The organism is Delftia sp. GW456-R20, assembly GCF_001622915.1.
GTDB classification, from domain to species: domain Bacteria; phylum Pseudomonadota; class Gammaproteobacteria; order Burkholderiales; family Burkholderiaceae_C; genus Comamonas; species Comamonas acidovorans.
In genome coordinates this window covers 111,887-169,557 of the sequence record NZ_LWCN01000004.1, presented here as the reverse complement: position 1 = coordinate 169,557, position 57,671 = coordinate 111,887, and the positions used below count along the sequence as shown (strand labels likewise).

At 66.0% G+C, this 57,671-nt stretch carries 51 protein-coding genes (1 of these 51 cut by a window edge); 42 read left to right on the top strand and 9 right to left on the bottom strand.

The features are described from left to right. The 4 genes from A4F85_RS06500 to A4F85_RS06485 form a co-directional block, all read left to right on the top strand. On the top strand, positions 1–747 hold the 3' end of the coding sequence (locus A4F85_RS06500; RefSeq protein WP_063326063.1) for a bifunctional diguanylate cyclase/phosphodiesterase. Its footprint begins 1,887 nt before the window's first position; only the last 747 of its 2,634 coding nucleotides appear in the window; its start codon lies off the left edge, out of view; the stop codon is at positions 745–747. A 157-nt stretch (positions 748–904) separates the two neighbouring features. Further along, positions 905–1,912, top strand: a complete 1,008-nt coding sequence (locus A4F85_RS06495) for a diacylglycerol/lipid kinase family protein (RefSeq protein WP_063326062.1) — start codon at positions 905–907, stop codon at positions 1,910–1,912. A 23-nt stretch (positions 1,913–1,935) separates the two neighbouring features. Next, on the top strand, positions 1,936–2,751 hold the full coding sequence (locus tag A4F85_RS06490) for a metallophosphoesterase family protein (RefSeq protein ID WP_063326061.1): 816 nt from the start codon (positions 1,936–1,938) through the stop codon (positions 2,749–2,751). A 184-nt stretch (positions 2,752–2,935) separates the two neighbouring features. Beyond that, positions 2,936–3,304, top strand: coding sequence for a response regulator (locus A4F85_RS06485; protein WP_012205652.1), 369 nt, complete (start codon positions 2,936–2,938; stop codon positions 3,302–3,304). 45 nt (positions 3,305–3,349) lie between these two features. Here A4F85_RS06485 and A4F85_RS06480 read toward each other — a convergent pair whose 3' ends face one another. Genes A4F85_RS06480 through A4F85_RS06465 form a run of 4 tightly spaced genes read right to left on the bottom strand, consistent with a single transcriptional unit; the run spans position 3,350 to position 9,546 of the window. Beyond that, complete coding sequence (locus A4F85_RS06480; protein ID WP_034393830.1) at positions 3,350–4,480, bottom strand: hybrid sensor histidine kinase/response regulator; 1,131 nt, start codon at positions 4,478–4,480, stop codon at positions 3,350–3,352. A gap of 48 nt (positions 4,481–4,528) precedes the next feature. Further along, the gene (locus A4F85_RS06475; protein ID WP_063326060.1) at positions 4,529–5,143 is read right to left on the bottom strand and encodes a chemotaxis protein CheB; all 615 of its coding nucleotides are present in this window, start codon (positions 5,141–5,143) and stop codon (positions 4,529–4,531) included. Continuing rightward, complete coding sequence (locus tag A4F85_RS06470) at positions 5,143–5,982, bottom strand: CheR family methyltransferase (protein ID WP_012205655.1); 840 nt, start codon at positions 5,980–5,982, stop codon at positions 5,143–5,145. Before A4F85_RS06470 ends, A4F85_RS06475 begins: the two co-directional genes overlap by 1 nt. 39 nt (positions 5,983–6,021) lie before the next feature. Continuing rightward, complete coding sequence (locus A4F85_RS06465) at positions 6,022–9,546, bottom strand: response regulator (protein WP_063326059.1); 3,525 nt, start codon at positions 9,544–9,546, stop codon at positions 6,022–6,024. Between the two features lie 217 nt (positions 9,547–9,763). Between A4F85_RS06465 and A4F85_RS06460 the strand changes: the two genes are divergently transcribed. Together A4F85_RS06460 and A4F85_RS06455 are read left to right on the top strand one after the other, a co-directional pair. After that, the gene (locus tag A4F85_RS06460; RefSeq protein WP_013802375.1) at positions 9,764–10,153 is read left to right on the top strand and encodes a hypothetical protein; all 390 of its coding nucleotides are present in this window, start codon (positions 9,764–9,766) and stop codon (positions 10,151–10,153) included. Between the two features lie 106 nt (positions 10,154–10,259). Continuing rightward, complete coding sequence (locus A4F85_RS06455; protein WP_034393841.1) at positions 10,260–10,667, top strand: hypothetical protein; 408 nt, start codon at positions 10,260–10,262, stop codon at positions 10,665–10,667. Between the two features lie 46 nt (positions 10,668–10,713). On the opposite strand, the gene A4F85_RS06450 is transcribed toward A4F85_RS06455, so the two are convergent. From A4F85_RS06450 to A4F85_RS06435, 4 genes are all read right to left on the bottom strand, one after another. Continuing rightward, positions 10,714–12,501, bottom strand: a complete 1,788-nt coding sequence (locus A4F85_RS06450; protein ID WP_063326058.1) for a methyl-accepting chemotaxis protein — start codon at positions 12,499–12,501, stop codon at positions 10,714–10,716. 41 nt (positions 12,502–12,542) lie between these two features. Further along, a complete protein-coding gene (gene fliD / locus A4F85_RS06445) occupies positions 12,543–13,370 on the bottom strand; it encodes a flagellar filament capping protein FliD (RefSeq protein ID WP_063326057.1) in 828 nt (275 codons plus the stop codon). A gap of 223 nt (positions 13,371–13,593) precedes the next feature. Then, positions 13,594–14,331 (bottom strand): GntR family transcriptional regulator, encoded by a 738-nt coding sequence (locus A4F85_RS06440; RefSeq protein WP_013802371.1) that lies wholly within the window; start codon positions 14,329–14,331, stop codon positions 13,594–13,596. Between the two features lie 814 nt (positions 14,332–15,145). Beyond that, positions 15,146–15,628 carry an Hcp family type VI secretion system effector gene (locus A4F85_RS06435; protein WP_013802370.1) on the bottom strand — a complete coding sequence of 161 codons (483 nt, stop codon included), beginning with the start codon at positions 15,626–15,628 and terminating at the stop codon, positions 15,146–15,148. Between the two features lie 615 nt (positions 15,629–16,243). On the opposite strand from A4F85_RS06435, the gene A4F85_RS06430 reads away from it, so the two are divergent. The 36 genes from A4F85_RS06430 to A4F85_RS30340 all read left to right on the top strand — a co-directional run bounded on the left by A4F85_RS06430 (position 16,244) and on the right by A4F85_RS30340 (position 57,034). Then, entirely contained in the window at positions 16,244–18,373 is a 2,130-nt protein-coding gene (locus A4F85_RS06430; protein WP_063326056.1) for a serine/threonine protein kinase, read from the top strand. 9 nt (positions 18,374–18,382) lie between these two features. Beyond that, positions 18,383–19,171, top strand: coding sequence for a PEGA domain-containing protein (locus A4F85_RS06425; RefSeq protein ID WP_063326055.1), 789 nt, complete (start codon positions 18,383–18,385; stop codon positions 19,169–19,171). 8 nt (positions 19,172–19,179) lie between these two features. Further along, positions 19,180–19,668 (top strand): TssQ family T6SS-associated lipoprotein, encoded by a 489-nt coding sequence (locus tag A4F85_RS06420; RefSeq protein ID WP_224986306.1) that lies wholly within the window; start codon positions 19,180–19,182, stop codon positions 19,666–19,668. Positions 19,669–19,710: 42 nt separating this feature from the next. After that, positions 19,711–21,813: a type VI secretion system-associated FHA domain protein TagH gene (gene tagH / locus A4F85_RS06415; protein ID WP_063326054.1), complete on the top strand. Its 2,103-nt coding sequence runs from the start codon at positions 19,711–19,713 to the stop codon at positions 21,811–21,813. After that, entirely contained in the window at positions 21,810–22,598 is a 789-nt protein-coding gene (locus tag A4F85_RS06410; protein WP_034393863.1) for a PP2C family protein-serine/threonine phosphatase, read from the top strand. Before tagH ends, A4F85_RS06410 begins: the two co-directional genes overlap by 4 nt. Positions 22,599–22,617: 19 nt before the next feature. Then, complete coding sequence (tssJ, locus tag A4F85_RS06405; protein WP_013802365.1) at positions 22,618–23,217, top strand: type VI secretion system lipoprotein TssJ; 600 nt, start codon at positions 22,618–22,620, stop codon at positions 23,215–23,217. A 17-nt stretch (positions 23,218–23,234) separates the two neighbouring features. Beyond that, positions 23,235–24,569 carry a type VI secretion system baseplate subunit TssK gene (gene tssK, locus A4F85_RS06400; RefSeq protein WP_012205669.1) on the top strand — a complete coding sequence of 445 codons (1,335 nt, stop codon included), beginning with the start codon at positions 23,235–23,237 and terminating at the stop codon, positions 24,567–24,569. Positions 24,570–24,590: 21 nt separating this feature from the next. Beyond that, complete coding sequence (locus A4F85_RS06395) at positions 24,591–25,922, top strand: DotU family type VI secretion system protein (protein WP_013802364.1); 1,332 nt, start codon at positions 24,591–24,593, stop codon at positions 25,920–25,922. Between the two features lie 4 nt (positions 25,923–25,926). Further along, positions 25,927–29,583, top strand: coding sequence for a type VI secretion system membrane subunit TssM (gene tssM, locus A4F85_RS06390; RefSeq protein WP_063326053.1), 3,657 nt, complete (start codon positions 25,927–25,929; stop codon positions 29,581–29,583). Beyond that, a complete protein-coding gene (gene tagF / locus A4F85_RS06385) occupies positions 29,565–30,269 on the top strand; it encodes a type VI secretion system-associated protein TagF (RefSeq protein WP_063326052.1) in 705 nt (234 codons plus the stop codon). The genes tssM and tagF overlap by 19 nt, the downstream gene beginning before the upstream one ends. Before the next feature lie 57 nt (positions 30,270–30,326). After that, positions 30,327–31,352, top strand: coding sequence for a type VI secretion system protein TssA (gene tssA / locus A4F85_RS06380; protein ID WP_063326051.1), 1,026 nt, complete (start codon positions 30,327–30,329; stop codon positions 31,350–31,352). Positions 31,353–31,400: 48 nt separating this feature from the next. Further along, on the top strand, positions 31,401–32,051 hold the full coding sequence (locus A4F85_RS06375; protein WP_063326050.1) for a peptidoglycan recognition protein family protein: 651 nt from the start codon (positions 31,401–31,403) through the stop codon (positions 32,049–32,051). Further along, positions 32,042–32,455: a hypothetical protein gene (locus A4F85_RS06370; protein ID WP_063326049.1), complete on the top strand. Its 414-nt coding sequence runs from the start codon at positions 32,042–32,044 to the stop codon at positions 32,453–32,455. The genes A4F85_RS06375 and A4F85_RS06370 overlap by 10 nt, the downstream gene beginning before the upstream one ends. Before the next feature lie 132 nt (positions 32,456–32,587). Continuing rightward, entirely contained in the window at positions 32,588–33,130 is a 543-nt protein-coding gene (gene tssB / locus A4F85_RS06365; protein ID WP_012205675.1) for a type VI secretion system contractile sheath small subunit, read from the top strand. A gap of 28 nt (positions 33,131–33,158) precedes the next feature. Further along, positions 33,159–34,652 carry a type VI secretion system contractile sheath large subunit gene (gene tssC / locus A4F85_RS06360; protein ID WP_012205676.1) on the top strand — a complete coding sequence of 498 codons (1,494 nt, stop codon included), beginning with the start codon at positions 33,159–33,161 and terminating at the stop codon, positions 34,650–34,652. Positions 34,653–34,769: 117 nt separating this feature from the next. Continuing rightward, positions 34,770–35,141 (top strand): hypothetical protein, encoded by a 372-nt coding sequence (locus A4F85_RS06355; protein ID WP_013802359.1) that lies wholly within the window; start codon positions 34,770–34,772, stop codon positions 35,139–35,141. A gap of 20 nt (positions 35,142–35,161) precedes the next feature. Beyond that, a complete protein-coding gene (locus A4F85_RS06350; RefSeq protein ID WP_224986303.1) occupies positions 35,162–35,701 on the top strand; it encodes a hypothetical protein in 540 nt (179 codons plus the stop codon). A 48-nt stretch (positions 35,702–35,749) separates the two neighbouring features. Then, positions 35,750–36,556 (top strand): type VI secretion system accessory protein TagJ, encoded by an 807-nt coding sequence (locus A4F85_RS06345; RefSeq protein ID WP_063326047.1) that lies wholly within the window; start codon positions 35,750–35,752, stop codon positions 36,554–36,556. Positions 36,557–36,603: 47 nt separating this feature from the next. Beyond that, positions 36,604–37,536, top strand: a complete 933-nt coding sequence (locus A4F85_RS06340; protein ID WP_043823013.1) for a hypothetical protein — start codon at positions 36,604–36,606, stop codon at positions 37,534–37,536. Positions 37,537–37,553: 17 nt separating this feature from the next. Next, entirely contained in the window at positions 37,554–38,078 is a 525-nt protein-coding gene (locus tag A4F85_RS06335) for a hypothetical protein (RefSeq protein WP_063326046.1), read from the top strand. A 1-nt stretch (position 38,079) separates the two neighbouring features. Continuing rightward, entirely contained in the window at positions 38,080–38,499 is a 420-nt protein-coding gene (locus tag A4F85_RS06330; protein WP_231890461.1) for a DUF4087 domain-containing protein, read from the top strand. Positions 38,500–38,510: 11 nt separating this feature from the next. After that, on the top strand, positions 38,511–39,065 hold the full coding sequence (tssE, locus tag A4F85_RS06325) for a type VI secretion system baseplate subunit TssE (protein ID WP_012205683.1): 555 nt from the start codon (positions 38,511–38,513) through the stop codon (positions 39,063–39,065). 23 nt (positions 39,066–39,088) lie between these two features. Beyond that, positions 39,089–40,963: a type VI secretion system baseplate subunit TssF gene (tssF, locus tag A4F85_RS06320; protein WP_012205684.1), complete on the top strand. Its 1,875-nt coding sequence runs from the start codon at positions 39,089–39,091 to the stop codon at positions 40,961–40,963. Continuing rightward, entirely contained in the window at positions 40,960–42,174 is a 1,215-nt protein-coding gene (gene tssG, locus A4F85_RS06315; protein ID WP_063326044.1) for a type VI secretion system baseplate subunit TssG, read from the top strand. Before tssF ends, tssG begins: the two co-directional genes overlap by 4 nt. A 24-nt stretch (positions 42,175–42,198) precedes the next feature. Beyond that, positions 42,199–43,032, top strand: coding sequence for a hypothetical protein (locus tag A4F85_RS06310; RefSeq protein WP_012205686.1), 834 nt, complete (start codon positions 42,199–42,201; stop codon positions 43,030–43,032). A gap of 35 nt (positions 43,033–43,067) precedes the next feature. After that, positions 43,068–43,673, top strand: coding sequence for a hypothetical protein (locus A4F85_RS06305; protein WP_231890460.1), 606 nt, complete (start codon positions 43,068–43,070; stop codon positions 43,671–43,673). Positions 43,674–43,677: 4 nt separating this feature from the next. Next, positions 43,678–44,241: a hypothetical protein gene (locus tag A4F85_RS06300; RefSeq protein WP_063326042.1), complete on the top strand. Its 564-nt coding sequence runs from the start codon at positions 43,678–43,680 to the stop codon at positions 44,239–44,241. A 50-nt stretch (positions 44,242–44,291) separates the two neighbouring features. Next, positions 44,292–47,033, top strand: a complete 2,742-nt coding sequence (gene tssH, locus A4F85_RS06295) for a type VI secretion system ATPase TssH (RefSeq protein WP_063326041.1) — start codon at positions 44,292–44,294, stop codon at positions 47,031–47,033. Next, on the top strand, positions 47,030–49,300 hold the full coding sequence (locus tag A4F85_RS06290) for a S41 family peptidase (protein ID WP_063326040.1): 2,271 nt from the start codon (positions 47,030–47,032) through the stop codon (positions 49,298–49,300). The genes tssH and A4F85_RS06290 overlap by 4 nt, the downstream gene beginning before the upstream one ends. Positions 49,301–49,365: 65 nt before the next feature. After that, positions 49,366–50,481: a hypothetical protein gene (locus A4F85_RS06285; protein ID WP_231890459.1), complete on the top strand. Its 1,116-nt coding sequence runs from the start codon at positions 49,366–49,368 to the stop codon at positions 50,479–50,481. Positions 50,482–50,602: 121 nt separating this feature from the next. After that, complete coding sequence (locus A4F85_RS06280) at positions 50,603–52,795, top strand: type VI secretion system Vgr family protein (protein WP_063326038.1); 2,193 nt, start codon at positions 50,603–50,605, stop codon at positions 52,793–52,795. A 10-nt stretch (positions 52,796–52,805) separates the two neighbouring features. Beyond that, a complete protein-coding gene (locus A4F85_RS06275) occupies positions 52,806–54,122 on the top strand; it encodes a DUF2169 family type VI secretion system accessory protein (RefSeq protein WP_063326037.1) in 1,317 nt (438 codons plus the stop codon). Then, positions 54,115–54,474 (top strand): DUF4150 domain-containing protein, encoded by a 360-nt coding sequence (locus A4F85_RS06270; RefSeq protein ID WP_012205695.1) that lies wholly within the window; start codon positions 54,115–54,117, stop codon positions 54,472–54,474. Before A4F85_RS06275 ends, A4F85_RS06270 begins: the two co-directional genes overlap by 8 nt. Before the next feature lie 6 nt (positions 54,475–54,480). After that, entirely contained in the window at positions 54,481–55,479 is a 999-nt protein-coding gene (locus tag A4F85_RS29325) for a hypothetical protein (RefSeq protein WP_082848130.1), read from the top strand. A gap of 9 nt (positions 55,480–55,488) precedes the next feature. After that, positions 55,489–55,956: a hypothetical protein gene (locus A4F85_RS30345; RefSeq protein WP_156516953.1), complete on the top strand. Its 468-nt coding sequence runs from the start codon at positions 55,489–55,491 to the stop codon at positions 55,954–55,956. Positions 55,957–55,969: 13 nt separating this feature from the next. Continuing rightward, on the top strand, positions 55,970–57,034 hold the full coding sequence (locus tag A4F85_RS30340; RefSeq protein WP_156516952.1) for a hypothetical protein: 1,065 nt from the start codon (positions 55,970–55,972) through the stop codon (positions 57,032–57,034). 172 nt (positions 57,035–57,206) lie between these two features. On the opposite strand, the gene A4F85_RS30335 is transcribed toward A4F85_RS30340, so the two are convergent. Then, positions 57,207–57,629, bottom strand: a complete 423-nt coding sequence (locus A4F85_RS30335; protein WP_156516951.1) for a hypothetical protein — start codon at positions 57,627–57,629, stop codon at positions 57,207–57,209. Between the last annotated feature and the right edge of the window lie 42 nt (positions 57,630–57,671).

Below are 57,671 nucleotides of genomic sequence, written 5' to 3'. Positions count from 1 at the left end.
CGCCAGGCGGTGGAGCGCAACGAGCTGCGCGTGTTCTACCAGCCCGTGGTGGACCTGGCCACGGGCAGCATGGTCGGCGCCGAGGCCCTGGTGCGCTGGAACAGCCCGACGCGCGGCATGGTGCCTCCCGGCGTCTTCATTCCGGTGGCCGAGGAGTCGGACCTGATCCTGAGCGTGGGCGAATGGGTGCTGCGCACGGCGGCGCACGACATCGCCTCCCACCTGCCCCAGCTGCCCGCCGACTTCGAGCTGCACGTCAACATGTCGGCACGCGAGCTCATCCAGTCAGACTTCGCCTCCACGCTGGAGCAGGCACTGGCCACCAGCGGCCTGCCCGCCCGGTTGCTGACCCTGGAGCTGACGGAATCCATGCTGCTGGACGACAGCGACGCCACGCTGCAGCGCATTGCCGCCATCCGCGCGCTGGGCGTGAAGATCGCCATTGACGACTTCGGCACCGGCTACTCCTCCCTGGCCTATCTCAGCCGCCTGCGCTTTGACTGCATCAAGATCGACCAGAGCTTCGTCGGCCAGTTGCCGGAGTCCGAATCCGACAAGTCCATCGTGACCGCCGTGCTGCGCATCGCCCAGGGCTTTGGCGTCAAGGTCGTGGCCGAAGGCGTGGAGGAGCAGGCCCAGGCCAGGCTGCTGCACGCCCTCGGCTGCGAGCATGCACAGGGCTATCTGTTCGAGCGGCCGGTGCCGCTGGCGCAGATGCTGGAGTACCGCTCTCCCTGGCCCGAGTGAGCCACCAGTGAGACGCTGACGGGTCGCTGGTGAGCCGCTGCTGCCTTGTGGTGCCCTTCCTGTCGGCTTTGGCTGACGTGTGCCGCTTGCATGATCCGGTGCACATGCAGGTGCAATCCAAGAAACAATCGGCGCCTGTTCCAGCCTCCCGCCTTCCATGACGCCCACCTATTCCGAGAGCCAGCCGCCCCCGCCCCGTCTGGACCCCGCCGGCCCCATCCACCTGATCGTGCCGCTGCGCCCAGGCGCCGACCTGGAACAGCTGCGCGCGCGCCTCACCAGCGTGCCCGCGCTGCAGCAGCGCAGCGTGCAGTGGCATGTGCCTGGCGCACGCGCCGACATCGTGCACCTGGCCGCCCGTGCCGTGGACAGGGCCAGCCAGGATGGCGGCCTGGTCGTGGCCGCCGGCGGTGACGGCACCATCAATGCGGTGGCCGCCGCAGCCTGGGCGCGGGGCGTGCCCATGGGCGTGGTTCCGCTGGGCACCTTCAACTACTTCGCCCGCGAGCAGGCGCTGTCGCTGGAGCCTGCCCAGGCCGTGCAGGACATTCTTCAGGCATTGCAGGCCGGCCAGATGCGGCCCGTGAACGTGGGCCTGGTCAACGAACGGCTGTTTCTGGTGAACGCCAGCCTGGGCCTGTACCCGCGCCTGCTGGACGAACGCGAACGCGCGTCCACACGCTTTGGCCGCACGCGGCTGGTGGCCATTGCAGCCTCCATCTGGAGCATTCTTCGCGGTGGCAGCGCGCGCCGCTGGCGCATCGCCCTGCGCTCCGACCGCCAGGCGCCGCTACAGCAGCAGGAGCACCTGGCCAGCACACTGTTCGTGGGCAACAACCCGATGCAGTTGGAGCGCGTGGGCATTGCCGAAGCCCGCGCTGTGGCCGACGGCCAGCACCTGGCCGCCGTGCTGCTGCTGCCGCAGGCCAGCGAGGCCCCGGCGCGCGTGGTCTGGAATGCCGTCTTGGGACGGCTGGCGCAGGACGATGCGGTGGCCAGCCTGGCCTGCACCGAGCTGGTGGCAGAGCCCGCAGGGCGGCGCCCGCGGCGCCTGAAGATGGCCTTTGACGGCGAGCGCGAATGGATGGCCCCGCCCATTCGTTTTCGCCTGGGCGAGAAGCCGCTGTGGCTGGTCGTGCCGGGCGAGGCCGGGCCCTCCTCCTGATCAGCAAGGGACAAGGAACGCCCATGGCTTTGCTCATGCATATGTCGGACCTGCATTTCGGCGCCCACGATCCGGCCGTGTGCGCCGCCGCGGCAAGACTGGCCGCACGTCTGCCCGTGGCGCTGCTGGTGGTCTCCGGCGACCTGACCCAGCGTGCCACGGCCGCGCAGTTTGCCCAGGCGCGCGAGTTTCTCGATGCGCTTCCCGTACCGCGCCGCCTGGTCGTGCCGGGCAACCACGATCTGCCGTTGCTTGCCTGGTGGGAGCGGCTGGGCGGCCATGCCCATGATCGCTACGCCCGCTGGATCAGTGCCGAACTGCAGCCCTGGTGCGCAGAGCAGGGCTTTTGCGTGATTGGCGTGGACACCACGCGCTGGTGGCGCCACCAGCGCGGCAGCCTGTCGGCCAGCCAGATCCGGCAGGTGGCCCAAAGGCTGGCGCAGGCCAGCCCTGGCGACTGGCGCATTGTGGTCGGCCACCACCCGCTGGCCGCCGCGCATGCGCAGGACCGCAGCCACCGCCCGCACCGCGCGGCAACGGCCCTGGCGGCCTGGCGCGACGCCGGAGCGCAGTTGGTGCTGTCAGGCCATGGACATGACCCCGGCCTGGTCCAGCCGCTGCCGGGACTGTGGGCGGCGCAGGCGGGCACTGCGGTATCGCTGCGGCTGCGCGCGCATGCGCCCAACAGCCTGTTCACGCTGGAGCAGCAAGAGGACTCGGCTGGACAGGGCCCGGCCTGGCGCCGAGAGCTCACGCGCTGGGACTATTCACGGCAGGCGGATGAATTCCTGCCCGTGCAAAAGCATGTTCTGGACCCGCCGCAGGCCTCCACCCGCTGAACGCGCGCAAACCTTGCTCTGGCGTTCTTCGTTGTATTGCACAATCCACAGCCTCGGCTCCACGCAGGCGGCGGCAGAAAAGTTTGCATGCTGTCCTACGCAATGGCCGCCCGAGGGTGTGGATGATCAGCCCTCGTCAATGCTGCCTTTTTGATAGCAGCATGATGCACTGCAACAAAGAGATATGCGAATCCTGTACGTTGAAGACAATGCCGACCTGCGCGAAACCATTGGCCTGCTGATGGAGAGCGAATCACGCTTCGTGACCAGTTGCGCCACCGCCGAGCAGGCCCTGGAACTGGATGCGGCCCAGCCTTTCGACGTGGTGGTTTCCGATGTCAGCCTGCCCGGCCTGTCAGGCACCGACCTGGCGCGGCAGCTGCTGGAGGCCGATGCGCAGCGCTGGATCATCCTGTGCTCCGGCTACGACCTGGGCCCCTACCCCACGGCCTGGGGCCCCCATGTGCGGACCCTGCTCAAGCCCTTCGAAATCGAGGACCTGGAGACGCTGCTGGACTCCATCCAGGAAGCGCTCGGCAACCCCGCCCACTGAAGCGTTCGCGCTTTCGCGCCCCCCGGCGCCCCCCGACTCCCGCCGTCACAGCACGGCCTTGGAGCCTCCCACCGCCGCCTCGCGCGGCAATTCCACCCTGAAGCTGGTCACTCCGTCGGCGGAGCGCACATCGATGCGCCCGCCGTGCGAACGCACGATCTGGTGCGCAATGAACAGCCCCAGGCCCAGTCCCTGGTGCTGGCCGGGCCGGCGTTCACCACCGCGAAACGGGTTGAACAGCGTGGGCAGCAGTTCCGCGGGAATGGTGCCGCCGTTGCGCACCGTGATGGACACACGATCGTCCTGGCGGCCATCGGCCGTCACCTGCACCGGCTGCGCGGGATCTCCGTGGTGCATGGCATTGCCCAGCAGGTTGGTCAGCACCTGGCACAGGCGTTCGCCATCCCAGATACCTTCCAGATTGCCCAGCATCTCGCTTTCCAGGCGCCGCTCCGGGAAGCCCGTCTCCACCTCCTGCAGCGTGCGCTGCAGCAGCGTCTGCAGGCTGGCCGGCTGGGGCGACAGCGGCAGGCCTTCTGCCTGGCGGATGCGGGTCACGTCCAGCAGATCCTCGATCATGCGCGACATGCGCTGGCTGCTGCTGAGCATGCGCTCGGCCATGTTGGCCACCTTGCCGGGATCGGGCTGGCGCGTGAGCACGGTGGCCGCCGCCTTGATGGACTGCAGCGGCGTGCGCAGGTCGTGGCTGAGCACGGCCATGAACATCTCGTTGATGCGCAGCGCCTCCGTGCGCTCCTGCAGCTGCTGGGCCAGCGCCTGCTTGCGCTGGTGCAGCTCGAAGAACACGTTGGCCTTGGTGGTCAGCATGTGCGGGTCGATGGGCTTGTACAGAAAGTCCACGGCGCCGCTTTCATAGCCGCGGAATTGCCAGTTGTGCTCGCGCGAGCCGGCCGTCATGAAGATGAGCGGGATGTGGCGCGTGCGCTCGCTGCCGCGTATCAGCTCGGCCAGCTCGAAGCCGTTCATCTCGGGCATCTGCACGTCCAGCAGGGCCAGCGCCACATCGCCATGGTCGAGCAAAAGCTCCAGCGCCTCGGGGCCGGAATGCGCCTTGAGGAACTCGATGCCGTCGCGCTGCAGCAGCGCTTCGATGGCGATCAGATTCTCGGCAATGTCATCGACGATCAGGCATTTGACGCGATCTGTTTGGGACATGGATTCTCTCTCGGTATTTTGTCTGGTGGGAGCGCGCTGAATGGACATTCAAAGCCTCCCCTGGCCGTGCAGCGATGCGATGAGCGCGGCAATGCCCTGCGGCGCCAGCACCTGGGCCTGTGGCACGCGGGCCAGGGCCGCCCGCGGCATGGCCTGCATTGCGGCACTGTCTGGCGACTGCACCACGGCCAGGCCGCCGGCGGCGTGCACGCTGGCCATGCCCTGGGCACCATCCTCGTTGGCGCCGGACAGCAGCACGGCCAGCAGGCGCTCGCCATAGCAGTCGGCAGCCGACTCGAACAGCACATCGATCGAGGGCCGCGAAAAATGCCAGGGCGCATCCAGCGACAGCGCCAGCCTGGGACCGCTGTCCACCAGCAGGTGGTAGTCGGCCGGCGCAAAGTACAGGCAGCCCGGCTCCAGCCACTGCTGGTCCTGCACCTCGCGCACCGGCAGGGCGCAGCGCGGCCCGAAAAGCTGGCCCAGCAGGCTGCGCCGGTCGCGCGGCAGGTGCAGTACCACCAGCACCGAAGCGCGCAGGCTGGCGGGCAGCGTGGGCAGCACCACGGACAGCGCATCAAGCGCGCCGGCCGAGCCGCCGATCACGATGGCCTCGTAGGCTGTGGCGGCGTCCGAGGCGGGTGTGTTCGTGGTCGCGGGCATCACAGCCCGGCCCTCTTGCGGTAGATGCGGTCTTCGAGCACGAAGTCCTCGAAGGCCTCCGAATGCCCTGAAAACCGCAGCGACTCCTTGGAGCCCAGGCCCAGGAACCCGCGATGGCACAGCGCATCGCGGAACAGGCCCAGCGCCCGGTCCTGCAGCTCGCGCTCGAAATAGATCAGCACGTTGCGGCAGGACACCAGGTGCATCTCGGCGAACACGCTGTCGGTGGCCAGGCTGTGGTCGGAGAACACCATGTGCTCGCGCAGCCCCTTGTCGAAGACCACACGGCCATAGCGCGCCGTGTAGTAGTGCGACAGCGAACTGTGCCCGCCCGAGCGCGCATGGTTGTCGGTGAAGGCCGCCACGCGCGCCATGTCGAACACGCCCTGCTCTGCCGCCTTCAGCGCATGGGGATTGATGTCGGTGGCGTAGATCAGGGTGCGGTCCAGCAGGCCCTCTTCATGCAGCAGGATGGCCAGCGAATACACCTCTTCGCCCGCGCTGCAGCCGGCCACCCAGACCTTGAGCGAGGGATAGGTGCGCAGCAGCGGCACGACCTCGGTGCGCAGCGAGCGGAAGTAGGTCGGGTCGCGGAACATGTCGCTGACCTGGACCGTGAGGTACTCGAGCAGGGCCGGGAACACGCTTGTATCGTGCAGCACACGGTCCTGCAGCTGCGACAGCGTCTTGCAGTCGAACTGCACCAGGGCCGACTGCAGGCGCCGCTTGAGCGAGGCCTGGGCGTAGCCCCGGAAGTCGTAGTGGTAGCGGTGGTAGATGGCGTCGATCAGCAGGCGCTGCTCGATGTCGGCGGTGCGGGCTTTTTTCAGCTGAGGCATCGCGTCCTCCTATTCAGCTGCGGCATCGCGTCCTCCTTGCTACTTGGGCATCCACACCCGCACCAGCGACAGCAGCTTCTCCACGTCCAGCGGCTTGGCGATGTAGTCGTTGGCACCGGCGGCCAGGCATTTCTCCTGGTCGTCCTTCATGGCCTTGGCGGTCAGGGCGATGATGGGCAGGCGGCGCCATTGCGGGCGGTTGCGGATCTCGCGCATGGCGGTGTAGCCGTCCATCTCGGGCATCATGATGTCCATCAGGACCAGGTCGATGCCGGCCTGCGCCGTGCCCCGCGCTTCCAGGGTTTCCAGCGCCTCGCGCCCGTTGCGCGCGATCTCCACGCGGATGCCCGTGGGCTCCAGGATGCTGGACAGCGCGAACACATTGCGCACATCGTCCTCCACCACCAACACCGTGCGCCCTTCCAGCGCCGACTCGCGGCTGCGCGCCACCTGCAGCATCTGGCGGTGCTCGGCCGACAGCTCGGACTCCACCTGGTGCAGGAACAGCGTGACCTCGTCGAGCAGGCGCTCGGGCGAGCGCGCGTCCTTGATGATGATGGACTTGGAAAAGCGCCGCAGCTGCTGCTCTTCATCGCGCGAGAGCGCGCGGCCCGTGTAGACGATGACAGGCGGGAAGGAAACATCGTCCTGGTCCGTCATGCGCTGCAACAGCTCGTAGCCGCTGATGTCGGGCAGGTTCAGGTCCATCACCATGCAGTCGAAGGTGGCGCCGCGCAGATGTTCCAGCGCCGCCGCCGCCGTGCCCGCGCAGACGATGTCCACATCGCTGCGGCTGAGCAGGTGGCGCACGCTCTCGCGCTGGCGCTCGTCGTCCTCCACCACCAGCACGCGGCGCAGGTCCTGGGTGAACTTGGCCTCCAGCCGCTTCAGGGCATGGACCAGTTCCTCGCGCTTGACGGGCTTGAGCGCGTAGCCCACGGCGCCGCGTCCCATGGCCTCCTGCGAATAGTCGGCCACCGAGACCACGTGCACGGGAATGTGGCGCGTGACGGGATTGCGCTTGAGCTGGTCCAGCACGCCCAGGCCCGAGAAATCGGGCAGGTTGATGTCCAGCACGATGGCGTTGGGCTGGTTGCTTGCCGCCATGGCCAGGCCGTCGGACGCGGTGTTGGCCACATCGCATTCAAAATCCATCTCGCGCGCGAGCTCGGAAAGAATGTCGGCAAAGCGCAGATCGTCCTCGATGACGAGGATGCGGCGCCCGCTCTGCCCGCTCTTTCGCAGGGCATTCGCCGCGGACGAAGTAGGCAACATCGGCGCAGACATGGCTGGCGCGAACGCGGGGGCAGCCGGCGCGACATGGGCCGAGGCGACGGCGGGCACGGACGCGGGCGATGACACCGGCACCTGCGTCTGTGTCTGCGCATTCGCCAGCGATTCCCGCGCCGGGCGGGGCAGCGGCGCGGCAGCCAAGGCCTGGCCAGGCTCCACCAGCTCCAGGATCACAGGCACGGTCAGCGTGAACACGCTGCCCTGCCCCGGCGTGCTGGAGACGGTCAGGGTGCCGCCCAGCAGCCCGGCAAGATCACGTGAGATCGACAGGCCCAGGCCCGTTCCGCCGAACTTGCGATGCGTGCTGCCGTCCGCCTGGCGGAAGGCATCGAAGATGAATTGCTGCTGCTGCTCGGCAATGCCGATGCCGGTATCGCGCACGGCAAACGCCAGCATGCCCCCGGGCACGCGGGACACCTGCAGGTCGACCGAGCCCTTGGCCGTGAACTTGAGCGCGTTGGACAGCAGGTTCTTGAGCACCTGGGCCAGCCGCATGGGGTCGGTCTGCATGGAGGCCGGCACGCCGGGGTCCACCGTCCATGTCAGCTCCAGGCCTTTTTCGCGGGCGATGGGGCGCAGCGGCTCCATCAGCGCCTGCAAGGCGGTGGCGATGGTCATGGGCTCCACCAGGACGCTGACCTGGCCGGCCTCGATCTTGGACAGGTCCAGGATGTCGTTGATCAGCGCCAGCAGGTCGCTGCCCGCCGCATGAATGGTCTGTGCGTACTTGACCTGATCGGCCTGCAGGTTGCCGGGCTTGTTGTCGGCCAGCAGCTTGGCGAGGATCAGCGTGGAATTCAGCGGCGTGCGCAGCTCGTGGCTCATGTTGGCCAGGAACTCGCTCTTGTACTGGCTGGCCAGCTCCAGCTCGTGCGCCTTGTCGGTCAGCGCACCCTGGGCGCGCAGCAGTTGCTCGCGCTGGTACTCCAACTGCTGGGTCTGCTCCTCCAGATGGGCATTGGTCTGCTCCAGCTCGCTTTGCTGGTGCTCCATCTGCGTCTGCGACTCCTGCAGGATGCGGCTTTGCTGCTCCAGCTCCTCGTTGCTCACGCGCAGCTCTTCCTGCTGGGCCTGCAGCTCTTCCGACTGGCGGCGCGTTTCTTCCAGCAAGGTCTCAAGGCGCGAACGGTCCAGACCCGAGCGGATGGCCACGGCCAGCATTTCGGACGCCCGCTCCAGCAGGCTGCGCTCTGCCTCGCTCACCCCGCGCAGAAAGCCCAGTTCGATGACGGCGAACACTTCGCCGTTCTCCATGGCGGGCGCCACCATCAGTTGCAACGGGCTGGACTGGCCAGTGCCCGAGGAAATCGGCAGGTGCTGCGCGGGCACGTCCCTGACATGCAGCAGCTTGCGCGAGGTGACCGCCTGGCCCGCCAGGCCCTCGCCGGGCAGCAGCTTGTGCTGCAGGCGATCGCGCGGCAAGGCATAGCCGCCGAACAGGCTCAGACCGCCATCGGTGCAGTCCACCACATAGCCGGCGCCCACCTCGGCGCGCAGGTAGGTGGCCAGGTATTCCAGTGCCTTCTGGCCCAGGTCTTCCAGCCGGCGGTCGCCCTGCAACTGCTGGCCCAGGCCGGACAGACCGGACGTCACCCACGACTGGCGCGCCTTGACGCGGTACTCGCGCACCGTCAGCGCAGCCGATGCCAGGATCAGGCCCAGCAAGATGAGGGAGCCGCCCCAGGAGTAGTACGTCGAGGTGGTGGAGGCCTCCACCCACAGCTGGCGGCGCTGCTCCAGCTCACGGGTCTGGCGGGTGTAGAGATCATCGATCAGCTCGCGCAGCCGGTCCATGGCGTTCTTGCCCACGTCCAGGCGCACCAGGGCCATGGCGGCGTCCAGGTCGCCGGCCCTGCGCAAGTCTATGGTTTCCTGCAGCTCGCGCAGCTTCTGGGTCGAGATGTCCTCGATCTGGTCCAGCAGCCGGTGCTGGACGGAGTCGCTGGAAGTGCGCGCCTTGAGCGCCTCCAGCTGCTTTTGCAGCACATCACGCGCCTGCTGGTAGGGCTGCAAATAGGCCTGGTCACCCGTCAGCAGAAAGCCCCGCTGCCCGGTTTCGGCATCCTTGAGCGAGGCATTGAGCTGGCTGAGCTGGCGCATGGCCAGCGTCGTGCGGTCCATGGCATTCACGGCCTGGCCCCGCGCCTCGGACGCCCGGAAATTGACGAAGGCGATGACCAGGGTGGCCAGGGCCGCTGCACCAAAGCCTGCAACAAGCGTCCATGGAATGGCAAAGCGCTGGGTGGTCTGGTGGCTGGAAGATCGTGGCATGCAGTGGAATTTCTGGCGGAAATGGACGAAGGAATCCGCCAGGGACTGTAACGGTTTTGCGCGGCCCTCGGCAGCACTCGACCACACTCGGCCGCAGTCCGCGCTGGTTTCAGCGGTGCGCGACGCACGGCGCCACCACGGCAGCCGTTAACATGGCCCGATACCTTCCTTCCGACATCCCGCTGCGGTCGTCGGCCCACACTCCAGGAACCATTGCATGAAAACCTTTGCCCTCACCGTCGCATCGCTGGCCGCCGCCGCCTCGCTGGTGTCCACCAGCGCCAATGCCGCAGCGTTGATCTTCCTCAACGACACCATCGCCGCACGCATTCCCGCCAGGGACCTGCCCGACGCAAAGGCCGCCGTGGCCAAGGTGCTCAACGAGGCCGCCGACGGCTCCGTGACCGAATGGACCAGCCGCCCGAACCGTACCAACCAGCGCGTGACGATGGCCTTGCAGCCGCAGCAGACCGTCCAGACCGGCTCGGCCGGAAGCTGCCGCCTGCTGTCGGCCGACGTGCGCCTGAAAAAGACCTCGGAAAACTGGCGCTTCTGGTTCTGCAAGCAGTCCGATGGATCGTGGAAGGCCAGCGGCAGCCAGCCCTGAGCAAGGATTGCGGTGGCCTGTCACCGGGAATCCGGCATGGACCTACGCCACCGGTCCTGGACACATGGGAGCATGTCGGCCGGAAGATCGACATCGGAGAACAACCATGCCCCATGAATTTGTGCAGGCCACGACACTCGCCAGACGGCTGGCCCTGGGCGTCGCCGCAACCTCTTTGCTGACGCTGGCCGCCTGCTCGGGCGAGACCTCGTCAACGCGCGCGGGATTTCCCATGGCCGAAGTGCCGCGCTTCAACCAGCCCCCGCCGGACAAGCCTCTGCTGGGCCAGCCCGTGATCATGGCCGAGCAGGTCATGCCCCATGCCAAGGGGGATCCGCACGAGCCCTTGCCGCCAGCCGCACCCCTGCCCGCCAAGGCATCGGAGCCCGCAAGCGGCGCAGGAGCCACGAACAAGGAAGATGCCGGCGGCGTGAACCCTGCCGCCGGCCAGGCCGCCGCCATCACCGATGGCCAGGGCGAGGGCTCCAAGTACCAACTGGGCGCCCCCAAGTAGCTGAACTCGACCAAACCCGGCAGAACTCCACCGTAGCCGGGCGGACTCAGAACGAAGTCCAGTCCCCGTCGTCATTGCCCTTGGCCGCCACGGTCTGCCTGGCGGCAGGCAGCTTTGCTGCGGGCGCTGGGGCAGCAGATGCGCTGCGTGGGGCAGCAGCGGGTGCAGTGCCGGCAGCTGGGGCGGACGCGGCCAGCGGTCGGGCCGCAGAACGCATGGGCGCTGCAGCAGAAGGCGTGCGCGCGGCAGGTACTGAAGACGAAGCTGCTGCTGTCCCTGCACCGGCCGGCGCCACGCCGTCGATGCGGAACACGCTCACGGCGGCCGCCAGCTGATTCACCTGGGATTTGAGCGAGCCTGTCGCAGCTGCTGCCTCCTCGACCAGCGCGGCATTCTGCTGGGTCACCGTGTCCATCTGCGAAATCGCCTGGTGCACCTGGTTGATGCCGCTGCTTTGCTCCTGGCTGGCGGCCGTGATCTCGGCCACCAGGTCGCTGACCTGCTGCACGCTTTGCACGATGCCGTCCATGGTGCGGCCGGCCTCGGCCACCTGGCGCGTGCCCGCGTCCACCTTGGACACGGAGTCTGCAATCAGGTCCTTGATGTCCTTGGCTGCCGAGGCGCTGCGCTGGGCCAGCGCACGCACCTCGCCCGCCACCACGGCAAAGCCACGGCCCTGCTCACCGGCACGTGCCGCTTCCACGGCAGCGTTCAGCGCCAGGATGTTGGTCTGGAAGGCAATGGAGTCGATGACGCCGATGATGTCGGCGATCTTGCGGCTGGACTCGCTGATGCCGCCCATGGTGTCCACCACGCCCGCCACCACCTTGCCGCCCTGCACCGCAGTCTGCGATGCCGAAGCGGCCAGCTGATTGGCCTGGCGTGCGTTCTCGGCGTTCTGCTTGACCGTGCTGGTCAGCTCCTCCATGGCGGCAGCCGTCTGCTCCAGCGAGCTGGCCTGCTGCTCGGTGCGCGAGGACAGGTCCTGGTTGCCCGCATCGATCTCGCCCGAAGCCGTGGCGATGCTGTCCGCACCCGAGCGCACCTGCCCCACGACCTGGGCCAGGTTGTCGTTCATCTGGCGCAGCGCCTGCAGCAACTGGCCGGTTTCGTCGCGCGAATCAACGGTGATGCGGCTGGTCAGGTCGTTGTTGGCCACGGTGCGCGCCACGCGCAGGGCTTCGGCCAGCGGCACGGTGATGCCGCGCGTGATCCACCATGCGGCCAGCGCGCCCAGCACCACCGCCAGGGACACCACGGCGATGATGGTGGCGCGGCTGGCAGAAAAGCGCACCTGCACTTCACCGGCGGAGCTGTCTATGGCGGCGCGCTGCATGTCCAGCAGGCGCTGCACGATCTCTATATAGCGCTGCGTGGCGGGCTGGTACTCCTGGGTGAACAGGCGCTCGGCATCTTCTGCACGGCCTTCGGCCTTGGCCTTGGTCACCACGTCGCGGCCCGCCAGGTAGCCGGCGCGCGCCTTCTTGATCTCGACCCAGATGTCCTTTTCTTCCTGCGTCTGCAGCAGCGGCTCGATGCGGTCCTGCAGCTTGCCCGACTGGCGCGAGGACTCGGCCGCGTCTTCCGCAAAGAAGGTGGCCAGCGAAGGATCGCTGCTCTTGGCAATGGCCGTGGTCCGGCGCGAGCCCGAGTGGATGTTGCGGAACCAGTCGCTGATCATCCGCTCCTTGGCGAGGGCCACCTCGGTGATTTCCGTGGTCGAGCGGGCCATGTGCCCCATGCTGACGATGCTGGTGACACTGATCAACAGCATGATCAGCAAAAGAATGGTGAAGCCGCCTCCGAGACGGAGGCCGATGCGCAGGTTTTTCATGTTTTCCGGGAGCAGGATGCAGGGCGGGGATGGTGCTGAAATCAGTTCTTGAGGTAGGCGTCCAGCACCATGCGGTTCCAGTTGGCCGAACCGACCAGGGAATCGCCCAGCTTCTCGGCCGTGGCAACCACCGCACTTTGCTGCTGCTGCAGTGTCTTGACCCGGTCACCCAGACTGGCCATGGACGAGCTGAGGCGGCTGCCCGTGGACAGCGCAGAGTTGGCGCTGCTCTCCACCGCCTTGCCAATGCCGGCCAGGGCCGAGGTCACGCCTGCGGCATCGGCGGCCATGGACTTTTCCAGGGCCTTGGCATCCACCGCCAGCGTGCCGTCCTGGCGCTGGACGATGCCGAGCTTGCCCAGGCTGGGCGCGGTCGCGCTGCCCGTGACACTCATGATGGCCGAGCGCAACTCGCGCAGGGCGCGGGTGGCACCCACATCGGTGGAAGAACCGGCCGCCGCGCTCACGCTGCCCTTGGCAGCGCTGGCGTTGTAGCGCGCCACCAGCTTTTCCAGCGCGCCTTGCACCGACTGGGTGGTGCTGGTGGCCGAGAGCGCGGCCACATCCTTGCCCGCCGAGGCCAGGTCCACCAGGGATGACTTGAACTGCCCCAACGCCGACAGCGAGGTCGATCCCGCCTGGGCCTGGGCCGCAATGCGCTCGTGCGCCTTGGTCAGCGACGGTGCCAGCTTGCGCACCTTCTCCGCTTCGGTGGTCTCGGTCTTGGTGCTGTCCGTCTTGGTGGCGCTGGTCTCCGCAGCGCTCTTCTTGCCGGCCGAATCCGAAGCCGCCTGCGTCGTGCTGTTGAGCTTGGATTGGGCGCGGGCCAGCAGGCTTTGCACGTTCAGGTTGTCGGTTCTGATGCTCATGTTCTCTTCCCTGTGAGTTGGCAGATGGCGCGGGCGCGAGGCCCGTCCACGGTTTGGCAGGAAGACTACCGGGACGCCGCCGCAGCGATGCGGGGAAAAGCAGGCCCCTTGCCCACGACTTGAAGGCTTTGCTGCGCCGGAACGGATGTCCGCCGCCTTCCCGCAGCGGCCCAGCCATGAAAAAGGGCCTCCGAAGAGGCCCTCCAGCAACACATTGCGGCCCTCAGGCCATCTGCGTCAGGGCGCCATAGCGCTCGCGCGCCGTTTGCAGCATGTAGAACGTGATGCGCTTGACCTCGGCCCGGCTGTCGGCGATGTGCTCCCTCAGGCAGGACTGGGCCCGCGCTGCATCGCCAGCCTCGATGGCCGCGAGGATGGCGGCATGGTCGTCATAGGTTGCCGAGACCCGCGGCAGCTTGATGACATCCAGGCGCCGGATGATGCGGATGCGCTCGGTGATGTCCAGGTGGATGCGCGCCATCTCCTGGTTGCCGGTTGCAGCCACCAGGCCGGTATGGAAGGCCTCGTCCAGCGAGGCCACCACGGCGGGGTCGGTCTCGCGCTGCTCCTCGGGCACGCACCAGACCTCGCGCAACGGCTGCAATGACTTCAGCGATTCGCCCACCAGGCTGGCCACGGCGCTGGTCTCCATCAGGGTTCGCACCTCATAGAGATCCTCGAAGTACTTGAAGTCGAAGGCCTTGATCTGCCACCCGCTCTTGAAATGCACATCGACATAGCCATCGCGCTGCAACCAGAACAGCGCCTGGCGCACAGGCGTGCGGCTGACCTGCATGCGCGTGGCGATTTCGCCCTCGCTGAAGCGGTCGCCGGGCAGCAGGCGGAAGTCGAAGATGTCGTTCTTCAGGCAAGCGTAGATCTGCGCGGCCAGCGAGTGCGCGCTGCTTGCAGGCCCCTGGCGCGTCTCGCACACGGGCGGGGAGGCAACCGCGATGCTCATGCGACTGCCATGCCGGTTGGAGAACACCGCCCCTGCCGTTGGCGACAGCCAGGGCCAGCCAGGACACAGCTCAAGGCGGAGGAAAAGAGCGAAGCCATGCCTGCGGCACCGGGCAGATTTGCGGACGGTGACAGGGTATACGCCGATTGCTGCTGCAATCTCTCTGACGGGTTTGCACGCCGGCAATGGGCAATGGTCCATTCACGCATTTAGTACTCTTTCTTGTACACAAGTTGGCAGTGGAATTTATTAAAGAAACGAATTGCGTTTTAATAATTGGACCGGCAAAAATATTCTCGACAACGTCCGATGTTCGTGTATGCTCCGCCACTCGCCGCAGTACGGGCCAAACGCACCACAACGGTTCGCAGGCCCCGGCACCAGGCATTCAATGTGCCTGATCAATAGACACAGGAACCCACGCGCGGTAATCCTGCGCATATCCACGGCAATCCATTTTTATCAGAAATTTTCTGCACATTGATAGTGCAGCGAGCAAGTCGATTCCCCATGCCCGCGGCCATAGGTTTTTGTGTTTGTCAAAGATTGACAAGCCTAACGACATTCAGCTTTTGACAGGAATGGAAAGCTGGCCCACGTCAAAAAAATGACACAAAAACCAGCCAGGCACGCGGTTACCCACGCGGCCTCAAGGCACGTCTCTCCGATATTCCTTCAACAGCCCGATTTCGGCTTTCCATACTGAAAAGCCTCCATCGATAGATGGAGGCCATATTCCCGCACGTCCACGGCAACACCCGCGCCAGACGAGTCCGACGCGGGTTGCCGCAGCAGCACAGCTGCGGGAGGAAGCTCAGGCTTCGCGGTTTTCCTTGATGTTGAAGCCCATCTGGCTCTCGGCGCCCTTGCCGCCCTGGTTGGTCTGTTCCCAGTACTGGGTCTTGACCTTGGCAGCCTGGAACGAGTAGTTCACGGTCACGGTGTCAGAGGAGTTGGCGCCGCTGACGGTCACGTTCGTCACCATGACGTCGGTCAGGGTGATCTTGGTGAACTCGATCTGCGAGCCGCCGGCCTTGCACAGCGAGATGTCGACCTGGCCCAGGTGCTTGCCCGTGGCGCAGTGCTTGAGCACGGCGGGGTAGCACTTGTCCACCTTGGCGATGACGTTCAGGTCATGGAAGCTCACCTTGCCGGCGCCGGCACCACCGCCGCTGGACATGGTGTTGGGCTGGGTAGCACCCCAGGTGAAGGAGTCGATGTCGGTCCAGCCCTTGTGGTTGGAATCCTGGGACTCGCCACTGGCGCCCTCGACCTTCATGAACATATCAACGGACATTGCACACCTCTCGAACTAATGGATTAAACGTTCGCATGCAACCCAATAGCCTGATTGCATCGGATAGTTCACACGCGAACAAAGGGGAAACCACTCTCGGGTAGAGCGCACGAAACCGATTCACTTAACACGTGATTCAGATCAGTGCGGCGCATACCCTGGATGGTCAAGGAATGTATTGACAATCGCCTGCAATCCTCACTGTCGTGAACCGCCCTCCTTTGTTGGAGCCGCGATGATAGTGGATAAGGCCGGCAAAATACAAACAATTGAGCAGACTGAATTGTTACGGCGGATACATCTGAAAAAAAATGTATCCACCTCATATCCATTCGATTCGTGTCATGGCTTTTTGCGGAACTCAAGCTACACTCACGCCGCATTCGGAGTCCGATTGAAATACGATCTTGTATTCATGACGAATCCATGACGCTCGTCTTTGGCCCCTGGCTTCAGACAATAGGCTGATTGAGGAAAACCAACGGTTTACAGAGACAGATTGCCGGTGTGATGCCGGCTTTCTCCTTGTCCAATGGCCTCGAACAGGTTCGGCACCCTGGCTGCGCGACAGACATCGCCCGCCAGGGTGTGAAACAACATCTTGGGTGGGATTGCATGGATAGCGAAGCAGCATGTTCGACCAACTGCCTTCCGGCAGGTGTCCAGATTGGCGAATACCGCGTGCTCGATGTCATCGGCGAAGGCGGTTTCGGCATCGTCTACAAGGCCCGTGACCTCTCGCTGGACCGCGAGGTCGCGATCAAGGAGTACATGCCTTCGGCCCTGGCCGGGCGGCAAAGCTCCCATCAGGTGCATGTGCGCTCGCAGCACCGTGGCGCGTTCGACGCCGGGCTGCGCAGCTTCATCAACGAGGCCCGCCTGCTGGCGCGCTTCTCGCACCCCACCCTGGTGCATGTCTACCGATTCTTCGAAGCCGGCGGCACGGCCTACATGGTGATGCGCCACTACGAGGGCCAGACGCTGGGCCGCGTGCTGCAGGCATCGTCGGGCCGCATCGACCAGGCCCAGCTCAGCACCCTGCTGGCCCCGCTGCTCGATGTGCTCGAGGTCCTGCATGCACAGGACTGCTTCCACCGCGATATCGCGCCGGACAACATCTTCGTGCAGCGCGATGGCAGCCCCGTGCTGCTGGATTTCGGCGCCGCGCGCCGCATCATCGGCGACATGACCCAGGCGCTGACCATGGTGCTCAAGCCCGGTTTTGCACCCATCGAGCAGTACGTGGACGACGGCGCAATGCCCCAGGGCGCGTGGACGGACATCTACCAGGTCGGCGCCCTCATTCACCAGGCCGCCACGGGCCGCACTCCTGCCACCTCGGTGGCGCGCATGGTCACGGACCCCATGCAGCCGCTGACTTCCGAGCAGGTTCCCGGCTACTCCGACGCCTTCCTGCAGGGCATGCAAAAAGCCCTGGCCGTGCGCCCGCAGGACCGGCCCCAGTCGATTGCCGAACTGCGCAGCCTGCTGGGCCTGTCTGCCGAAAACCGGGCGACGCCTGCGCCTGTGGAGCCCAGCCCCAGCCCCATCTACATCCCGATCACTACGCCTGCGGCCGTTCAGGCCGCCATGGCCGATGAGTCGGCATCCGCGCAGGCACCCCGGTTCCTGCCGATCACGGAAACCTACGTTCCCGCACCCACCCCACAGGTTGCGCCCGTGGCGACGGTCATGCCGGTGGCACCTGTAGCACCTGTAGCACCTGTAGCACCTGTAGCACCTGTAGCACCTGTAGCACCTGTGCTGCCCGTGCCGCCTGTTGCAACGGTTCCACCTGTGGCCCCGGCATCACGGGCCCCCAGCACACCTGCGGCCATGGCCACGCCTCAGATGGCACACCCATCTGCGTCCCAGGCCTCTGCAGCCGATCCGATGGGCCTGGGCAACGGGCCGTTCATCGACATCGACCAAGCACTGCCAGGCATGCCGGCGCCTCAGGCTACGGTTCAGGCCCCGGCTTCACCACCTGCACCCGTTCCCGAGCAGCCCGCCGCAGCGCCGGCCGTCCAGGCCAAGCCTGCGGCTGCCCGGCCTCCAGCTGCGGGGGCCCAGGCTGCGCCCAAGGCCAGGCGCAGCAGCATGGCCGTACCGTTGGCCATCGGCGCCCTGGTGCTGGCTGCCATCGCGGGCGGCGGCGTGCTGTGGTACGACCATTCCCAGGACCAGGCACGCGCCAAGACCCTGGCAGCACGCGACAGCCTGGCCTGGCAGCAGGCGCAAAGCCAGTCCAGCCTGGCCCGCCTGCAGGACTACCTGGACAGCTTCCCCGAAGGACAGCACCGCACCGAGGCCCAGGCGCTGCTCAAGCAATTGCTCAACGAGGCCTCGCTGGCCTCCACGGAGCAGGTGCAGCCGATGACCTCGCCCGAGCAGCAGGCCGCGTTGCCCGAGATTGCCCCCTCGCAGCCCGAGCAGAGCACGCCCGTCGTCCCCGTCACGGTGGCCACCGGGTCCGAGCCGCTGCCCACCGAGCCGCCCAAGACCGAAGCCCGCCCCGTCAAGCCCGCAGCGGCCACGGGCAAGGTGGTGTTCCGGGTCGTGCCCTGGGGCTATGTCTCCGTGAACCGCGCCCCTGCGCGGACCAGCCCGCCGCTGACCCAGATGGAGCTTCCAGAGGGCGAGTACCGCATCGACATCAGCAACCCGGGTGCGGCCTCCACGGTGACCAAGACCATCACGGTCACCAAGGGCGAGTCGGTGACCGTGAACCATCTTTTCGAATGAGCGCGGCCCATGGCTCGACTGATGAACCACCGCTGGCGATGGATGCTGTGCACTGCAGTGCTCGGCCTGCCCTGCCTGGCGCATTCCCAGGCGGCATGCGAAGAAGCCGCGCCGGCCCAAACCGGCTCGGCAGGACGCCCGCAGCTGGCGCAGGGCATTGCGCTGTTCGAGGCGCGCGACCTGGCCCAGGCCGAGCGTGCGCTGCAGGCGGCGCTGTTTGGCGGGCTGGCCGATCCCATGGAGCGGGCCTCTGCCCACAAGTACCTGGCCTACACCTATTGCACGCACAAGGAATGGGCGCGCTGCGAGGCGGCCTTCGATTCCGCGTTCTCCGCACACCCGGGCTTTGCACTGCAAGCCTACGAAACCACGGGTACGCCGTGGCGGGACGCCTACAGCCGCGCCCAGGACCGTTGGATCCAGCGCTGCCCTTCAGCGCAGCGGCTGCGCACGGCGCCTGCGGCACCCACGGCCGGTGGCTTTGCACTGAACAGCCGCGTGATCACCTCGATCACCGCCCTGACACCCGGCCTTGCTCCAGCGCGCTCCGCCGCGCTGGCCGCACGGTCTGAGACGCCACGGACAGATCACAACCTGCGCCTGAGGGTCAGCCCCTGGGCGAATGTGCTGATCAACGGCAAGCCGTCCGGCGTCACCCCTCCCGTCGTGCTGCTCAAGCTGGCGCCAGGCTCCCACACGGTGGAGCTGCGCAATCCCGGCTTCGAGAGCTATCGGCAGGTGATCCGCATCACCGACGGCCAGTCGGTGACCCTTTCCCATGACTTTGATGCCCGCTGACCATGTCCATGACCCTGAATATTCCTCACTCCATCCAGCGCCTGACCCTTGCCCTGGCCGTTGCCTTCGGCCTGGCCGCGTGTGAAACCGCGCCCAAGCCCGTGGAGCCCGAGCCGGCCCCGACCGTGGTCCAGCCTCCGGAGCCCGTCAAGCCCGTGGACCCCGTGGTGATCAAGGAGCAGGAGCTGGTCGAAGCCATCCAGCTCTATGTGGACGGCCGCTATGAGGACGCCATCACGGCGCTGACGCCCCTGTCCACCGCACAGGAACTGCCCATGAGCAGCCAGGTCAAGGCGCTGAAGTACATCGCCTTCAGCCACTGCGTGGAAGGCCGCCGCAAGCCCTGCCGCCAGCACTTCGACATGGCCCTGGCCCTGGACCCCACCTTCCAGCTGACCGAGGCCGAAAAGGGCCATCCCATCTGGGGCCGGGAGTTCAACAACGCCCGTGCCGCGCTGCGCAACAAGCGCCCTGCGCCCGCGCGCAAAGCCTCCTGAGGCATCCCGACGCTTCCTGAAAACTGCCTAGCCTAAGACTCCATGGACAAAATCGAACTCAGGGTCGTGGACCACGATGGCGTTCCGGTCGATCGCCACTGGCATGCCGTATTCGGCATGGCCGGCGGCACGATCGGACGCAGTGGCCAGAACAAGCTCATCATCTCGGACCCGGACGCTTCCGTCGCGCGCGTGCACGCCATGGTCAGGCTGGATTCCGAGGGAGCCTTTGTTGCGAACCTGAGCGAGCGTGATCCCATCTGGGTGGCAGAGCAGCCCGTGCGTTCGGGCCAGGAAGTGGGCCTGCCCCTGGGCGCGCGCATCCGTATCGGCGCCTACACCCTGGCCGCCGTGGCGCCGGGCACGCCTTTCGAGGCACCGCCTTCGGCTGCAATGCAAAACGCGCAAGCCACACAAGCCACACAAGCCACACAAGCCACACAAGCCGCGCAAGCAACGCAGGCAGCGGCCCCACCCGCCACAGCCGCCCCGCAGCCCCAGATCGTCCCGCCTCCCGTCGCCGCCCAGCCCCCGCTGCCGGAACCAGCGCCGCTGGCAGAGGCAGCGCCGCTGGCAGACGTATTGCCTGCCGCCGCCCCCGGCATCGCCGATCCCTGGGAAGGCCTGACGGCACTGAGCCTGGATGCCATCCAGACCCCTGCCGTGCCTTCGATCGAGAGCGCCATCCCGCCCGAGCAGGCTGCACTGGCCATGCCACAGCCCGCCAAGCCGCAGCATCGCCCCCTGCTGATCCCCAATGATTTCGACCCCTTTGCTCCGCCGCCCCAGCAGGCTCGGCAGCAGGAGGAAGGCTGGGCCGGCCTGCCATCGCAAGGCACGGGCGATCTGATACAGCAGCGCCATGACGGCATGGTCCACACCCTGCCGCTCAAGGGCCTGAGCACCGAGGCCTTGCATGATGCCTCCCATACCGGCCTGCCTTCGTGCTTCGAGCAATCCCAAAAGCTCGACCCGCTTGCGCTGTTCGACCAGGGTGGCCTGCCCCCCGATGCGCAACCGCTGCAGCAGGCCTCGGGCCGGGGCTCCGAACTGGGCCAGGCCTTCAATCTGCCGCGCATGCAATCGCATGCACAGCCCGCGGAGCCGGTGCCACCGCAGGAGGCGGCAGCACCGGCCCAGCACGCACTCCCGCCCGTGATCGATACCGTGATTCCTGCAGTGCAGGAGCAGCTGCCTGTACAGGTAGAGGCGCGTGCACAGGTACAGGCACAGGACATCCCGGTTGCCGCGCCTGCCCCGGCGCCCGTGCCCCAGATCCCCGCCGAGCCGGCCGCGCTGGACGGTCTGCTGCCCACCAATGGACTGGATCTGGACCTCTTCAAGTCCGGTCTTGCCCACGTTGCGCCCGTCGCCAGGGCGGCCGTTGCCCCTACCTCGGCCCCCCTTGACGCAGGCGTCGACGTCAATATCCCCTCGGCCTCCAGCATCCTCGGCCAGGGCGACGCCGCCATCCCCATCGGCGCCCTGCCCTCCACCGCCGCGCCTGTCGATATTCCCGTGCAGCCCCAGCCGGCCGCCAACGCCGATCTGCAGGCACTGGCCGCAGCCTTCATGGAGGGCGCAGGCCTGAACCCGGCCAAGACCCATTTCGAGGTCACACCGGAATTCATGCGCACTTTCGGCGAAGCCCTGCGCATTGCCGTGCAGGGAACCATCGACCTGCTGGCCGCGCGCTCCGAGATCAAGCGCGAGTTCCGCGCCGGCGTGACCATCATTGCCACGGGCGCCAACAACCCGCTCAAGTTCCTGCCCAATTCCGAGGGCGTGCTCATGCAGATGGTCCACCAGACCTTCCCGGGCTTCATGAAGCCGCTGCCCGCCATGCAGGACGCCTTCCAGGATCTGCATGTGCACCAGCTGGCTCTGATGGCCGGCATCCGCGCCGCCTATGCCGAAGCCCTGACCCGGTTCGATCCGACCGAACTGGAGCGCCGCACAGAAACCAATCCCGGCCTGCTGGACAAGCTGTTGACCAATGGCCGCAAGGCCGCGCTGTGGGACGACTACAAGCACAACTTCGACGTGCTGCGCCGCCATGCCGAGGACGACCTGATGGCCTTCTCGGGCCGCACCTTCGTCGAGGCCTACGAAAACGCCGAGCAGTCCGTGAAAGGCCAGCCGTGATCGCCTACCTCGACGGAGCCGGCCACCGCTACAGCATCCAGGTGGCCAGCGCCTCCCACAGCGGCAGGCGTTCCAGCAACGAAGACGCCATGGGCCTGATGGACCTGGGCGCCGGCGGCCTGTGCTGCACGCTGGCCGACGGCGCTGGCGGACACGGGCACGGCGAGCTCGCCGCCCAGCTCACCGTGCAGGCCGTGGTGGATGGCTTCCGGCAGAACCCGCTGTTCGCCCCCGCCAGCCTGGCCTCCCTGATTTCCCAGGCGGAGCACCGCGTCAGCGGCCAGCAGTCCACCTCGGTCTCGCGCATGCACATGAGCGCCACCGTGGTGGTGCTGTGCATCGATCCCGAGCAGGGCCGGGCCCTGTGGGCGCACTGGGGCGACTCGCGCCTGTACTGGTTCCGCGCGGGCCGCATGCACCTGCGCACCGAAGACCACAGCCTGGTCCAGCAGCTGCTGCACGCCGGCCTGTACGAAGAGAACGACCCGCGCCGCCTGCCCAACCGCAACGTGCTGGCCGGCGCCATTGGCGCCGAGGGCCAGGTGCCGCCCAGCATCCGCGCCGACGCCGTGGCCCTGGAGGCCGGCGATGTCTTCCTGCTGTGCTCGGACGGCCTGTGGGAAGGCATGCACGAGTCGGAAATGGAGCAGTTGCTGGCCGCCAGCCAACGCCCCGACGAATGGATACAGCGCATGGTCGGGCGCGTCGTATCCAGCGGCAATCCGCACCAGGACAACCTCAGCGCGCTGACGGTGTGGATCTGCCCGCGTGAAACCAATGACTGACATCGAGACAGGAGAAGCCATGTGGAGATCAGAGGAACCGCAGGGATCGCAGGGGCGCCGGCAGGCGCTGCAAACGCTGGGCGCCTTGGGCCTGGGCACGGCCGTGGTGACCGGCCTGGCCGGCTGCGGCTCCCTCAACCCCCTGAGCCGCGCGCCCGAAGTGGCGCCCACAGCCGTGCCCACCGCCATATTCGAAGTGGTGGCGGACATGGACATCAACCCGGACCGTGAAGGCATTCCCAAGCCCGTGCTGCTGCGCATCTACGAGCTGCGCGCCTCCGCCGCCTTCGACCGCGCCGGCTTCTTCGACCTGCAGGACAAGGACGACGGCCAGCTGGGCAGCGACTTCGTGCGGCGCGAGGAATTCCTGGTCGCGCCCGGCCAGCGCCAGGTCATAGAGCGCAAGGGCAACCCCGATGTGCGCGCCTTCGGCCTGTTCGCCGCCTACCGCGATCTGGAGCGCAGCACCTGGCGCGCCTCGGCCGTCGCGCCCAACTCCGTGGAGCTGCGCAGGCGCTGGTGGGGCATGGGCTCCACCGAAAAGCTGCAGCCCGTGCGCTACCAGGTGCACCTGACCCGCGAAGAGGTCACCGTCCGCATTCAACCCGCATCCCAATAAACGCACATCTATCCACCATGGTCTGGCAACGCAAAGTCATCTGGGCCGAGGGCATGTTCCTTCGGCCCCAGCACTTCCAGCAGCAGGAGCGCTTCCTGTTCCGGCAACTGCAGTCACGCAGCCTGCCGGGGCAGCCCTTTTTCTGGGGCTTCTCGGAGCTGGAGCTGGACACCGATCTGCTGCGCATGGGCAAGCTGGGCATCCGTTCGGCCCACGGCGTACTGCCCGACGGCACGCCGTTCCAGCTGCCGGGCGACGACGAGGCGCCCACCCCGCTGGACATCGGCAAGGACTTCAAGGACGTGGTGGTCCACCTGGCGCTGCCGCTGCGCCGCTTCTCGGGCAGCGAAGTGACCTTTGGCGAAGGCTCCCAGAGCCCTGCGCGCTATCTCAGCGACGTGACCGAAGTGGCGGACAGCAACGACGTGGGTGCCCAGCCCGCCGAGGTGCAGCTGGGCCGACTGCGCCTGAGCCTGCGCCCCGCCCACGAGCTGACCGAAGGCTGGGTCAGCCTGCCCGTGGCCCATGTGGTGGAGCGCCAGGCCAGCGGCGGCGTGCTGCTGGAGCCCGGCTTCATCCCCACCGTGGTCAACAACGGGCCCAGCTCGGTGCTCAACACCTTCTGCAAGGAAATCCACGGCCTGCTGCGCCAGCGCGGCGAAGTGCTGGCCCAGCGCATGATCCAGCCCGAGCGCGGCGGCATCGGCGAGGTCGGCGACTTCCTGCTGCTGCAGCTCATCAACCACTGGACGGGCGCGGCCCAGCACTGGGTGCGCACCGCCAGCATCCACCCCGAGCGCCTGTTCGAGGAACTGCTGCGCCTGGCCGCAGAGCTGACCACCTTCGACCACGAGCGCCGCCGCCCCGAGGTGCTGCCCGCCTACGACCATGACGACCTGCGGCGCAGCTTCCCGCCGCTCATGCTGGAGCTGCGGCGCAGCCTGTCCTCGGTGCTGGAGCAAAACGCCATCCAGATCCCGCTGCACGACCGCCAGTACGGCGTGCGCGTGGCGCTGATCCCGTCCACCGAACTGCTCACCACCTGCGACTTCGTGCTGGCCGCCCATGCCCAGACCACGCCGGAATTCCTGCGCACCCACTTCCCCACCCAGACCAAGCTGGGCCCCGTGGAGCGCATACGCGACCTGGTGAACCTGCACCTGCCCGGCGTCACGCTGCGGCCCCTGCCCATTGCCCCGCGCGAGATTCCCTACCACGCGGGCTACAACTATTTCGAGGTGGACACCACGCACGACCTGTGGAACCAGCTGCAAAGCTCCGGCGGCCTTGCCATGCACGTCTCCGGCGAATTCCCCGACCTGCAACTGGAGTTCTGGGCCATCCGCCGCTGACGGCGCGACGCATCTTCCGACATGAACAGTTCCAACATCAGCCACCAAATGCCCTGGGGCGGCGACGCCGACACGGGCCGTGCCGAAGGCGCGGCCAGCGCCGCGCCTGCGCCCGCCGGCCAGGAGCCGCTGCGCTCCAACCTGCCCGACGTGGTCAGCGGCGGCAACCCGCTGGTGGCCGCCGCCAACCGGCTGCTGAACCTCATCCCCCAGATCCGCGCCATGGTCACCAACGAGGACCCGCGCGCGTTGCAACAACTGCTGCTCGAACACATCCGCGAGTTCGAGCAGCGAGCAGGCGCCAGCGGCGTGCCCATGGAAACCATCATCGGTGCACGCTACTGCATCTGCACGGTGCTGGACGAGACCGCCGCCCAGACGCCCTGGGGCAGTGCCGGCGTCTGGCCCAAGCACAGCCTGCTGGTCGCCCTGCACAACGAAACCTGGGGCGGCGAGAAGTTCTTTCAGCTGCTGGCCCGCCTGGTGCAGACGCCGCACCAGCACATCGACCTGATCGAGCTGCTGTACTACTGCGTGATGCTGGGCTTTGAAGGCCGCTACCGCGTGATCGACAACGGCCGCGCCCAGCTGGAGACGCTGAAGGCGCGCCTGCTGCAGCTCATCGAATCCACGCGCGGCGACCGCAGCAGCCTGCTGTCCGTGCACTGGCGTGGCGTGCAGCGCCTGGCCTCGCCGCCATGGGCCATGGTGCCGCTGTGGGTGGCGGCAGCCATCACGCTGCTGCTGGCGTTCTTCATCTACCTGTGGTTCAGCTACCGGCTGTCCAACAGCTCGGACGATCTGTTCGCCGCCATCAACGAGATCCGGTTCCCGCGCACCTCGGCGGCTGCCACCGTGGCCACCATCAAGCCGCGGCTGCGCCAGTTCCTGGAGCCCGAGATCCGCGAAGGCCTGGTCAGCGTGCGCGACGAGGCCGACCGCAGCACCGTCATCCTGCGCGGAGACGGCCTGTTCGACCCGGCTGCCACCGTCGTGAAGCCCCGCTACGTGCAGGTCATCCACCGCGTGGCAGCGGCCCTGGACGAAGTGCCGGGCAAGGTCGTCGTCAACGGCTACACCGACAACCTGCCCATACGCACGGCGCGCTTCCCGTCCAACTGGAACCTGTCGCAGGAACGTGCCCAGGCCGTGTCCCAGATGCTGGGCGGCTCGCTGCGCGACCGCCAGCGCCTGCATGCCGAGGGCCGTGCCGACAGCGACCCCGTCGCCCCCAACAACACGGCAGAAGGCCGGGCGCTGAACCGGCGGGTGGAAATCGTCCTGCTGGTCGCGCCCCAGCAACGTGACCAGCAACTGCAGGCCCTGCCTGCCGCACCCGAGACCAGGAACTGATCCCATGATCCGTCGCATCGCCTCATGGCTGTTCAACCGCTACATGCTGGAGCTTCTGGGCCTGGTGGCCCTGAGCCTGCTCATCTGGTTCGTCGGCCCGCTCGTCTTCATCCAGCCCTACCAGCCGCTGGGCAGCCCCACCGTGCGCTGGTGGATCATCGCCGGCCTGTTCATCCTCTGGTTCCTGCGCCTGCTGCTGCGCTGGTGGCGCGCACAGCGCATGAACGAGCACCTCATGACCGGCCTGGCCCGCCTGACCTCGCCGCGCGAGGCGGACGGCACGCCCGCAGCAGGCTCCGAGGAAGTGGCCGAGCTGGAGTCGCGCTTCAAGGAAGCCCTGGACACGCTGAGCAAGACCCGCTTCGGCCAGACCGAAGGCGGCCTGTTCGGCCGCTGGAACAAGCGCTACATCTACCAGCTGCCCTGGTACCTGATCATCGGCTCGCCGGGTTCGGGCAAGACCACGGCCCTGATCAACTCGGGGCTGGACTTCCCGCTGGCGGCCCAGTTCGGCAAGCGCGCCATCCCCGGCATAGGCGGCACGCGCAACTGCGACTGGTGGTTCACCGACCAGGCCGTGCTGCTGGACACGGCCGGCCGCTACACCACCCAGGAAAGCGATGCGGAGCAGGACAAGGCAGCCTGGAAGGGCTTCATGCAGCTGCTCAAGCGCTTTCGCGGACGCCAGCCCGTCAACGGCGTGATCGTCACGCTCAGCGTGCAGGAACTGCTCAGTGCCAGCGACGCCGAGCGCGCCCAGCTGGCCCAGCTGATCGGCCTGCGCCTGAGCGAGCTGTGCGAGGAGCTGACCATCCGCTTCCCTGTCTACGTGCTGGTCACCAAGAGCGACCTGCTGGCGGGCTTCAACGAGTTCTTCGGCGCCATGAGCCGCGAGGAGCGCGCCCAGGTCTGGGGTTTCACCTATCCCTATGACGAAAAGACCCAGCGCTCGCCCGCCAGCGACCCGCAGGCCGCCAGCGCCCTGTACATGGAGGAGTTCGACGCACTGGTCGCCCAGATCAACCGCCTGCTGCCCCAGCGGCTGATGACCGAGCCCGACCTTGCGCGCCGCAGCCTGCTCTACGCACTGCCCCAGCAGTTTGCCGGCCTCAAGGACGTGGTGCGCGACACGCTGGATGCGGCGTTCTCCGCCTCGCGCTTCAAGGAAAAGCCGCTGCTGCGCGGCGTCTACTTCACCAGCGGAACGCAGGAGGGCATGCCCTTCGACCGCGTGATGTCGGCCCTGTCGCGCCGCTTTGCGCTGCGCGGCCGCCTGCCGGCCGATGCCGTGCCACAGCAGGGCCGCAGCTACTTCCTGGAGTCGCTGTTCAAGGACGTGATGTTCAACGAGTCCGGCCTGACCGGGCGCAACGCCAAGAAAGAGCGCCAGCTGCGCCTGATGCAGGCCGCCGGCCTGTGCGCCCTGCTGCTGGCCCTGGGCGGCGCGGCCCTGGCCTGGACGCTGAGCTACGAGAACAACCAGCGCTACCTGAACGAAGTGGCCGACAACGCCGGCACGCTGCGCCAGGCCGTGGAGGAATCCAAGGCCACCGACCCGGACAACGTGGTCGCCCTGGTGCCCATGCTCAACCACGCGGCGCGCGTGGCGCAGAGCAGCCGCTTCGAGGAATCGGCCCCGCTGGGCTGGCGCTGGGGCCTGCTGCAGGTGCCCAAGGTGCAGACGGCCGCCCACGCCACCTACCTGCGCCTGCTGGAAGACGCCTGGCTGCCGCGCCTGAGCAGCCATGTCGCGCGCTCGCTGCGCCAGGTCAGCACCGGCAGCCCCGAGGCCAGCTACGAAACGCTCAAGGCCTATCTCATGCTCTATGAGCCCGACCACTTCGACGCCACCTTCGTCAAGGCCTGGCTGCGCAGCGATTGGGAAAACACCCTGCCCCAGCATCTGGTGCAAGCCGGCCTGGTGGAGCAGCTGTCCGAGCACCTGGACCGCCTCATCGACGGCCGCGTGGTGGTTTCCGCCCAGCCCATCGACGCCAACCTGGTCGCCGAGGTGCGCCAGCGCCTGGCCCAGATGTCGCCCGCCCAGCGCGCCTACAGCCGCCTCAAGCAGCTGCTGAACACCGGCGACAAGCTGCCGCCCGACTTCAGCGTGGTGCGTGCCAGCGGGCCCGAGGCGCCCCAGGTCTTTGCGCGTGCCAGCGGCAAGCCACTCACCCAGGGCATCAGCGGCCTGTTCACCTATGACGGCTACCACGGCCTCTTCCTGCACGAGCTGCCCAAGGTCACCACCTTGCTGGCCAAGGAGGAAACCTGGGTGCTGGGCCAGGCCGAAGGCCGGCGCAGCGTGGCCCAGGAAGTGCTGACGGGCCAGCTGGCCAACGAGGTCAAGCGCCTGTACCTGATGGAGTACGCGCGTCTGTGGGAAACCTTCCTGGCCGACATCCGCCCCATACGCACGGCCTCGCTGGAGCAGGCCGGCGAGCAGGCCCGCCTGTACTCGTCCGCCAACTCCAGCCTGGAGCAGTTCATCCGCGCCGTGGCCCGCGAGACCACGCTGGCCCGCCGCCCGGACCAGCAGGAAGGCGGCAGCTCGGGCAGCACCAGCAGCTGGCTGGGCGAGAAACTGCAGCGCATCCGCGAGGAACAGCACCAGCTCAGCCGCCTGACCGGCAAGCCGCTGAACGTGGGCGGCATGCTGGCCACGGGCACGCTGGAGGCCGACATCGTGGACTTCCGTTTCCGCGAATACCGGCGCCTTGCCACCAGCAACGGCTCGGGCCCCGCGCCCATCACCGCCAGCCTGCAGGTGCTCAACGAGGCGGCGGCCGTCATCGCCTCGGCGCGCCAGCAGGTGATCCAGGGCGGCGGCGTGCCTCCCTCGCTGAGCGGCACGCTGGAGAAGGTGCGCTCGGAAGCCAAGCGCGTGCCGCCTCCGCTCAACAGCATGTACGAGGCCCTGGCCACGTCCACCTCGTCCTTCGTGGGAAGCAGCGTGCGCAGCACGCTGGGCGGCAACCTCAACGCCACCATCGGCGACTTCTGCCGCCGTGCCATCCTGGGCCGCTACCCCTTCACGCGCAGCGCCACGCGCGACGTGACCACGGACGACTTCGCCCGCCTGTTCGCCACCGGCGGCACCATGGACGAGTTCTTCCGTACCCAGCTGCAGACCATGGTGGACATCTCCACCGTGCCCTGGACCTTCAAGCAGGGTGTGGACGGCACGCCGGTGGGAGGCTCTGCCTCGCTGGCCGCCTTCCAGCGCGCGGCCTCCATCCGCGACGTGTTCTTCCGCGCAGGCGGCAACACGCCCGGCATCCGGCTGGAGATCAAGCCGCTGGACATGGACGCCTCCATCTCCCAGATGGTGCTGGACGTGGACGGCGAAATCGTGCGCTACCAGCACGGCCCGCAAATCCCCAAGGCCGTCTCCTGGCCGGGCACGCGCGGCACCGGCCAGGCCCGGCTGCAGATCACGGCTGCCGGCGCCCAGAACACCGGCATCGTGACCGAAGGCCCCTGGGCGCTGCACCGCCTGTTCGACCGTGCCCAGATCCTGCCGGGCAACTCGCCCGAGCGTTTCACGGCCATCTTCACCATCGACGGACGCAAGCTGCGCATGGAAGTCACCACCAGCAGCGTCCTCAACCCATTCCGGCTCAAGGCCATGGAGGAATTCGAATGTCCGGACCGGCTGTGAACGCCATGACCCTCCAGCGACCCTGCGCCGCCTGGTGGGGCAAGCTGCCAAGCCAGGGCGATTTCGTCGGCCGGCGCATGCCCCACGCACTGACCATGCGCTGGGACGAGTGGCTGCGCAACGGCATGGACCAGCTGCGCAGCGATGCGGCCGACAACTGGTCCACGCGCTTCGTGCACTCGCCGCTGTGGTTCTTCCTGTGCCCCGCCTCCATCCTGGGCCAGCCCATGGTGGGCGTGATCGGGCCCAGCTCCGACCGCATCGGCCGGCTCTTTCCGCTGGCCATCATGGCCACGGTGGACGGCAGCTCCGGCATGCCGGCGTCGGACCAGGACATCGAACGCTTTCTGAGCGGCGCACGCGATGCGCTCATCGACGCCCGGCGCCTGCCCCTGTCGGCCCAGCAGCTCGATGAGCGGCTGGCCACCCTGCAATGGCCGTTCCAGCAGGACGGCCGCACGCAGGACAGCACCTCCATCCACAGCCTGCTGGCGGACCTTGACATGGGCGCCTCGCAAGGCAACGCCGCGCGCCTGCCGCGCATGGACTGGCGCGCCTGCATGCGCCCGGGCTCCACCACCTCCGTCTGGTGGATCTCGGCCACGCCGCGCCACGCCCCTGACGAAGTGGTCCAGCACGAAGTGCTGCACCGCCGCCTGTTCACCCGGCTGTTCAAGGGCGCCTGAGTTCGTCCAGATCGCACCGTCCACTCCACACCATACCCAAGCAACACCGACCCGCCCATGGCCAATATCCAGGACCTGCTGACCGAGACCGCCGCCGAGCCGCCCTGCGGCCCGGACCTTACCTATGACAACGATTTCCAGGCCATGGAAAGCGCTGCGCAGGGCAAGGTAGAACAGCAGTTCGGCGACACCGTCATCCCCGCCGAGCCACCGGACTGGCGCGACGTGGAGCGCCAGGCCTCGGCCCTGATGCAGCGCACCAAGGACCTGCGCGTGGCCGTGCTGCTGTGCCGTGCCTGGACCATCCTGCACGGCCTGCCCGGCACGCTGCAGGGCTTGCAGCTGTGCGGCGCCCTGCTGGAGCGCCACTGGGAGCATGTCCACCCCCTGCCCGAGGATGGCGACGACTACTTCATGCGCATGAACGCCCTGGGCACCCTGTCGGACGTGACAGGCTTTGTGCGTGACCTGCGCAACGCCGACTTCCTGCGCGGCGCGCTGGGCCAGATCAGCGTGCGCGACGCCGAACTGATGGCCAAGGGCAACGTGCCCGAGGACCTGCCGCACCTGACCGCCGACGAATTGCGCATGGCCTCGGCACGCGCGCATGCCGAGGGCCACGAAACCCTGCTGGCCGTCACCCCCGCACTGCAGGAACTCGACCAGATCCGCGCCTGCTGCGAACAGCACCTGCCCAGCCACCAGCAGCCCGAGCTCGACGGCCTGCGCCAGCTGCTGCTGGCCCTCAAGCAATGGCAGCCCCAGTCCACAGGCGATGCCGACACGGATGCTGCAACCGAGCCGGCCGCACAGGCCGGCACCGGGGACGGCCTGGCAGACCAGCCCGCGCCCGGCGCACCCCACACCCCAGCGCGCAACCGCGAACAGGCGATTGCCCAGTTGCTGGAGATCGCCGCCTTCGTGGAGCGCACCGAGCCCTCCAACCCCGCCCCCCTGCTCATCCGCCGTGCCGCCCGCTTCATGCGCATGGGCTTCATGGACATCCTGCGCGAACTGTCGCCCGACAGCCTGGCCCAGGTGGAAGTGATCACGGGCGCCCACCTGCAGGAGCAGCAGACATGAGGGCCACCGCCAAGAACGAGGCGCTGTTTAAACGAAAGGATGCAAGCAATGCTTGAAGTCGACAAGAACGGGATGGTGAGCAACAACGCACGCATCCTGCCGCGACGCACAACGGCCATTGAGCGCGCGGCCATGCCCACGGTCCGAGGGATCATCGTCCACCAGACGGGTTCCTCCACGGAGCAGGCTGTTTTCAACAGCTACCTGGTCCCTGGCGCTAACGGGGCGCACTTCCTCATCAGCAAGCAGGGCACGATCTACCAGACAGCTTCGCTGTATCGGCGGACCAACCACGTTGGCAACGTGCGCGCACGCTGCCTGGCAGAGCATCGGTGTACTGCAGCGGAGATCAAGCAGTACAGCAAGAGCGGCCCCAAGGCCATCAGCCGCACGGAGATGACCAAGAGCGTCCCTGAGCGCTACCCCTCCAACCTGGACAGCATCGGCATTGAAATCGTTGGCATCGCGTCGTTGCCTCCGAGCAAAAAGATGCCCCCGAATCTCACGCCCAAGAAGCAGCAGGAGTTCATCAACGAAAACGCCGTCTACGAGGCAGTGAACGGGCCTCAGCAAAGCGCGTTGAGCTATCTGGTGGAAGAGCTGAAGAACAGCCTGCAGATTCCAGGAACCGAAATTCATCGCCACCCGGCAGTCAGCTACAAGAACGTTACCGAAGCGGAGACCGCGACATGGCCATGAAATGGTGTCTCGCCGTAGCGTTTGGCTTCGCCGTGACGGCCTTTGCGGATACACGCTCCAAGCCCGTCATAGAGCGCATCACGATCCCGGTCAGCGCCGCCAAAAGCGAAGATCCGAATATCCATTGCGATTCACTGCGCATTGACGAAAAGCGTGTGCGCTATTTCCTGCGCCACGCCAGGCCCAGCAGCCAGTTCAATTACGCGCGTGCCTATGAAACCGGTAGTTGCAGCGCCAGTGCCGTCGTGCGCTTCAAGGGTGGCCGCGAATTCCGGCTGGCCATCGATGACGGCACCGGCTGGGGAACCACAGAGAGCAAACGCTCCGTGTCCTACCTCTATTGCGAAGCCTGCACTGATCTGCTGGAGCCGGACTTCGACTTCAAGGAGCCAGCGTCCCCATGACATCTGCGCCTTTCCACGGCTTTGACCGTTTCCACACGGCCTCTTGCGCCCTCAGCCCTTCGGTCCGCCGCAAGGCGGGACTCCAGGCTTTTTACTTCTGCGACCTATTTTTTTCTTGAAAGGAACACCCGCATGTCGCTCACCAAAACCGGCAAGAGTGGTCAGAAATTCATCGCGCGCAACCGTGCGCCTCGCGTGCAGATCGAGTACGACGTCGAGATCTACGGCTCGGAAAAGAAGGTGCAGATCCCCTTCGTGATGGGCGTGCTGGCCGATCTGTCGGGCAAGCCCGTCGACCCGCTGCCCGAAATCGCCGACCGCAAGTTCCTGGAAATCGACATCGACAACTTCGATGCGCGCATGAAGTCCATCAAGCCCCGCGTCGCCTTCCAGGTGGACAACACGCTGACGGGCGAGGGCAAGCTCAACATCGACCTGAGCTTCGAGAGCATGGAGGACTTCTCCCCCGCCGCCATCGCGCGGCGCGTGGGCGCGCTCAACTCGCTGCTGGAGGCACGCACCCAGCTGCACAACCTGCTGTCCTACATGGACGGCAAGCAGGGCGCCGAGGAGCTGATCGGCAAGGTGCTCAAGGACCCTGCGCTGCTCAAGTCGCTGGCCGCCGCGCCCAACATCACTGCCCCGCAGGCCTCGGGCCCTGCATCCGAGGCTTGAGGCAGCACATCAGGAAGGCAAGCACGTCATGAATACCGCAACCCAACTCGAACAATCGACCCAGGCGCTGGCCGGCAGCGAATTCGGCAGCCTGCTGCAAAAGGAATTCAAGCCCAAGACCGATCAGGCCCGCGAAGCCGTGGAAGCGGCCGTGCAGACGCTGGCCCAGCAGGCCCTGGGCTCGGCGATCACGCTGTCCAACGATGCCTACCAGACGGTGCAGGCCATCATTGCCGAGATCGACCGCAAGCTGTCCGAGCAGATCAATCGCATCATCCACCACGACGACTACCAGAAGCTCGAAGGCGCCTGGCGCGGTCTGCACCACCTGGTGACCAACACCGAGGTGGACGAGATGCTCAAGATCCGCGTCATGAACATCTCCAAGAAGGAGCTGCACCGCAATATGCGCCGCTTCAAGGGCGTGGGCTGGGACCAGAGCCCCGTCTTCAAGAAGGTGTACGAAGAGGAGTACGGCCAGTTCGGCGGCGAGCCCTTCGGCTGCCTGGTGGGCGACTACCACTTCGACCACAGCCCGCCGGACGTGGAGCTGCTCGGTGAAATGGCCAAGGTGGCTGCCGCGGCCCACTGCCCCTTCATCTCGGGCGCGGCGCCTGCCATCATGCAGATGGAATCCTGGCAGGAGCTGGCCAACCCGCGCGACCTGACCAAGATCTTCACCAACACCGAGTACGCCGCCTGGCGCAGCCTGCGCGAGTCCGACGACGCCAAGTACATCGGCCTGGCCATGCCCCGCTTCCTGGCACGCCTGCCCTACGGCGCGCGCACCAACCCGGTCGATGAATTCGATTTCGAGGAAGAAACCGACAGCGGCGACCACGGCAAGTACTGCTGGGCCAACTCGGCCTACGCCATGGCGGTCAACATCAACCGCTCGTTCAAGTACTACGGCTGGTGCACCTCCATCCGCGGCGTGGAATCGGGCGGCGCGGTGGACAACCTGCCGGCCCACACCTTCCCCACCGACGATGGCGGCGTGGACATGAAGTGCCCCACGGAAATCGCCATCAGCGACCGCCGCGAGGCCGAGCTCGCCAAGAACGGCTTCATGCCCCTGGTGCACCGCAAGAACTCGGACGTGGCCGCCTTCATCGGCGCCCAGTCGCTGGCCAAGCCCGCCGAGTACTACGACTCCGACGCCACGGCCAATGCCAACCTGTCGGCGCGCCTGCCCTACATGTTCGCCTGCTGCCGCTTCGCGCACTACCTCAAGTGCATCGTGCGCGACAAGATCGGCTCCTTCCGCGAGCGCACCGACATGGAGCGCTGGCTCAACGACTGGATCATGAACTACGTGGACGGCGACCCGGCCAACTCCTCGCAGGAAACCAAGGCCCGCAAGCCCCTGGCCGCCGCCGAGGTGCAGGTGCAGGAAGTCGAGGGCAACCCCGGCTACTACACCTCCAAGTTCTTCCTGCGCCCCCACTACCAGCTGGAAGGCCTGACCGTGTCGCTGCGCCTGGTGTCCAAGCTGCCTTCCGTGAAGCAGGGCGCGAAGTAAGACTGTCCGCCCACCTGGCTCCTGGTGCCGACACGCTCGCACCAGGGCCAGGCCCCATAACAAGAAACAGGCCTGGAGAAGCTTTCCCCTCCAGGACCCAACTCAGAGAGGCTTTTCATGCCCTGGAATGTAGACAACGCCGTCGCCACCCTGCAGACCAATGCCCGCGCCAGTTCCGCCGGCTACTGCGCGCGCTATGTGCGCGATGCGATCGGCGCTGGCGGCATCGCACTGCAGCGCACGCGCGATGCCAAGGACTACGGCACCAGCCTGGTGGCCGCCGGCTTCACACGCTACGACGCCATGCCCGAAGGTGGCTACAAGAAGGGCGATGTGGCGGTGATGCAGGGCTTCACCTCCTCGCCTGCAGGCCACATGCAGATGTTCGACGGAAGCGTCTGGATCTCGGACTTCAAGCAGAACGGTTTCTGGGCAGGCCCCGGTTACCGCACCCACAAGCCCGCTTTCAAGATCTACCGCCATCCCTGATGAGCCCATTGAGCCACGCCATGAACGCCTGTTCCAAAGCTTTTTTCACCCTGCTGCTGGCCGGTACGGCCTGCGCCACGGTGCAAGCCGCCCCTGCCACGGCAGCGGATATCACCACCCTGTTCACCGACGCTCTGCATTGCCGCATCGAGTTTCCCGATGGCCGCGACGAAGCGCTGGCCCAGCGCCTGCGCGCGCAGGGCGTGACCGTGGTGGACCGCGCGCCCGGCGAAAGCCTGGACCTGCTCTACCTGTTTGCCACGCCGCTGGAGATCGATGGCACGCAGGTGTCCTCCATCACCGTGCGCGGCGGCAGCGGCAGCATTGTCGCGGCGCGCGCCACGGGCAGCCTGCAGGCGCTGGTCCAGCGCACCAAGGCCCGGCCACAGGCGCGCAGCAGCTGGAACCTGGAAGGTTTCGGCGAACTGCCCGCCCAGTACGCACGCGCCATGCCGCTCAGAAAGGGCCTGGACGAGACGCCACCGCGCATCGTCATCGGCCATGTGGCCGGCGAGGCGCCCGACGCCGTGCGCTGGGGCTGCCGCTCCTACGACGACTGACCGGGGCGCAGCCGCACCCCGCCCCTCTCTTTTTCCTGCGTTTTCACCATGCCCCTGCCCAGCTTCACCTCACAGCTTTCCCTGGACGAGCAACTCAAGGCCCTGAAGGACCAGATCCGCCAGGCCCCGGCCTCGGTGCCCCTGCGCGTCTACTACTTCCAGCTGCTGTGCGTGCTGGGCGAATGGCAAAAGGCGCTGGAGCAGTTGCAGCTGTGCGCCCAGCTCGACCCGTCGTGCGAGCCCATGGCGCGCGCATACCGCGAGGCCATCCGCTGCGAAGTGCTGCGCGCCGAGGTCTTCGCCGGCAAGAAGAAGCCCTTTCTCATGGGCGAGCCCGCGCAATGGCTGGCCTGCCTGATCGACGCCCTGGCCCATGAAGGAGCGGCCGCCCAGGACCTGCGGGCCCGCGCCCTAGACGAAGCGCCCGCCACGGCCGGCCACATGGGCGAGCACCGCTTCGAATGGCTGGCCGACAGCGATACCCGCCTGGGGCCCGTCTGCGAGCTGCTGGCGCACGGCAGCTACTACTGGCTGCCCTTCGACGCCATTGCACAGATCGGCTTCGAGCCCGTGCAGGACCTGCGCGACCTGATCTGGCTGCCCTGCGAGGTCACGCTGCGCGAGGGCGGCGCGCTGCAGGGCTTCATGCCTGCGCGCTATCCGCTGGTGCCCGGCGATGACGACGCCGTCCGCATGTCGCGCCGCACGCAGTGGAGCCCGCTGGACACAGATGCCTCCGATCCTGACGAATCCTCGGGCCACGTGGCCGGCCACGGCCAGCGCACCTGGGTCACCGACTCCGAGGACTTTCCCATGCTGCAGGTGCGCCAGCTCACGCTGAGCACCGCTGCCTGATACCCCGCCCCTTTTTCATCACCCGCAAGACCAGACACCTGCCCACAATGTCCGCATCGATTGCCTTCACCCTCTTCCAAGTCAACTACGCCAAGTCCATCGCTGATGAGATGGAACGGCGCCAGCTGGATGTCCTGGTGCTCACGCCCCTGGAGTACCTGGGCATCCTCGCGGACAAGGCACGCATCGACCCGCGGCTCGCCTCCCGGCTGCACGCCATCCTGGCGCAGACGCCGCTGGGCGAGTACTGGACCAAGGTGATGAGTCCCAACGTGGGCGAGCCCTGGGTCGCGCCTGCGGCCCTAGGCTCCATGGATGCCTACATGATCGCCAGAACCCTGCAGGCCCTGGGCATGGCCGGCGTGGGCTCCTACGTCAAGACCACGTCCAGCGGCACCTACATCATCATCAGGGGCCATGCGGGCCTGCGCGGCCACCTGCTGCGCGGCACGCGCTACCTGGCCTCCAACCCGCGCATGGTGCAGATGGGCCTGGGCATGCGCGGGCTGCAGAACGTGGCCAGGGGCGGCTTCATCCTGGGCGTGGTGGTCTCCAGCCTCATCGAGTCGCTGGACTTCATGTTCAACGACGAAAAGACCATGCACGACCTGGTCGGCGGCATTGGCGTGGAGGCCGTCAAGGCCGGCCTGGCCACCATGGTTGGCCTTGGCATAGGCGCTGCCGTGGCTGGCGCCACCGCCGTGGCCGTGCTCCCGCTGGCCGCCATGGCCGTGGCCGTGCTGGTCACAGGCATGGCGCTGAATGCAGCCGACCAGAAATGGCAGATCAAGCAAAAGGTGATTTCCGCCCTGAAATCCCTGACCGATGACACGCCCCAGGGCCTGTACCGCGTCAACACCCAGTCGCCCGAATGGAAGAAGCTGAACCAGGACAACGGTCAGCAGCCCGACGGCGACATCGCCTGCGCGCCCGGCCCCGGCAGTACCGGCCTCTTGTGCAGCATCAACCGCCAGAAGTGACAGGGACCGAATACTCCATGCAAGACCGCGTCCGCCAGAACCGCAGGAACGCCATCTGGGCCATCCCCCTTGGCATGGCCCTGCTCGCGGCCAATGCGTACCTGGTGCTGGCGGAGATTGCGCCCGACATCCGGGGCCTGCTCGATCGCGCGCCTGCCGTCAGGATCACGCCGCTGTCGCCACTGGCCATCACAGCGCTGGCCTTCCCGCTGGTGATGGTTGCAGCGGTCATCGCCAATGCCATCCCCTGCAGCAAGACCGTGCTCAAGAAGGTGGAGTACGCACTGATGGGCGTCCTCGCCATCAATGTGCTTTCCATTGCCGTGTCCTTTCTGGTGGTTGCGCCACTGCAGCACTACGCCATGCCCCGGATGGGATACGAGCGCTGCAACATCCTTCAAGGCCATCCCAGCATGTATTTCACCGACTGGGTCAGCAACCCCGCATGGTGCGTGCGCGGCAAAAGCCGTGAATGGGTGAATGAGCAGGCGCTGCTGGCCGGCGCGGCAACCGCTTCCGAAGGGGGCCGCGATGCGCATTGAAATGCCGCAGCTCCAGCAGCCAGGCCTGATCGCGGCATTCGTCCTTGCGATGGCGTGTCTGAGCCCCTGGGCTGCCGTTGCCGCCACGCTCGGCACCCAGCGCTGCGGCTGGTTCGACAACCCCACGCCCGCCAATGCCTCGCTGACCGATCGCGATACCGACTGGACCGTTGGCGTGCAGGGCGGCCACCAGGCCCAGGGCGACTGGCCCCGCTTTGCAGACCGTGACTGGGTGCGTACCGGCCATGGCAGCCACGGCTATGGCTGCGCCTGCATGAAGGTGTCCACCGATGACAAGGAGCAGATCATGCAGATCTTCTCTGCCCGTTCGCGCCCTCTTTCCGCCTGCCGCCAAGACCCGGCTTTGAAGGCGAAGGAGCCCGTGACCCCCCTGGCGGCTGCCCGGCCGGCCGGTTCCTGAAGAAACAAGCCATGCGCCCCAGTCCCCTCAACCCCATGCCCACGCTGCGCACGCGCCAGAACCAGGCGACCGCAGCCAAGGACCGGCTGCAGCCCGCCCTGCTGGACCGGCTGACCGACCATGAGCCCCATCTGCGCACCGAGCGGCCCGATGCGGTCTTCGTGAACGAATCCCGCCTGCGCGAGGCCCTGCTGCGCGACCTGGGCTGGCTGCTCAATGCGCGCGATGCCTGGGACCACGTGGAGATGGAGGGGCTGGAGCATGTGCAGCGTTCGGTCATCAACTACGGCATGCCGCCGCTGGCCGGCCAGCTGCTGTCCGAGCTGGACTGGAGCCATGTGGAGCGCAGCATCCGCGAAAGCATCCTGGCCTTCGAGCCGCGCATCCTGCCCAAGACGCTGGCCGTGACGCTGCTGGCCTCCACCGAGCAGCTCAACCACCACAACACGCTGCAGTTCGAGATCCGCTGCCAGTTCTGGTCCATGCCCTATCCGCTGGAGCTGCTGCTCAAGACCAGCCTGGACCTGGAGACCGGCCAGGTCTCGCTGCAAAACCTCAGGGCCTGAGCCCGGACGCCGCCACCCACACCATGAATCCCCGCCTCGTCGAGTACTACAACCGCGAACTGGCCTATCTGCGCGAGCTGGGCGCCGAGTTCGCCGCCGCCTTCCCCAAGGTGGCGGGCCGCCTTTCCCTGCACGACACCGATGTGGCCGACCCCTATGTGGAGCGCCTGCTGGAAGGCTTCAGCTTTCTGAGCGCGCGCATCCAGCTGAAGATGGATGCGGAGTTTCCGCGCCTGTCCCAGCGCATGATGGAGATGGTCTGCCCCCACTACCTGGCGCCCACGCCATCCATGGTGGTAGTCCAGCTCAAGCCCAGCGCCAAGGAAGGCAACCTCGTGGACGGCTTCACCCTGCCCTCTGGCAGCGTGCTGCGCACCCACAAGTCACAGGAAGAGCAGACCATCTGCGAATTCCGCACCGGCGGGCCGCTGACGCTGTGGCCGCTGGAGATACGCCAGGCGCGCCTGGGCGGCCCGGCGCTGGACCTGCCCCATGCCCTCGTGCCCCAGCTGGGCGAGGCCGGCGGCCACCTGCGCCTGCAGCTGGCCACGCTGGACGCCTCGCAGTGCATGCAGCTGGCGATGGACCAGCTGTGGGTCTACATCCATGCGGGCGATGTCGTCGCCTCCCACCTGCAGGAACTCATCCACACGCAGACGCTGGCCATCGTGGTCCACCACCCGCAGGACCCGCGCCAGGTCTGGGACGTGCTGCAGCCCGATGCACTGCGCGCCGAAGGCCATGACAGCGAGCAGGCGCTGATTCCCTATTCGCACCGCGCCTTCCAGGGCCACCGTCTGCTGCACGAGTACTTTGCGTTTCCCGCCCGGCAGCGGTTTTTCTCGATCAACGGCCTGTCGCGCAGCATGCGCCGCATTGCCCATGACGGCGTGGGCATCACCGTGCTGCTGCGCCGCGCCGCGCCCACGCTGGAGCCGCAGATCGACGCGGCCAAGCTGCTGATGCACTGCATTCCGGCCATCAACCTGTTCGAGTACACGGCGGACCGCCTGCATGTGGCCTCCAACGTGCACGAGTACCACGTCATTCCCGACCGCACGCGGCCGCTGGACTTCGAGGTCTACGGCGTGCAGGCCGTTACCGGCCACCATGAAGGCAAGACCCAGGACCGCGAATTCGCGCCGCTGTACGCATCCACGCACGGCCTGCACTCCACCGAGCAGGCCTACTTCACCACGCGGCGCGAGCCCCGGCTGTTTTCCGAGCGCAGCCTGCGCAGCGGCCCGCGCACGCAGTACCTGGGCTCGGAAGTCTTCATCTCCCTGGTGGACCAGCGCGAGGCCCCGTTCTCCGACGACCTCAAGCAGCTGTCCATGCACACCCTGTGCACCAACCGCGACCTGCCCCTGCTCATGCGCGTCAACCAGCCGGGCGGCGACTTTGCGCTGCAGGAGTCGGCGCCCGTGGAATGGGCCCGCGCCATCGCCGGCCCCAGCGCGCCCATCCCCGCCGTGGCCGACGGAGGCCTGACCTGGCGATTGATCTCCCACCTGAGCCTGAACTACCTGGCCATGACCGATCTGTCCGACGAGGAAGGCGCGGCCACGCTGCAGGAGCTGCTGCGCCTGTACCTGGACCTGGGCAACCACCAGCTGGCCGGGCAGATCGCCGCCATCCAGGGCATGCGCATCGAACCCATCACGCGCCGCCTGCCCCAGCACCGCCAGCTGGTCTACGGCCGCGGCGTGGGCGTACACCTGAGCGTGGACGAGCCGGCCATGGCCGGCGTCAGCCCCTGGCCCCTGTCGAATGTGCTGGAGCGATTCTTCGCCCGCCATGTGGGCGTCAACAGCTTCACCGAGCTGCAGCTGCACTCGCGCCAGCGCGGCCCCGTCGCGCGCTGGACTCCGCGCCCCGGACAAAGGCCCGGCATATGAGCAACGCCGCCCACGCCCCCCTGCCCGAACCGGAACACCTCCAGTCGGCGGCTCCGGCTCCGGCTCCGGCTCCAGTGCCGGCGCCCGCGCGTGCGCCCGTGCAGGCCGCCGGGCCCGACGACGCCCGGGCGCGCCTGTTCTGGCAGCGCCTGAGCGCCAAGCCCTACCAGTTCGACCTGATGCACAGCCTGCGCTACCTGCAGGCACGCCATCCCGCGCTGCCGCGCCTGGGCCAGGCCACGCGCCCCAAGGACGAGCCGCTGCGCCTGGGCCAGGACCCGTCGCTGGCCTTCGCCCCCGCCACCATTGCAGAAATCCTGCCCTCGCGCGCCGGCGAGCCCGAGCGCATGACGGTCTGGAACTTCGGCCTCTACGGCCCCAACGGCCCGCTGCCCACGCACATCACCGAATACGTGCGCGAGCGCCTGCGCCAGCATGACGACGCCACGCTGGCACGCTTTTCCGACATCTTTCACCACCGCATGCTGCTGCTGCTGTTCCGCGCCTGGTCGGACGCACAGCCCACCGCATCGCTGGACCGCCCGGGCGAAGACCCCTTTGGCCGCTACATAGACAGTTTCATAGGCGCCGGCCTGCCCAGCCAGCGCGCGCGCGACCACGTGCCAGACCACGCCAAGCGCTTCATGGCCGGCCATCTGACCCGCTGGACGCGCAACCCCGAAGGCCTGTGCCAGGCCCTGTCGCACTACTTCCAGATTCCCGTGAAGCTGGAAGAAAACTGCCTGCACCACCTGGAGCTGGAGCCCGAGCAGCAGACCCGGCTGCAGGGCCGCCCCTGCAACTCGCGGCTGGGCGTGGACGCCGTCGTGGGCTCGCGCGTGCCCGATGCGCAAAGCAAGTTCCGCCTGGTGCTCGGCCCGCTGGGCCTGGCGCAATACCAGCAGCTGCTGCCCCAGGCCGCACTGTTCCAGACCCTGGTGGACTGGGTGCGCAACTACCTGGGCATCGAATTCGCCTGGGACTACGTGCTGGTGCTGCGCCGCCAGGAAGTGCCTGCCGCCCGACTGGGCAGCAGCACCCAGCTGGGCTGGACCACCTGGCTCACCCACGCCGAGCCCGCCCAGGACGCGCGCGACTTCCGCCTGGACCCCGAAGCCTGGCTGCGCCAGCGCCGCCAGCCCGTGCGGGGCCGGCGCCCCGGCCCCGGCCCCGGCCCCAGTCCTCGAACCACTGAATCACCGAACCACTGAATCACCACTTCCCTGCTCGCACACATGCCCACCGTACAGATCAAGTTCCCGCACAACGCCCCGGTCCCTTCCACGCTGACGCTGGTCGAAGGCAACCGCCTGCGCGTCAAGATCGAGGCCGTCGCCAAGACCTACAAGCTGGGCGCCAGGATCGATGCGCCCAGCATTCTTGCGGCCCAGCCCCCCGTACACAACGCCCGCGCCGACAGCTGGCAATTCGACTTCGTGGCGCAGCAGCCCGGGCTCACCAAGCTCAGCATCGTGGCGGTGCAAGGAACCGGGCTCAGCGTCATGCCCGCAGCCATCACCGTGCAGGTGGAGAAAAGCATTTCGCTGCCTGCGGAGAGCACGACGGAGGGGATGCTGGCAAGGCTGTTCTTGGCGGAAAGCGTCTCGCCGGGCGACACCTCACTGGCCTGGAATCTCGACAACGTGAAAACCGGAATGCAATGGATGCGCCGAGTCATCGAGAACCGCTTGAAAAGCGGAAAGCCTGAAGACTTCATGGCCCGCGGTGCCACCAGCGTCGAGGACATCGTCATGGCGGATGACCGGGGATCGGTCCAATTCCATGGCTTCAACGTCTATCCGAAGCTGGGTCCCGACATTGCCAAGAACCTCCGCGACTATGTGGACAACGCCAACAACGGCCTGCATCCCAAACGCAAGGCCTATCTGGACTTTGTGCAGGCGGCCCTGGACGTTGCCACCGGCGCGGTGCCGCCAGACCCAACCCCCACAGGCCTGTTCGCCTGGAGAACTGCGAAATCCAGCTCTCCCGGTGCCGACTTCATTCAGCACGCCGCGCTGGCTAGAAATATGTTCTACACACATGCCCGGCTGCGCAAACGCGACTGATCCCCAAAAACATCGAAAACCAAGGAGGCCACTCCATGTCACCAACCCATACTGGATCAAGCACGTTGAAACCGTATCGCCATTTCCCAATGGCCAGCCTTGCCACTGCCATTGCAGTGAGCGCCTGCTTGATGGGTGCCCAAGCCTCCGAATCATCGCAGCCACCAGCATCGCCGGCTGAAATCAGCAGCCAGCAAACCGAGCCGACGGCTGCCGACTACTCTCGGCCTGCGCAGGAAAGAGTCGCGTCCATGACTGCGCTGCGGCAATACCTGAAGTTCAAGGATGAAGTCTGGCAAACCCAAAGAGCCCGCCAGAGCAATACCTTTTGCTTCGTGCAGCAGCGTCCCGACCATCCGTCCGATCCCGAACCGAACGTGTGGATGGTCTGGCTCAATGGCGGCGAGATCGTCAATATGGGCTGGCATCTCTATTCGCCCAAAACGCTGACGAAAGAAGACGCCAAAGCGGATGGTGAAAGCCTGGCAAGAATGAAATCCATCAAGCTCGCGACCGACGTGCGGGAAACGGCCCAGGAAATCTACGGTAGCAGCTTCCTCGTCGAACGCGCCTGGGTGAACAGACTGCTGGCGCAGTGCAAGGCCAAGGGCCGCACCATCAAAGTGACTCCTGCCCGATAGCCGCATGCCGCATATCGGACGCAACCGCTTTCCCGGGCCATGCCGTTTCAGGCAAGGCCGTCGCCTGCTCGCAAGGTGTCTGCTGGCCACCCTGGCGGGATCGGCCCTGCCTTTGCTGGCAGTGCCTGAAAGCGGGCGGGCCTCCGATTTCTCGCGTCCGGCGCAATCCCTGACTCCTTCTCCAGCCGCCCTGCGTATCCATTTGAAGAGCCACCAGGCATCGACTGGCCCCGGAAAGCCTGCAGCCCTCCAGCGCTTTTGCTTCGTGCAACAGCACAACCGCAGCGCAGTCCCTGCGCGATCGTCGGTCTGGATGGTCTGGCTCGAAGGTGGCCAGATCGCCAATCTGGGACAGCGCCGCTTCACCGCCAAACCATCGCCGGATGAAGCGCAATGGGATGGCGATGCCTTGTCCGAAGCCAAGGCCATCCACCTCGCCACCGACGTCCGTGAAACGGCGCAGGAAATCACCGGCAGCAGCTTCCTCGTCGAACGCGCCTGGGTCGACCGGCTGCTGGCGCAGTGCCAGGCCAAGGGCCGCAAGGTCGAAGTCCGCCCCCTCCGCTAGCCGGCATTCCCGGCCCCCATTCATCCACTCTTTTTCCGCACCCAAGACCCATGACAGAAATCAGCCGCCAATCCCTCTTCGGCAAGCTCAACCCGCTGCTGTTCAAGTCGCTGGAAGGCGCCACCGTGTTCTGCAAGCTGCGCGGCAATCCCTATGTGGAGCTGGTGCACTGGCTGCACCAGCTGCTGCAGGAAAACGATTGCGACCTGATCCGCATCCTGCGCCACTTCGACATCGCCTCCGACCGCCTGGCCGCCGATGTGCTGCGCCGCCTGGACCAGTTGCCGCGCGGCGCCACCTCGATCAGCGACTTCTCCGAGCACATAGAGACCGCCATCGAGCGCGGCTGGGTCTATGCCACGCTGATGTTCAACGACAGCCAGATCCGCAGTGCCTATCTGCTGTCGGGCATGGTGCGCACGCGCTCGCTGGCCAATGAGCTGCGCTCCATCTCGCGCGAATTCGACAAGATCTCCGAGCCCGCGCTCAGCGATGCCTTCGCCCGCCTGCTGCCCGACTCGCCCGAGGCACGCATGCGCGCGGCCGACGGCAGCGGGCTGGAAGGCACGCCGGGCGAAGCCAGCCAGGCCACCGGCGCCGCGCCAGGCCAGGGCGGCGCGCTGCAGCAGTACACCGTGGACCTGACGGCCCGCGCCAAGGCGGGCGAGCTGGACCCGGTCACGGGCCGCGACGACGAAGTACGCCAGATGGTGGACATCCTGCTGCGCCGCCGCCAGAACAACCCCATCCTGGTGGGCGAGGCCGGCGTGGGCAAGACCGCCGTGGTCGAAGGCCTGGCCCTGCGCATCGCCCAGGGCGACGTGCCGCCGCCGCTGCAGGGCGTGGAGCTGCGCGTGCTGGACGTGGGCCTGCTGCAGGCAGGCGCCAGCATGAAGGGCGAGTTCGAGAACCGCCTGCGCGGCCTGCTGGACGCCGTGCAGTCCAGCACCACGCCCATCGTGCTCTTCATCGACGAAGTCCACACCCTGGTGGGCGCGGGCGGCCAGGCCGGTACGGGCGATGCCGCCAACCTGCTCAAGCCCGCCCTGGCGCGCGGCACGCTGCGCACCATCGGCGCCACCACCTGGGCCGAGTACAAGAAATACATCGAAAAAGACCCGGCCCTGACCCGCCGCTTCCAGCTCGTTCAGGTGCACGAGCCCGACGAGCCCCGCGCCGTGGACATGCTGCGCGGCGTGGCCGCCAAGCTGGAAAACCACCACCAGGTGCGCATTGCCGCAGACGCGGTGGCCGCGGCCGTCAGCCTGTCGCACCGCTACATTCCCTCGCGCCAGCTGCCCGACAAGGCCGTCAGCCTGCTGGACACGGCCTGCTCGCGCGTGGCCATGGCCCTGCATGCCACGCCCGCCCAGCTGGAAGCCGTGCAGCGCCGCATCGAGGCCCTGGGCGTGGAGCAGGAAGTGCTGCTGCGCGAGGCCGCCCTCGGCCTGCCCACGGCCGAGCGCCTGCAGGCGCTGGAAACCGACCTGGCCAGCCTGCGCGAGCGCCAGGCCACGCTGGCCGAGCGCTTTGGCCAGGAAAGCGCGCTGGCCCGCCGCATCCTGGAAACCGAGGCCGCCCTCATGGGCCTGAAGCCGCCCGTCTTCTCCACCGGCGCCGCCGCAGACCCGTCCGCTGCGGCACCGGAAACGGCCGCCGAAGCCACCGCAACCGAACCTGCCGAGCCCCCCAGCGTGGCCTCGCTGGAAGCGCTGCGCCGCCAGCTCGCCGAGCTGCAGGGCGATGCCCCGCTGCTGCAGCCCGTGGTCGATGCCGGCGTGGTCGCCGCCGTCGTGGCCGAGTGGACCGGCATTCCCGTGGGCCGCATGGTGCGCGACGAGGTGCAGTCCGTGCTCTCGCTGGCAGACACGCTGGAGAAGCGCGTCATCGGCCAGCGCCACGGCCTGGAGGCCATCACGCGCCGCATCCAGACATCGCGCGCGCGGCTGGACGACCCGGGCAAGCCCATCGGCGTGTTCCTGCTGGCCGGCCCCTCGGGCGTGGGCAAGACCGAGACGGCGCTGTCCCTGGCCGAAGCCCTGTATGGCGGCGAGCAAAACCTCATCACCATCAACATGAGCGAGTTCCAGGAGGCGCACACCGTCTCCACCCTCAAGGGCGCGCCACCGGGCTACGTGGGCTACGGCGAAGGCGGCGTGCTCACCGAGGCCGTGCGCCGCCGCCCCTACAGCGTGGTCCTGCTCGACGAAATCGAGAAGGCCCACTCCGACGTGCACGAGATGTTCTTCCAGGTCTTCGACAAGGGCTGGATGGAAGACGGCGAAGGCCGCTACATCGACTTCAAGAACACCGTCATCATCCTGACCTCCAACGTGGGCTCGGACCTGATCGCCAACATGTGCCGCGACCCGGACCTGGCGCCCACGCCGGAAGGCCTGGCCCAGGCCGTGCGCCAGCCGCTGCTGCAGACCTTTCCCGCCGCGCTGCTGGGCCGCCTGACGGTGGTGCCCTACTACCCCATCTCCGACGCCATGCTGGAGCAGATCATCCGGCTGCAGATGCTGCGCATACAGCGGCGCATCGAGGAGCGCCACGGCGCACAGTTCAGCTTCGACGAAGCCGCTGTGGACCTGGTGCGCCGCCGCTGCAGCGAGGTCGAGTCCGGCGCGCGCATGGTGGATGGCATCCTCACCCAGAACCTGCTGCCGCGCATGGCCACCCACTTCCTGCAGGCCACCGTGGAAGGCCAGGAACTGCAAAGCCTGCACGCCGGCGCCAGCGGCGACGACTTCACGCTGGACGTGCGCACCCGCGCTGCGGAGCCCGCATGAGCGGGCGCCGTCTTCCACGCGCCACCACGGCAGTGATTGCCGCCGCGCTGCTGGCCGCCCCGGCCGCGCAGGCGCTGGACCTGGGCGCCATCGGACAAGCTGCCGACACCGTGCAGCGGGCCTCGGGCGCCGCCACGGCCGGGCAGCAGGCGCTGGAGGCCGGCCGCAGCGCAGCCAGCACGGCCACCAACGCGGCCACCGGTGCCGCCAGCGAGGCCCGTGCCTGGTGGGACCGCAACCAGGCCCAGCCCGAGGCGGCACAGTCGCCGCCCTCCGGCGCCGCCCCCGTGCAGGACGACCAGGGCGGCCCACGCCGCGTCATGGCCGTGCTGGGCGACGCCTGGACGGACAGCGCCCGGCGCGGCCAGGCCGTGGTCGCGCTCATGGACCAGGGGCCGTACCTCGTGCAGCGCCAGGCCGCCCATGTGGCGCCGGCCAAGTCGCAATGGCTGGCCCTGCCGCGCGGCGACAGCACCGGCGTGGCCATCGAACTGCCCAGCGACCCCGAAGGCACGACCTATGACCTGTCCACCGGCCGCGCGCGCCCCGGTGGCCGGGGCGTGCGCATCTTCGCCCTGTCCGTCCACGCCGACGTGCCCCAGCGCGCGGGGCGGCGCAGCCTGGACGCCATAGAGCAGCACGCCATGCTGCGCGCCAGCTCGGTGCGCACCGAATGGCCGCGCCAAAGCGGCGACATCCTGGAGCCCACGGGCGGCAAGCTGCTGGTCTGGGCCAGCGATGCCACGCAGCGCTTCCCTTCCGGCTTTGGCGCCGACGGGCGCCTGTTCACCGCCGACGACCCCATGGTCACCTTGCCGCGCGGCTACACCGTGGTCACGCTGGAGCCGCAGGGCCTGCGCTTCGACCGTGCCCGGGAAATCGCCCTGGCCTTCCATGCTGTCCAGCCCGCGCAGGACATCGACCTGTCCCGCCTGGGCGCAGGCGATGCGGCCCAGGCCCTCATCGGCCTCATTGCCGAGCGCCACCCGCTGGCCGCTGCCAGCGGCTTTGATGCCGGCAAGCTGCGTGCCGACTACGGCCAGCGCCTGCAGACCGCCGCAGAGCGCGGCGACAGCGCCGCACAGGCCCAGGCCCTGGCAGAAATGGGCCAGCGCCTGGGCGATGGCCAATACCGCGTTCTGCTGCCCGGCGGCCAGGCCTGGCCTGCCCGCACAGACCGTGGCCTGTCGCCGCAGCTGCTGGCACGCGGCAGCGTCAACCTGCCCATGCCGCGCACCTGGCTGCGCGAGGACGGCCGCATCGCCATCACCAGCGTGGCGCCAGGCTCAGCCGCCGCCAAGGCGGGCCTGCAGCCCGGCAGCGACATCCTCGCCATCGAAGGGGAAAGCCCGGCACGCTACCTGGACCGCATTGCCCCCGCCTCGCTGCGCGCCGGTGCCGACGCCCGCCGCGCCGACCTGCTCGCGCTGGACCTGGGCACGCCCGCCACGCTGAGCCTGCGCACCGCAGCGGGCGCGCCCCCGGCCAGCCAGGAGCAGACCCTGCGCCTGGACGCCGCCGCAGCCGCCACCACGGCCCTGCCTGCGGCCGAGCCCGCCCTCGCCTCCTTCCTGCTGCGCAGCGCCCAGGGCGGCAACCTGGCCTACATCGCCCTCGACAGCTTTGCCGACGGCGCCACCGGCCAGCTCAACCGCTGGGAGGGCGCCCTGGCCGCAGCCACCCAGGCCAGGGTCACGGGCCTGGTCATCGACCTGCGCGCCCACCGGGGCGATGACGCCTACCAGCTGGTGCCCCACATGCTGGCCTCGCTCTACACGCGCGACAAGCCGCTGCGCATGCAGGACGCCGCCCAGCGCCTGTTCGATCCCGCCGCCCGCGTCTGGCGCAGCCGCGGCGGCCTGGGCCTGCCGGCCCAGCTGCCGCTGGCCGCCTCGGGCACGCCCTTCACGGCCCCCGTCGCCGTGCTCACCAGCCCCGGCTGCGCAGGCCCCTGCGAACTGTTCGCCGCCTGGCTGCAGCACAGCCAGCGTGCCGACATCGTCGCCACCAGCGCCACGGCCGGCGCCACCGGCCCCGCCACGCGCGTGCACCTGCCAGCTGGCTTCATCGTGCAAGTCCCCCTGCTCGCAGAAACCGGCCCCGCTGGCGGCAACAACACCGCAACACAAGCCCAAGGCGTGACCCCGCGCCTGCGCGTGCCCGTGGACGCGGCCTTCACCGCCTCCGTCCAGGCCGGCGGCGACCCGCTGCTGGACGCCGCCGTGCTCCATCTGGATCGCAGCCGCACCGCGCAGGCGTCGCGCTAGACCCACAAGCCCTTGCCGCCATGCCACCGCACCTGACCCCCGCCCGTTTCGTGACTTGCGCAGTCATGGCTGCCAGCGCGCTGGCAGCGGGCTGCTCGTCCAGCACCGACCAGATGCGGGTTGCCCTCGCTACGCCAGTTGCGGCCAAGGCATTCGATCCCGCAGATCCCACCGACCGCAGCCAGTACCGCTATCTGTATGCCGTGTACTGCAATGGCCGGGTGGATCGACTCGATCTGAAGAACCAGGCCAAGACAGGCAGTTTTCAACTGTCAGAGCGCAGCGGCAGCCCTGCGGCCATTGCGGCGCTGCCACGGCCAGGAGTTCGACCTGGCGGCTGCCTTGCCCGCCCTGTCGTCACGCAGGATGCGCAGGACAGCAGTGACGGGGTGGTGAACATCGTCGCCAGCAGCCGGCTGGACCCCGATGCGGACGGTCGCAAGCCCTACCAGCTGCTGACCTTCGCCCTGCCGGGCTGGACGCTGCAGCAAGCGCGCAATCTGGGCAGCTTCGATGCATTGCCCCGCCTGGCCCGCGCCGCTGACGGAACCCTGGCCGTGCTGCCCCAGGACAAGGATCCGGCCGCCGCCATGGCCACGCAGGCCCGGACCTGGGCGGCAGCGGATGCGCTGGCCTGGACCAGCGCCCAGGCATGGTCGGCAGGCAATGTGCTGTTGACCTATGCCTTGCCCAGGCAGCGCGGCATGGGCGCTGCGCTGGCACTGGGCGCCGAGGCGCGCATCGTGCACCTGGCCGAGTTCCGCAGCGGTGGCAACGACATCCCGCCCGACCTGCACCTGGCGCCGGGCGGCCGGTTCGTGCTGGCCAGCCTGAAACGCTCCGTCCCTCTGGGCGCGGGCCTGCGCAAGGTCGAAGCCACCGGGGAGCTACGGCTGTATGGCGCGGATGGCCGGCAGACCCGGGTGTTGAGCCAGGCGAGCCTGGCCGGCAGCGTGCTGGCCCGGAGCCGGCCAGGCTCGCTGGGCCCGGACCAGCCCAGAACCGACAACGACTGGTTCAACGTAGCCCTGACGCCGGGCGGCCTGGCGGTTTTCACCGACAGGCGCGGCAACTACCAGTTCATTGCGCTGGGCCAGCCCTTCGACAGCGACCCTGTCATGGATGACGCCCAGGATGACGCCGACGGCGCCCGTCCTGGGCTGGTGTACGCAGCCCGCTAGCAGCAGAGGACCTTCAAGCCACCCCATGCAAGCCCTTCATCGACCGGCGCACGCAGGCCCCGCCATCCAGGCCTGAAGCCCCGACCCCTCTTCCACCCCAAGCACCGCGAGATCCGACACCATGACACGCAGAGTCACCATCAACACCCCCCTGGCAGACCAGCTGCAGCTGCGCCGGCTGCAGGGTCGCGAGGAAATCAGCCATCTGTTCGCACTGGAGATCGACCTGCTCAGCGAAAGCGACAGCATCGATCCCAAGGCCCTGCTGGGCAAGGGCGCCACCGTGGTGGTGGAGACCCAGGACGGCGGCAAACGCTACATCGATGGTTTGGTCACGGCGTTTGGCATGCGCGGCCAGGACGAGCACCGCAACTTCCTGTACCGCGCGCGCCTGTCGCCCTGGCTGTGGCTGGCCACGCGCCGCAGCGACTTTCGCATCTTCCAGAACAAGACCGTGCCGGACATCATCAACGAGGTCCTGGGCATCTACGGCCACCCCACGCAGCAGCGCCTGACGCGCTCCTACCGCACCTGGGAGTACTGCGTGCAGTACAACGAGACGGACTTCCAGTTCGTCTCGCGCCTCATGGAGCACGAGGGCATCTGCTACTACCACCAGCACAGCGCGGGCCAGCATGTGCTGACATTGGGCGACGACATCGTCGCCTCGCACGACCCGCTGCAGGGCGGCGCCGTCATCCCCTTCCACCCGCCCGGCAAGGCCGCCGTGGCGCGCGAGGAATGCATACACGCCTGGGAACTGCACCAGCGCGTCAAGCCCGGCCGGCACTACAACGACGACTACGACTTCAAGAAGCCCCGCGCCGAGCTGTCCAACATGCGCCGCAACCCGCCCGGCCATGCGCACGACGCCTACGAAATCTACGAATGGCCGGGCGGCTACACCGAAACCGGCGACGGCGAGGACTACATCCGCGTGCGCCTGCAGCAAAGCCTCACGCGCCAGAGCACGGTGCAGGGCAGCTCCAACCACCGCGCCATGGCGCCGGGCTACACCTTCACGCTGGACAACTACCCGCGCGGCGACCAGAACCAGGCCTACCTGGTCACGGCCGTGGACTACGCCTTCGAAGAAAACCCGCGCGTCAGCGACGGAGGCAGCGGCGAGGGCTCGATCCAGAAATTCGTGCTCCAGGCCCAGCCCACCAGCCTGCCCTTCAAACCCGAGCGCATTACCGCCAAGCCGCGCACCACGGGCCCGCAGACCGCCGTCGTCGTGGGCCCCGCAGGCGAAGAGATCTGGTGCGACCAGTACGGCCGCGTCAAGGTGCAGTTCCACTGGGACCGCATCGGCGGCATGAACGAGAACTCCAGCTGCTGGATGCGCGTGGCCACCAGCTGGGCCGGGCCGGGCTTTGGCGCGGTGCACATCCCGCGCATCGGCATGGAAGTCATCGTGGACTTCCTCAACGGCGACCCGGACTACCCCATCGTCATGGGCTGCGTCTACAACGCCTCCAACATGCCGCCCTGGGCACTGCCGGCCAACGCCACGCAATCGGGCATCAAGACCAGATCCAGCAAGGGTGGCGCACCGGGCGCGGGCCTGAAGAACGGCCAGGGCGACGCCAACGCCATCCGCTTCGAGGACAAGGCGGGCGCCGAACAGCTGTGGCTGCATGCGCAAAAGGACCAGCTCACCGAAGTCGAGAACGACGAGGACAAATGGGTGGGCAACGACCGGCGCAAGACCATCGACCGGGATGAAACCAACGTCATCCACCGCGACCGAACGGAGACCGTGGACCGCGACGAGACCATCACCGTGCACAACAACCGCACGGAGCGGGTGGACCACAACGAGAAGATCAGCATCGGCGACAACCGAAATGAAGACGTCGGCATCGACGAGAACATCTCCATCGGCAAGAACCGCAGCAAGACCATAGGCCGCAACGAGAAGGACAAGATCGGCAACAACTGGTCGATCAAGGTGGGCAGCTTCAAGACAGAGACCATCGGACTGGCCTACATGCAGAACGTGGGCCTGGCCAAGATGGTGAACATCGGCGCCGCCTACAACGTCAATGTGGGCGCGGCCATGGTGGTGAATGTGGGGCTGAGCCAGAGCACGACGGTGCTGGTGGACCGTTCCGTCAGGGTCCAGGGCAACCAGCAGACCACGGTAGGAAAGCGCTACGCCATTCAGGCCGGCGACGAGCTCTCAATCACCGTGGGCGCTGCCAGCTTGGTAATGAAAAGCGACGGCACGATCACCATCAATGGCAAGAACATCGACGTGGTCGGCAGCAAGCACATCGGCCTCGACTCCAAGCGTATTGACCTGAACTGAGGAGTCCCGAATGGAGCGCCCTTCCCACGCAATGCCCAGTCCGGTGGAGTCCGCCCCCTTGCCGGAGGTGGTCAACCACACGCCCTGGCCCAGCCAGTACTTCCAGCATGTGGACCCACATGGCGAGATCTTTCACGTCATGGTCAGCCGCATCTCCTACACGCTGCGCGCGGTACAGAAGAATGGCGATCTCATAGAGCCCACTGTCCTGCCGCCCGAGCAACAGACACCGCTTTGCACCGCAGACGAGTTCTACGCAAACGTGAACATCAGCAGCGTGCTGCAGGAAAGCGATCTTGCTCCTTACAAGCCAAAGTGCGATGTCATCCTCACCAATGCCTTTGCATATACGCCAGACGGCAAGCCTCATGAGCGGTGGCCGGCCGGCTTCAGGTTTGCAGACAGCATCATCAAAACGCTTCAGGTCACCGGACCGCGGCAATTCGAGCGCTCTCTGACCAGCCTCGGAGCGCTGCGTCCCGGCGCCCCGAAACCGGTCACTCAGGTGCCGCTGTGCTATGAGCTGGCCTTCGGGGGCCCCAATGTCATTCGCCAGGAGCAACTTCTGCAGGAGTTTCTGGATGACAGGGACGACGTCAGGATCACAAAGTCCCAACGCGAGATCGCCCAACAGGCGCATGACGCGCTCCCCGCCTTCTACACGCCCAATCCGATTGGTTGCGGCAGGCTTCCCGAGGCGGTCCACGACGCCGACAAAGCCATTGCGAAACTGGAAACCCACACACAGCAGCAGCCCCAGTCCGCGCAGCACTACGCAGCGCCGCAGATTGAGGCCTTGAACCAGCCTTATGACGGACAGCAGGACTATCCGGTCGTAGGCGTGGGCGCCATCGGACGCTGGTGGAGTCCTCGGGTTTCCCTAGCCGGGACGCATGACGACGCATGGAAGCAATCCCAGTGGCCCAAAAGTCCTTTGGATCATGACTACCGCTACTGGAACTGTGCGCCGGAAGACCAGCAGATCGACTACCCGCAGGGTGGCGAAGAGGTCATGCTCCTGAACCTCATTCCAGCCGAAAAATACCAGGGCATTTTCCGCTTCAAGCTACCCACGCAGGAGCTGCAACTGCTGGTACGCCTGAATGTGGGCGTGGTGATGTTTGCGCCCATGAACATAGACACGGTGATCCTGGATTTGGCGACCGGCACTGTGACTACCGTCAGGCGGGCAATCATCAGCGCCAAGACAGATGTCAGGCAGCTGGAGTTGGGCACCTGGCCCAAAGGCACAGGCATGGAACTGGATGCCGAAATGCAGCGCGCAGCCAGCGAACGCGCGAAACCTCAGGAGGCACGCCGTGGCTGACGAAAACATCGCATCCAAGGACGGGCGGTTTCGCATCGTTTCGCTCACCCCAGATGTATGCCTGACACCGAGCAAGAACGGCGTCCCGGTGCCCTACCCCATCACGCACCAGATGAACCAGAGCAGGCAGTGCTCTCCCAACGTCTTCCTGCAAGGCAAGCCTGTCTACCTTCACAACCAGAGCTATGTCGACAACGTCATGGGCGATGAACCCGGACAAGGCAAGGGCGTGGTCAGCCAGACCAATATGCGCATCAGCCACGACATTGACCACAGCAAGACCGTCTACGTCAATGGCCGGGCCATCGTGCGCACCGGCGACAAGATGTGGATGAACTGGAAGAAGCCCTGAAGCGCCATGGCCACCAGAAAAAAACAACTGCCTGCAGCGCAGTCACAAACTGCACAGGTCAAGCCCAACGCCTACCCTTCTCCAGGGCCGATAGGCAACACCTCGGGACTGGTCATCCCCGACACGGCCCCCAACCTCCACGGAGCCACGGCTCCCGCCATCAAGCCCGTCGCCCAGGAAAAAAGCTGGTGGCAGCGCTGGGGCAGCGACGTTGTGCACACAGGTCTGGATGTCGTGGGCCTCATCCCCGGCGTAGGCGAAATTGCCGACGGCGCCAACGCTTTGATCTATCTTGCCGAGGGCGATAAAGTCAACGCTGCCTTGAGCGCGGCAGCCATGATCCCGGGCGCGGGGATGGCGGCCACCGGGGCCAAGTATGGGAAGAAGGCAGCAGCAGCGGCAACAGAGGCTGTAGGCAAGAAAGCCGGCCGCGAAGCGGCAGAAGCTGGATCACAGAAAGCAGCCAAAGAGGCTGAAGAAGCTGCGGCAAAGAAGGCAGATGGGCAAGGTGGTGGAAAAGATAAAGGCAAGCCCAAGAAGCACAAGGATTGCGGTAAAAGATCGACCTACAACAAGGCACCTAAAAAACTTGGAGAACTGAATGCGGATCATGTCCCGTCCGGAGGAGCTCTTAAGCAAGCGGCAAAAGATCTATTGGTCGAAAAAGGCATATGGGACAGCCTGTCAGAAAAGCAGCAAAAATCAGTTCTCAACCGAGTCTACAATAATGCGCCGACCATCACTGTCCCTGAAGATATTCACAAAGAGGGCCGAACATATGGCAGCAAGAACAAGCCTTTGATTCAGGGGGACTCGAAAGGACTGAAGGACGCTTTCAAACGTGATACAGAAGCCATTAGAAAAGCGATGGAAGGGAAAGACCATGGATGCCTTGAAGAGTACATGCAATCAGTGGAAGAGCTAAAGGATTTTGATTTTGATAAATATGTCAAAGACATGGCATTATCTCATAAAGCCGTGAAACCAAAATTACCATCAACATAAGGAAATATGATGAATACCGAAAGATTGCTATCCTTCCTAGGTCATACTTCGACAAGTGATGATTTTGAGTCATTTCTTCTCGAGAATGACATAAAAAAGATGCCAAAGGGAGATTCAACAACAAGAATAAAAACCAAAGACAAATTGATTTCCATGGAATTTGACCCCACAGATTCATACAAGGAAAAATATATTTCCCCACCCATTGGGGACGGCTGGTTCACTTTTGAATCCTTCGACATAAATAAAGGCTTTGAAAAAGAAAATCCATTCAACCTCGCTTTTGCAATGGACAAATCACAGGTTGAAGAAAAATTGGGAAAATCAGTCAGCAAGAATCAGGAAGACCTTGTTCAAGCGTATCAAAAGGACAACCACATAATTATCGTATTCTATAAAAACAAGTGGAAAGGCATAGAAACCATAAGAATAAGAAAGATTAACAAATTCGACGCAAAGAATCTCAACCTTAAATAGGATCTCATATTCTATGGATGGAGAAATTCTCGTTTTATTCATTGGAAAATCTCCCAATGATCCCTCTTTCGATGCTTGGCTTCAGGAGCATCGAATCTTTGAACGACCTCATCTTGCAGAGCAAGACGAAGAATACGAAGAGGATACTGAAGCAGCAGCGATAAATGCAAGAAATAGCGAGATTGAAGAAAACGAGAAGCATAGCATTGCGTTGATCTATGAAAATCAAGACAACTATAATCGAATCTTCAAAGATAACTCCATCCATATGGACGGCGATTTTATTCTCAAACAGGTAGCGTTCTATGCTCAAGGAGTATCTAGCTATCGTGGTTTTCAGGGGACTCTACCTTTTGGCCTTGTTTTTTCAGATACCCAAACCTTAGTACATCAAAAACTAGGCAAACCCATTGCCTCCAGGTTTATTCATAACCTATCCGCCGATCTTTGGGTAACCCCAGATTGGCACATAAATATAAGCTACGTACATCTCTCTGGAACCATTGCCATAATTCATATCCGCAGACCCAATATCTATGATCTGAGAATGATTGGCAATCATTCACCGGATATTTCTTCCGCGATCAGAGATCGCATGCCCAGTCCGCACAACCTTTCGCAAGCGCTGGGTTTTGCAATTGATGATTTCAGATTGGCTGATGCCTTCAAACCCATAATTTGGGATCAAGACTCGCTAAATGAAGCCAATCATACAGAGGAGGTATTCCGCTACATAAAGAACTATGGTCTCAGTCTGTATTTCAGAGAAGGTGAGGACTTCCGGAGAGAATCGAATCCACTCCCCAAGTACGGAACATTTTTTGCCGGTTACCGTCTCAATAGAGCGGGAGATATGGAAAGCGATGGATTCCAAGGACAACTACCCTTTGGTCTCAGCTTTCATGATACTCCGTTGGAAATTTTGAAGCACATGGGGCAACCACCTGACAAAAAGGGCACATCCTCAGACACTGGATATTTTATCTGGGACCTTCCGTCGTATAGAGTACATATTGTCTATAGCTTGATAGATTGGCAGCTGTATAGAATTACGTTTTTTGCACCATTTGCAAGATAAGATTTGAGCAAACGACCAATTACGTTGCCTTTCCTCGTTGGTGGGCAGCCTACGTAGGCGAAAGACATAAGAACAAGCAACCTACAAATTCTGCACGCACCTTGCAGACCCTAGGAACGCGGCAGCCTCGCCTGGATTAAGGCTTTGATATATATTGCCGAGGGCGATAAAGTCAACGCAGCCTTGAGCGCGGCAGCCATGATCCCGGGCACGGGATGGCGGCCACCGGAGCCAAGTATGGGAAGAAGGCAGCAGCAGCGGCAACAGAGGCCGTAGGCAAGAAAGCCGGCCGCGAAGCGGCAGAAGCTGGATTACAAAAATCAGCCAAAGAGGCTGAAGAAACTGCAGCCAAAAAAAGGCTGACAGTAATGTCGGCGGCAAAGACAAAGGTAATCCAAGATGCATATTGCTCTCCTACAAACCTGAAACCTGCAAAGCGGGAGGCCGAACAGGACATCACGTAGTTCTGGATCGGGCATTTCGAACCGGCAACAGAGTAAGCTCTCACCCGCATGGAATAACAGAAGATGAAGGTCTGGTTATCTGTGTGGATGATGAAAATATCTCCAGATCGAAATAACACGGAAAGATTCATGCGATATACGTTCCATTGGAACGGGTAACAGGGCTTGCTGGA

Excerpts from the sequence above, each read along its gene's own strand:
- tagF (WP_063326052.1), top strand. The coding sequence starts at position 29,565 with ATGTCCGGACCGGCTGTGAACGCCATGACCCTCCAGCGACCCTGCGCC.
- A4F85_RS06310 (WP_012205686.1), top strand. The coding sequence starts at position 42,199 with ATGCCCACCGTACAGATCAAGTTCCCGCACAACGCCCCGGTCCCTTCC.
- A4F85_RS06330 (WP_231890461.1), top strand. The coding sequence starts at position 38,080 with ATGCCGCAGCTCCAGCAGCCAGGCCTGATCGCGGCATTCGTCCTTGCG.
- A4F85_RS06450 (WP_063326058.1), bottom strand. The coding sequence starts at position 12,501 with ATGAAAAACCTGCGCATCGGCCTCCGTCTCGGAGGCGGCTTCACCATT.
- tssB (WP_012205675.1), top strand. The coding sequence starts at position 32,588 with ATGTCGCTCACCAAAACCGGCAAGAGTGGTCAGAAATTCATCGCGCGC.
- A4F85_RS06435 (WP_013802370.1), bottom strand. The coding sequence starts at position 15,628 with ATGTCCGTTGATATGTTCATGAAGGTCGAGGGCGCCAGTGGCGAGTCC.
- tssJ (WP_013802365.1), top strand. The coding sequence starts at position 22,618 with ATGTGGAGATCAGAGGAACCGCAGGGATCGCAGGGGCGCCGGCAGGCG.
- tssA (WP_063326051.1), top strand. The coding sequence starts at position 30,327 with ATGGCCAATATCCAGGACCTGCTGACCGAGACCGCCGCCGAGCCGCCC.
- A4F85_RS06475 (WP_063326060.1), bottom strand. The coding sequence starts at position 5,143 with ATGCCCGCGACCACGAACACACCCGCCTCGGACGCCGCCACAGCCTAC.
- A4F85_RS06425 (WP_063326055.1), top strand. The coding sequence starts at position 18,383 with ATGGCTCGACTGATGAACCACCGCTGGCGATGGATGCTGTGCACTGCA.
- A4F85_RS06440 (WP_013802371.1), bottom strand. The coding sequence starts at position 14,331 with ATGAGCATCGCGGTTGCCTCCCCGCCCGTGTGCGAGACGCGCCAGGGG.
- A4F85_RS06370 (WP_063326049.1), top strand. The coding sequence starts at position 32,042 with ATGGCCATGAAATGGTGTCTCGCCGTAGCGTTTGGCTTCGCCGTGACG.
- A4F85_RS06480 (WP_034393830.1), bottom strand. The coding sequence starts at position 4,480 with ATGTCCCAAACAGATCGCGTCAAATGCCTGATCGTCGATGACATTGCC.
- tssE (WP_012205683.1), top strand. The coding sequence starts at position 38,511 with ATGCGCCCCAGTCCCCTCAACCCCATGCCCACGCTGCGCACGCGCCAG.
- A4F85_RS06485 (WP_012205652.1), top strand. The coding sequence starts at position 2,936 with ATGCGAATCCTGTACGTTGAAGACAATGCCGACCTGCGCGAAACCATT.
- A4F85_RS06280 (WP_063326038.1), top strand. The coding sequence starts at position 50,603 with ATGACACGCAGAGTCACCATCAACACCCCCCTGGCAGACCAGCTGCAG.
- A4F85_RS06420 (WP_224986306.1), top strand. The coding sequence starts at position 19,180 with ATGACCCTGAATATTCCTCACTCCATCCAGCGCCTGACCCTTGCCCTG.
- A4F85_RS30340 (WP_156516952.1), top strand. The coding sequence starts at position 55,970 with ATGGATGGAGAAATTCTCGTTTTATTCATTGGAAAATCTCCCAATGAT.
- A4F85_RS06300 (WP_063326042.1), top strand. The coding sequence starts at position 43,678 with ATGCCGCATATCGGACGCAACCGCTTTCCCGGGCCATGCCGTTTCAGG.
- tssK (WP_012205669.1), top strand. The coding sequence starts at position 23,235 with ATGGTCTGGCAACGCAAAGTCATCTGGGCCGAGGGCATGTTCCTTCGG.
- tssG (WP_063326044.1), top strand. The coding sequence starts at position 40,960 with ATGAGCAACGCCGCCCACGCCCCCCTGCCCGAACCGGAACACCTCCAG.
- A4F85_RS30335 (WP_156516951.1), bottom strand. The coding sequence starts at position 57,629 with ATGAATCTTTCCGTGTTATTTCGATCTGGAGATATTTTCATCATCCAC.
- A4F85_RS06340 (WP_043823013.1), top strand. The coding sequence starts at position 36,604 with ATGTCCGCATCGATTGCCTTCACCCTCTTCCAAGTCAACTACGCCAAG.
- A4F85_RS06490 (WP_063326061.1), top strand. The coding sequence starts at position 1,936 with ATGGCTTTGCTCATGCATATGTCGGACCTGCATTTCGGCGCCCACGAT.
- tagH (WP_063326054.1), top strand. The coding sequence starts at position 19,711 with ATGGACAAAATCGAACTCAGGGTCGTGGACCACGATGGCGTTCCGGTC.
- A4F85_RS06495 (WP_063326062.1), top strand. The coding sequence starts at position 905 with ATGACGCCCACCTATTCCGAGAGCCAGCCGCCCCCGCCCCGTCTGGAC.
- A4F85_RS06470 (WP_012205655.1), bottom strand. The coding sequence starts at position 5,982 with ATGCCTCAGCTGAAAAAAGCCCGCACCGCCGACATCGAGCAGCGCCTG.
- A4F85_RS29325 (WP_082848130.1), top strand. The coding sequence starts at position 54,481 with ATGGCCACCAGAAAAAAACAACTGCCTGCAGCGCAGTCACAAACTGCA.
- A4F85_RS06290 (WP_063326040.1), top strand. The coding sequence starts at position 47,030 with ATGAGCGGGCGCCGTCTTCCACGCGCCACCACGGCAGTGATTGCCGCC.
- A4F85_RS06355 (WP_013802359.1), top strand. The coding sequence starts at position 34,770 with ATGCCCTGGAATGTAGACAACGCCGTCGCCACCCTGCAGACCAATGCC.
- A4F85_RS06455 (WP_034393841.1), top strand. The coding sequence starts at position 10,260 with ATGCCCCATGAATTTGTGCAGGCCACGACACTCGCCAGACGGCTGGCC.
- A4F85_RS06375 (WP_063326050.1), top strand. The coding sequence starts at position 31,401 with ATGCTTGAAGTCGACAAGAACGGGATGGTGAGCAACAACGCACGCATC.
- A4F85_RS06460 (WP_013802375.1), top strand. The coding sequence starts at position 9,764 with ATGAAAACCTTTGCCCTCACCGTCGCATCGCTGGCCGCCGCCGCCTCG.
- A4F85_RS06395 (WP_013802364.1), top strand. The coding sequence starts at position 24,591 with ATGAACAGTTCCAACATCAGCCACCAAATGCCCTGGGGCGGCGACGCC.
- fliD (WP_063326057.1), bottom strand. The coding sequence starts at position 13,370 with ATGAGCATCAGAACCGACAACCTGAACGTGCAAAGCCTGCTGGCCCGC.
- A4F85_RS06275 (WP_063326037.1), top strand. The coding sequence starts at position 52,806 with ATGGAGCGCCCTTCCCACGCAATGCCCAGTCCGGTGGAGTCCGCCCCC.
- A4F85_RS06430 (WP_063326056.1), top strand. The coding sequence starts at position 16,244 with ATGGATAGCGAAGCAGCATGTTCGACCAACTGCCTTCCGGCAGGTGTC.
- tssH (WP_063326041.1), top strand. The coding sequence starts at position 44,292 with ATGACAGAAATCAGCCGCCAATCCCTCTTCGGCAAGCTCAACCCGCTG.
- A4F85_RS06285 (WP_231890459.1), top strand. The coding sequence starts at position 49,366 with ATGGCTGCCAGCGCGCTGGCAGCGGGCTGCTCGTCCAGCACCGACCAG.
- A4F85_RS06345 (WP_063326047.1), top strand. The coding sequence starts at position 35,750 with ATGCCCCTGCCCAGCTTCACCTCACAGCTTTCCCTGGACGAGCAACTC.
- A4F85_RS06465 (WP_063326059.1), bottom strand. The coding sequence starts at position 9,546 with ATGCCACGATCTTCCAGCCACCAGACCACCCAGCGCTTTGCCATTCCA.
- tssM (WP_063326053.1), top strand. The coding sequence starts at position 25,927 with ATGATCCGTCGCATCGCCTCATGGCTGTTCAACCGCTACATGCTGGAG.
- A4F85_RS06335 (WP_063326046.1), top strand. The coding sequence starts at position 37,554 with ATGCAAGACCGCGTCCGCCAGAACCGCAGGAACGCCATCTGGGCCATC.
- tssC (WP_012205676.1), top strand. The coding sequence starts at position 33,159 with ATGAATACCGCAACCCAACTCGAACAATCGACCCAGGCGCTGGCCGGC.
- A4F85_RS06350 (WP_224986303.1), top strand. The coding sequence starts at position 35,162 with ATGAACGCCTGTTCCAAAGCTTTTTTCACCCTGCTGCTGGCCGGTACG.
- A4F85_RS30345 (WP_156516953.1), top strand. The coding sequence starts at position 55,489 with ATGAATACCGAAAGATTGCTATCCTTCCTAGGTCATACTTCGACAAGT.
- tssF (WP_012205684.1), top strand. The coding sequence starts at position 39,089 with ATGAATCCCCGCCTCGTCGAGTACTACAACCGCGAACTGGCCTATCTG.
- A4F85_RS06305 (WP_231890460.1), top strand. The coding sequence starts at position 43,068 with ATGTCACCAACCCATACTGGATCAAGCACGTTGAAACCGTATCGCCAT.